General features: G+C 69.2%; 48 protein-coding genes (2 of these 48 running past the window's edge). 26 read left to right on the top strand and 22 right to left on the bottom strand.

Annotated elements, in window-relative coordinates; genetic code table 11:
• Both WME90_RS35315 and WME90_RS35310 read left to right on the top strand, forming a co-directional pair.
• Positions 1-77, top strand: partial view of a CHAT domain-containing protein gene (locus WME90_RS35315; RefSeq protein WP_437276458.1) — the 3' portion only. Its footprint begins 3,097 nt before the window's first position; 77 of the gene's 3,174 nt are visible here — the last part of the coding sequence; its start codon lies off the left edge, out of view; the stop codon is at positions 75-77.
• Positions 78-81: 4 nt separating this feature from the next.
• The gene (locus WME90_RS35310) at positions 82-453 is read left to right on the top strand and encodes a hypothetical protein (protein WP_437276457.1); all 372 of its coding nucleotides are present in this window, start codon (positions 82-84) and stop codon (positions 451-453) included.
• Between the two features lie 12 nt (positions 454-465).
• Here the strand turns inward: WME90_RS35310 and WME90_RS35305 are convergent, their stop codons facing one another.
• Together WME90_RS35305 and WME90_RS35300 are read right to left on the bottom strand one after the other, a co-directional pair.
• Positions 466-4,095, bottom strand: coding sequence for a protein kinase domain-containing protein (locus WME90_RS35305; RefSeq protein WP_437276456.1), 3,630 nt, complete (start codon positions 4,093-4,095; stop codon positions 466-468).
• 190 nt (positions 4,096-4,285) lie between these two features.
• Positions 4,286-5,545: a S1 family peptidase gene (locus WME90_RS35300; RefSeq protein ID WP_437276455.1), complete on the bottom strand. Its 1,260-nt coding sequence runs from the start codon at positions 5,543-5,545 to the stop codon at positions 4,286-4,288.
• A gap of 582 nt (positions 5,546-6,127) precedes the next feature.
• Between WME90_RS35300 and WME90_RS35295 the strand changes: the two genes are divergently transcribed.
• Positions 6,128-7,123, top strand: coding sequence for a hypothetical protein (locus tag WME90_RS35295; protein ID WP_437276454.1), 996 nt, complete (start codon positions 6,128-6,130; stop codon positions 7,121-7,123).
• A gap of 347 nt (positions 7,124-7,470) precedes the next feature.
• Positions 7,471-8,406: a hypothetical protein gene (locus WME90_RS35290; protein ID WP_437276453.1), complete on the top strand. Its 936-nt coding sequence runs from the start codon at positions 7,471-7,473 to the stop codon at positions 8,404-8,406.
• Between the two features lie 19 nt (positions 8,407-8,425).
• On the opposite strand, the gene WME90_RS35285 is transcribed toward WME90_RS35290, so the two are convergent.
• A complete protein-coding gene (locus tag WME90_RS35285) occupies positions 8,426-8,776 on the bottom strand; it encodes a 4Fe-4S binding protein (protein ID WP_437276452.1) in 351 nt (116 codons plus the stop codon).
• Positions 8,777-8,839: 63 nt separating this feature from the next.
• On the bottom strand, positions 8,840-8,989 hold the full coding sequence (locus WME90_RS35280) for a hypothetical protein (protein WP_437276451.1): 150 nt from the start codon (positions 8,987-8,989) through the stop codon (positions 8,840-8,842).
• Between the two features lie 114 nt (positions 8,990-9,103).
• On the opposite strand from WME90_RS35280, the gene WME90_RS35275 reads away from it, so the two are divergent.
• Together WME90_RS35275 and WME90_RS35270 are read left to right on the top strand one after the other, a co-directional pair.
• Complete coding sequence (locus WME90_RS35275) at positions 9,104-10,741, top strand: hypothetical protein (RefSeq protein WP_437276450.1); 1,638 nt, start codon at positions 9,104-9,106, stop codon at positions 10,739-10,741.
• A 50-nt stretch (positions 10,742-10,791) separates the two neighbouring features.
• Positions 10,792-11,580, top strand: coding sequence for a hypothetical protein (locus WME90_RS35270; RefSeq protein WP_437276449.1), 789 nt, complete (start codon positions 10,792-10,794; stop codon positions 11,578-11,580).
• 377 nt (positions 11,581-11,957) lie between these two features.
• Here the strand turns inward: WME90_RS35270 and WME90_RS35265 are convergent, their stop codons facing one another.
• The 3 genes from WME90_RS35265 to WME90_RS35255 form a co-directional block, all read right to left on the bottom strand.
• Positions 11,958-13,814 carry a glycoside hydrolase family 15 protein gene (locus WME90_RS35265; protein WP_437283702.1) on the bottom strand — a complete coding sequence of 619 codons (1,857 nt, stop codon included), beginning with the start codon at positions 13,812-13,814 and terminating at the stop codon, positions 11,958-11,960.
• Positions 13,815-14,204: 390 nt separating this feature from the next.
• Positions 14,205-14,723 carry a hypothetical protein gene (locus WME90_RS35260; protein WP_437276448.1) on the bottom strand — a complete coding sequence of 173 codons (519 nt, stop codon included), beginning with the start codon at positions 14,721-14,723 and terminating at the stop codon, positions 14,205-14,207.
• Between the two features lie 432 nt (positions 14,724-15,155).
• Complete coding sequence (locus WME90_RS35255; protein WP_437276447.1) at positions 15,156-15,800, bottom strand: Mut7-C RNAse domain-containing protein; 645 nt, start codon at positions 15,798-15,800, stop codon at positions 15,156-15,158.
• Between the two features lie 128 nt (positions 15,801-15,928).
• Here WME90_RS35255 and WME90_RS35250 point away from each other — a divergent pair, with 128 nt between their 5' ends.
• Together WME90_RS35250 and WME90_RS35245 are read left to right on the top strand one after the other, a co-directional pair.
• Positions 15,929-16,897 carry a matrixin family metalloprotease gene (locus tag WME90_RS35250; RefSeq protein WP_437276446.1) on the top strand — a complete coding sequence of 323 codons (969 nt, stop codon included), beginning with the start codon at positions 15,929-15,931 and terminating at the stop codon, positions 16,895-16,897.
• Between the two features lie 819 nt (positions 16,898-17,716).
• Positions 17,717-18,148, top strand: a complete 432-nt coding sequence (locus WME90_RS35245) for a hypothetical protein (RefSeq protein WP_437276445.1) — start codon at positions 17,717-17,719, stop codon at positions 18,146-18,148.
• Between the two features lie 237 nt (positions 18,149-18,385).
• Here WME90_RS35245 and WME90_RS35240 read toward each other — a convergent pair whose 3' ends face one another.
• Positions 18,386-19,117 carry a transposase gene (locus WME90_RS35240; protein WP_437283701.1) on the bottom strand — a complete coding sequence of 244 codons (732 nt, stop codon included), beginning with the start codon at positions 19,115-19,117 and terminating at the stop codon, positions 18,386-18,388.
• A gap of 585 nt (positions 19,118-19,702) precedes the next feature.
• Here WME90_RS35240 and WME90_RS35235 point away from each other — a divergent pair.
• A complete protein-coding gene (locus WME90_RS35235; protein WP_437276444.1) occupies positions 19,703-20,512 on the top strand; it encodes a hypothetical protein in 810 nt (269 codons plus the stop codon).
• 1,151 nt (positions 20,513-21,663) lie between these two features.
• Here WME90_RS35235 and WME90_RS35230 read toward each other — a convergent pair.
• From WME90_RS35230 to WME90_RS35220, 3 genes are all read right to left on the bottom strand, one after another.
• Entirely contained in the window at positions 21,664-22,962 is a 1,299-nt protein-coding gene (locus tag WME90_RS35230) for a cation:proton antiporter (RefSeq protein WP_437276443.1), read from the bottom strand.
• A gap of 857 nt (positions 22,963-23,819) precedes the next feature.
• The gene (locus WME90_RS35225) at positions 23,820-23,954 is read right to left on the bottom strand and encodes a hypothetical protein (RefSeq protein WP_437276442.1); all 135 of its coding nucleotides are present in this window, start codon (positions 23,952-23,954) and stop codon (positions 23,820-23,822) included.
• A 63-nt stretch (positions 23,955-24,017) separates the two neighbouring features.
• Positions 24,018-24,299, bottom strand: coding sequence for a cupin domain-containing protein (locus WME90_RS35220; RefSeq protein ID WP_437276441.1), 282 nt, complete (start codon positions 24,297-24,299; stop codon positions 24,018-24,020).
• Positions 24,300-24,679: 380 nt separating this feature from the next.
• Between WME90_RS35220 and WME90_RS35215 the strand changes: the two genes are divergently transcribed.
• From WME90_RS35215 to WME90_RS35195, 5 genes are all read left to right on the top strand, one after another.
• Positions 24,680-25,732: a LysR substrate-binding domain-containing protein gene (locus WME90_RS35215; RefSeq protein ID WP_437276440.1), complete on the top strand. Its 1,053-nt coding sequence runs from the start codon at positions 24,680-24,682 to the stop codon at positions 25,730-25,732.
• Positions 25,733-26,041: 309 nt separating this feature from the next.
• Complete coding sequence (locus WME90_RS35210; RefSeq protein WP_437276439.1) at positions 26,042-26,590, top strand: TetR/AcrR family transcriptional regulator; 549 nt, start codon at positions 26,042-26,044, stop codon at positions 26,588-26,590.
• Between the two features lie 84 nt (positions 26,591-26,674).
• Positions 26,675-27,694, top strand: coding sequence for an NAD-dependent epimerase/dehydratase family protein (locus tag WME90_RS35205; protein ID WP_437276438.1), 1,020 nt, complete (start codon positions 26,675-26,677; stop codon positions 27,692-27,694).
• A gap of 67 nt (positions 27,695-27,761) precedes the next feature.
• Positions 27,762-28,520 carry a hypothetical protein gene (locus tag WME90_RS35200; protein ID WP_437276437.1) on the top strand — a complete coding sequence of 253 codons (759 nt, stop codon included), beginning with the start codon at positions 27,762-27,764 and terminating at the stop codon, positions 28,518-28,520.
• Positions 28,521-28,554: 34 nt separating this feature from the next.
• Positions 28,555-29,466 carry an MBL fold metallo-hydrolase gene (locus tag WME90_RS35195; protein ID WP_437276436.1) on the top strand — a complete coding sequence of 304 codons (912 nt, stop codon included), beginning with the start codon at positions 28,555-28,557 and terminating at the stop codon, positions 29,464-29,466.
• A 26-nt stretch (positions 29,467-29,492) separates the two neighbouring features.
• On the opposite strand, the gene WME90_RS35190 is transcribed toward WME90_RS35195, so the two are convergent.
• Together WME90_RS35190 and WME90_RS35185 are read right to left on the bottom strand one after the other, a co-directional pair.
• Complete coding sequence (locus WME90_RS35190) at positions 29,493-29,741, bottom strand: hypothetical protein (protein WP_437276435.1); 249 nt, start codon at positions 29,739-29,741, stop codon at positions 29,493-29,495.
• Positions 29,742-29,936: 195 nt separating this feature from the next.
• A complete protein-coding gene (locus tag WME90_RS35185) occupies positions 29,937-30,356 on the bottom strand; it encodes an outer membrane protein assembly factor BamB family protein (protein ID WP_129574653.1) in 420 nt (139 codons plus the stop codon).
• 662 nt (positions 30,357-31,018) lie between these two features.
• On the opposite strand from WME90_RS35185, the gene WME90_RS35180 reads away from it, so the two are divergent.
• Positions 31,019-31,768 (top strand): SDR family NAD(P)-dependent oxidoreductase, encoded by a 750-nt coding sequence (locus tag WME90_RS35180; protein ID WP_437276434.1) that lies wholly within the window; start codon positions 31,019-31,021, stop codon positions 31,766-31,768.
• Positions 31,769-31,924: 156 nt separating this feature from the next.
• On the opposite strand, the gene WME90_RS35175 is transcribed toward WME90_RS35180, so the two are convergent.
• On the bottom strand, positions 31,925-33,508 hold the full coding sequence (locus WME90_RS35175) for a hypothetical protein (protein ID WP_437276433.1): 1,584 nt from the start codon (positions 33,506-33,508) through the stop codon (positions 31,925-31,927).
• A 1,388-nt stretch (positions 33,509-34,896) separates the two neighbouring features.
• Here WME90_RS35175 and WME90_RS35170 point away from each other — a divergent pair.
• A complete protein-coding gene (locus WME90_RS35170) occupies positions 34,897-37,839 on the top strand; it encodes an SBBP repeat-containing protein (protein WP_437276432.1) in 2,943 nt (980 codons plus the stop codon).
• Positions 37,840-38,023: 184 nt separating this feature from the next.
• Here WME90_RS35170 and WME90_RS35165 read toward each other — a convergent pair whose 3' ends face one another.
• Positions 38,024-38,524 (bottom strand): SgcJ/EcaC family oxidoreductase, encoded by a 501-nt coding sequence (locus WME90_RS35165; protein ID WP_437276431.1) that lies wholly within the window; start codon positions 38,522-38,524, stop codon positions 38,024-38,026.
• 99 nt (positions 38,525-38,623) lie between these two features.
• Here WME90_RS35165 and WME90_RS35160 point away from each other — a divergent pair, with 99 nt between their 5' ends.
• Entirely contained in the window at positions 38,624-39,205 is a 582-nt protein-coding gene (locus tag WME90_RS35160) for a MarR family winged helix-turn-helix transcriptional regulator (protein ID WP_437276430.1), read from the top strand.
• Positions 39,206-39,524: 319 nt separating this feature from the next.
• Here WME90_RS35160 and WME90_RS35155 read toward each other — a convergent pair whose 3' ends face one another.
• A complete protein-coding gene (locus tag WME90_RS35155; RefSeq protein ID WP_437276429.1) occupies positions 39,525-40,199 on the bottom strand; it encodes a hypothetical protein in 675 nt (224 codons plus the stop codon).
• On the opposite strand from WME90_RS35155, the gene WME90_RS35150 reads away from it, so the two are divergent.
• The 3 genes from WME90_RS35150 to WME90_RS35140 all read left to right on the top strand — a co-directional run bounded on the left by WME90_RS35150 (position 40,198) and on the right by WME90_RS35140 (position 42,279).
• Entirely contained in the window at positions 40,198-40,533 is a 336-nt protein-coding gene (locus WME90_RS35150) for a transcriptional regulator (protein ID WP_437276428.1), read from the top strand. The genes WME90_RS35155 and WME90_RS35150 overlap by 2 nt on opposite strands.
• Positions 40,530-41,090 carry an RNA polymerase sigma factor gene (locus tag WME90_RS35145; protein WP_437276427.1) on the top strand — a complete coding sequence of 187 codons (561 nt, stop codon included), beginning with the start codon at positions 40,530-40,532 and terminating at the stop codon, positions 41,088-41,090. The genes WME90_RS35150 and WME90_RS35145 overlap by 4 nt, the downstream gene beginning before the upstream one ends.
• Positions 41,091-41,472: 382 nt before the next feature.
• Entirely contained in the window at positions 41,473-42,279 is an 807-nt protein-coding gene (locus tag WME90_RS35140; protein ID WP_437276426.1) for a phage antirepressor N-terminal domain-containing protein, read from the top strand.
• A 69-nt stretch (positions 42,280-42,348) separates the two neighbouring features.
• Here the strand turns inward: WME90_RS35140 and WME90_RS35135 are convergent, their stop codons facing one another.
• From WME90_RS35135 to WME90_RS35125, 3 genes are all read right to left on the bottom strand, one after another.
• Positions 42,349-43,419 (bottom strand): IS1 family transposase, encoded by a 1,071-nt coding sequence (locus WME90_RS35135; protein WP_437283612.1) that lies wholly within the window; start codon positions 43,417-43,419, stop codon positions 42,349-42,351.
• Positions 43,420-43,829: 410 nt separating this feature from the next.
• A complete protein-coding gene (locus tag WME90_RS35130) occupies positions 43,830-44,267 on the bottom strand; it encodes a hypothetical protein (protein ID WP_437276425.1) in 438 nt (145 codons plus the stop codon).
• 238 nt (positions 44,268-44,505) lie between these two features.
• Positions 44,506-45,597, bottom strand: a complete 1,092-nt coding sequence (locus tag WME90_RS35125; RefSeq protein ID WP_437276424.1) for an alpha/beta hydrolase family esterase — start codon at positions 45,595-45,597, stop codon at positions 44,506-44,508.
• Between the two features lie 1,004 nt (positions 45,598-46,601).
• Between WME90_RS35125 and WME90_RS35120 the strand changes: the two genes are divergently transcribed.
• A complete protein-coding gene (locus tag WME90_RS35120) occupies positions 46,602-46,787 on the top strand; it encodes a hypothetical protein (protein WP_437276423.1) in 186 nt (61 codons plus the stop codon).
• 119 nt (positions 46,788-46,906) lie between these two features.
• Positions 46,907-49,285 carry a beta-L-arabinofuranosidase domain-containing protein gene (locus tag WME90_RS35115; protein WP_437276422.1) on the top strand — a complete coding sequence of 793 codons (2,379 nt, stop codon included), beginning with the start codon at positions 46,907-46,909 and terminating at the stop codon, positions 49,283-49,285.
• Between the two features lie 531 nt (positions 49,286-49,816).
• Here the strand turns inward: WME90_RS35115 and WME90_RS35110 are convergent.
• Positions 49,817-50,725, bottom strand: coding sequence for an NmrA family NAD(P)-binding protein (locus WME90_RS35110; protein WP_437276421.1), 909 nt, complete (start codon positions 50,723-50,725; stop codon positions 49,817-49,819).
• 131 nt (positions 50,726-50,856) lie between these two features.
• Between WME90_RS35110 and WME90_RS35105 the strand changes: the two genes are divergently transcribed.
• From WME90_RS35105 to WME90_RS35090, 4 genes are all read left to right on the top strand, one after another.
• Positions 50,857-51,828 carry a LysR family transcriptional regulator gene (locus tag WME90_RS35105; RefSeq protein WP_437276420.1) on the top strand — a complete coding sequence of 324 codons (972 nt, stop codon included), beginning with the start codon at positions 50,857-50,859 and terminating at the stop codon, positions 51,826-51,828.
• 450 nt (positions 51,829-52,278) lie between these two features.
• Positions 52,279-53,574: a trypsin-like serine protease gene (locus WME90_RS35100; protein ID WP_437276419.1), complete on the top strand. Its 1,296-nt coding sequence runs from the start codon at positions 52,279-52,281 to the stop codon at positions 53,572-53,574.
• A gap of 184 nt (positions 53,575-53,758) precedes the next feature.
• Positions 53,759-54,871 carry an ABC transporter substrate-binding protein gene (locus WME90_RS35095; protein WP_437276418.1) on the top strand — a complete coding sequence of 371 codons (1,113 nt, stop codon included), beginning with the start codon at positions 53,759-53,761 and terminating at the stop codon, positions 54,869-54,871.
• 299 nt (positions 54,872-55,170) lie between these two features.
• Complete coding sequence (locus tag WME90_RS35090) at positions 55,171-55,914, top strand: hypothetical protein (RefSeq protein WP_437276417.1); 744 nt, start codon at positions 55,171-55,173, stop codon at positions 55,912-55,914.
• Between the two features lie 88 nt (positions 55,915-56,002).
• On the opposite strand, the gene WME90_RS35085 is transcribed toward WME90_RS35090, so the two are convergent.
• Together WME90_RS35085 and WME90_RS35080 are read right to left on the bottom strand one after the other, a co-directional pair.
• The gene (locus WME90_RS35085; protein ID WP_437276416.1) at positions 56,003-57,082 is read right to left on the bottom strand and encodes a saccharopine dehydrogenase NADP-binding domain-containing protein; all 1,080 of its coding nucleotides are present in this window, start codon (positions 57,080-57,082) and stop codon (positions 56,003-56,005) included.
• Positions 57,079-57,671 carry the 3' portion of an SDR family oxidoreductase gene (locus tag WME90_RS35080; RefSeq protein ID WP_437276415.1) on the bottom strand. 316 nt of this gene lie beyond the right edge of the window, so 593 of the gene's 909 nt are visible here — the last part of the coding sequence; its start codon lies beyond the right edge, outside the window — the gene reads right to left on this strand; the stop codon is at positions 57,079-57,081. The genes WME90_RS35085 and WME90_RS35080 overlap by 4 nt, the downstream gene beginning before the upstream one ends.

Below are 57,671 nucleotides of genomic sequence, written 5' to 3'. Positions count from 1 at the left end.
CGGCCGCCCTCGCGCTCGCCACGCTCCTGCTCGGGTGCCTGCGCCGGCGCCGCCAGCGCGGGGACAGGCGTGCGTGAGCCCTTGCGCACGAAGAAAGAAAAGAAGGAAAACGGTGCGATGAAAAGCAACCTGAGACGCTCAGTTGTATTTTTGATCACTGTCGTTCTCGCCGCGTGCAGCTCCGCCCCGCCGCCCGATGCGCCGAAATCGCCCGACAGCGCCGTGGCGCCCGACGGCGCGGCTGCACCCGACGGCGCGGCTGCACCCGACGGCGCGGCTGCACCCGACGGCGCGGCCGCGCCCGCGGCGCGCGGCGTCGTCGACGAGTGCGCGTGGCCGGCCGGCACCCCCGCCGAACCGCCGCCGGCCTGCCCGACCGGGTGCTTCTGGAGCGAGAAGGACAAGGCGTGCAAGCCGGATCGCGGGGTGATCGTGCCCCAGCGCCCGCGCTGACCTGCCGCCGTCTCAGCCCGTGGCGGCCGGCTCCGGGCGCTGCCCGAGCCACGTCCGCGCCTCATCCATCAGCTTCTGCGTCAGCTCGCGCAGCGTCACATCCGCGGCCAGCGCCTCGGCGAGCGCCCGCGCCACCTCCTCGGGCGGCGCGGCGCCGCGCCGGGCCAGGTGCAGCGTCTCCCAGAGGTCGGCGCAGAGCACCCGATCGCGCTCTCGGTGCTGCTCGGCCACGCGGCGCGCCGCCCGCGCGTCCGCCAGGGCCTCGCTGCTCATCCCCATGCTGGCGAGCAGCTCGGCGCGCCGGAGCAGGGTCAGCGAGAGCATCGCGTCGCCGCGCCCCTCCTGCAGCTCGACCGCCTCGTTGGCGCAGCGCAGCGCCGCGCCGGCCTCACCGCAGCGCCGCAGCGCCTCCGCCCGAAGCGACAGCGCCACGCCGCGCAGCGCCGGATCGCCGGCCTCGGTCGACAGCGCCGCGGCGCGCTCCGCCACGTCCGCCGCCTCCGCCGCGCGGCCGGCGCGCAGCAGGAAGGCCGCGAGGTTCTGCAGGAGCAGCCGGCGCTGCGCCCGCATGCCGTAGCGCTCGGCCCGCGAGACGAGCCCGTAAAGCCGCTCGATGGCCGCCGCGAGCCGGCCGAGCTCGGCCTCGACCACCGCGAGATCGCCGTCGATCTCGATCTGCCGCCACACCGAGGCGCTGGCCGCCGAGAGCTCGAGCGCGCGCTTCAGATCGGCGTCGGCGAGCTCGAGGTCGCAGCGATCGGCCGCGTAATCGAGCTCGAACCGCAGCACGCGCGCCGAGAGCTCCAGGCCGGGGTCGCAGCGCGCCGAGAGCTCGACCGCCTCCCCGGCCAGCGCCATGGCGCGAGGCCCGCGCGCCACCCCGGCGAGGGCCATCCGCGCCTCGCAGCGCAGCCGCTCGTCGCCGAGCGCGTCGGCGTCGGCCAGCAGCGGCTCGTCGCCGGCGCTCGCCTCGTGCAGCCCACGGCTCACCTCCAGCCGGTAGATGCGCCGCCGCAGGCCCGCGGCGCTCGCCGGGGCGAGCGCGCTCGCCGCCGCGCCGGGCCGCTCCAGCCGCTGCCTCGCCTCCTCGAAGGCGCGCCCTCGCAGCAGCACGCGCACGACGTCGAGCTCGATCGCGGCGCGCTCGCAGGGATCGTCGGTCATCGCCGCCAGCCTATCGCCGAGCCCGGCTGCTTCCTCGAAGAGCCCGGCCGCGAAGGCCGCATCCATGGCCCGCCGCAGCCAGGCCCGCGCCGACGCGACGGCGCCGAGCTTCTCGTAGCCGGCGGCCAGGAACGCGGCGTCCGCGGCGGCGCCCGGGCCCTCGGCGATGGCGTCCAGGAGCGCCCGGTGCAGCCGCGGGAACCAGGGGCGCTTGCGCGCCACGCCGAGCACCGCCTGACGCACCATCTCCTGCCCGAAGCCGATCTCCGGCGGCTCCCCCGACACGGTGAGCATCCCGGCCTCGACCCAGGCGTGCACGGCGCTCTCGAGCAGATCGTCGCTGGCCACCACCCGGTACAGGACCTCGACGCCGAGGCCGCCGCCGTACAGCGCGATCGCGGCCAGGGCGCGCAGCCCCGCGCGCTCGGCGTCGCTGCCCGGCTCGAAGTAGCTCGCGAGGCGGTCCTCGACGAGCTCTGCGACGCCGGGCACCTGCTCGTCGAGCGCGCGCCCGCCCGCCGCGTGCAGCACGCCGTCCCGCCACGTGATGGCGCCCGTCTCGCGCCACGCCAAGAGCGCGTGCACCGCGAAGAAGGGCACCCCGCCGGAGCCCTGCGCCACCGCCCGCGCGAGCTCCGGCGAGAGCGGCGCGATCGCGTGCGCCAGCCGCTCGGAGTCGGGCTCGTCCAGCCGCTCGAGCGCGAGGTGCTTGATCCCGGGCCGGATCCTGGAGCGCACAGCCCCGAGCAAGGCGCGCAGCTTCGGCGATGGGCTCGGCTCGTTGCGGGCCGCGGCGAGCACGAGCAGCCGCGCCGGGTCGCCGCCCGCGGCCTGCTCGGCGAGCAGCGAGAGGAGGCGCAGCGTCGTCGGGTCGGCCCACTGGAGATCGTCGAGCGCGAGCAGCAGCGGCTCGGCGGCGGCGCGGAGCAGCGCCGCCTCGACCCCCTCGAGCGCGCTGTCCGCGTCGCCGGCGCTGGGCAGCGCGGCCGGCGCGAGTGCCCGATCCACGGCGTCGGAGAGCTGGGCGAGGGCCGCGCGGCCGCCGGGCGGCAGCGTGTCGAGGGCGCGGCGCAGCGGCCGCAGCGGGCTCCGCCGCTCGGGCGAGCAGCTGCCGCGCAGCACGCGCTCCGCCGGCAGACCGGCCGCGTCGATCCCGGCCTGCAGCACGCGGGTGCGGCCGAGCCCGAGCGGACCGGTGATCACCACGAAGCGCGCCCCGTCGGCGATCCGATCCGCGGCGTGCGCCAGCGCCGACAGCGCCGCCTGCCGAGCGATGAGCGGCGGGTGAACCTTGATCTCGGGGGCCTCGGCGCGGGAGATGGTGCGCGCCGGAGGGGCGTTTGCCCGGGAGACGGTGTGCGCTCCAAGGGCGCTGGACCGAGAGGCGGTGTGCGGCCCAGGGGCGTTTGCCCGGGCGACCGTGGGCGCCGCGCGGGCGGCAGCGCCGGAGGCCGTGGCGGGCGAGGGGCCGGCGGGCGGCGGCGCGGCCGGCGCGCTCGCCACCTCGGGAGGCGCCGCCGCACGCGCCCCCGACGGCGGATTGCGCAGCGCGGGCGTCGCCGCCGGCGCCGGGCCGCCGCCGGCTCGCAGCGTGCGCGCGACACGCTCGGCGGCCTGCCCCTCGTGCGGCGCGAACGGCGCCAGCGCGGCGGCGAGCGCGGCCACGTCGGGGGGGCGCTCCGATGGGTCCTCCCGCAGGCAGCGCAGCACGGCGGCCTCCAGCTCCGGCGGGGTGCCGGGGCGGGCCTCGGCCAGCGGCGCCGGGCCGCGCTGGATGGCCGCGCAGACGTCGAGCAGCGACTGCCCGGGGAAGGGGGGCGCCCCGCTGAGCAGCCGGTAGAGCACGGCGCCCAGCGCCCAGATGTCCGAGCGGGCGTCGGCGGCGCGCGCCGAGCGCATCTGCTCCGGGGCCATGTAGAGGGCGGTGCCCAGCACCGCGAACGTGCTCGTGAGCTGCTCGCCGGCGGCCGCGGTCGCGGCGGCGGGCGTGTGCTTCGCGATCCCGAAATCGATCACCTTCACGAGCTCGGAGCCGTCGGCCCGCCGCGCCAGGAACAGGTTCCCGGGCTTCACGTCGCGGTGCACGATGCCCTGTGCGTGCGCCTCGGCCAGGCCCTCGCACGCTTGCAGCACATACCCCACCGCGACCTCGATCGGCGGCGGCCCGTGCGCCCGCAGCAGCGCGCCGAGATCGCAGCCGTCGAGCAGCTCGAAGACCAGGAATGGATCCCCGGCGTCGAGGAAGCCGAGATCGTAGACGCGGGCCACGTGCTCGCCGCGCAGCGCCGCCGTCGCCCGCCCCTCGCGCAGGAAGCGCTCCCGCGCCGCCGCGTCGACCAGCGCGTCGCGGCGCAGCAGCTTGATCGCGACCTGATTCCCGAGGTGCAGGTGGCGCGCGGCCATCACCACGCCCATCCCGCCCTGGCCGAGCACGCGCTCGACGCGGTATCTGCCGGCGACGACGTCTCCGAGGCTCACCGGTGCGCTCATGGGCTTCGCGGCGCCCGAGTATAGCGCCGAGCGAGCGCGCCAGCTCGGCCTTGTGTTCAAGGCCGCTGTGCGGCCGCGGCCAGCGCGCGGAGCGCCGCTCGCCGGGCGCGGATTGGGCCGTGCTCGCGCGGTGATCCCCGCGCGAGACGGCGTTCACGCGGCGGCGGCTCGCTCGCTGCTACTTCGCGTGCAAGACATTGACGTTCAGCACCGACTCGGCGGCTCGGATGCCCTGGTAGAGGCTATCGCACTCGCTGTATCCGGCCACCTGGAGCCCGTAGGCGACGTGCGACGCGTACATCGGCGCGCCGCTGTCGCCGCCGGTCCCGCAGAACGACCCCCGGCCCAGGTGGTGCACGGTCACTCCACCGTACGTGGCGGTGACCCCGAGCTGGGTGACATACCCGCAGTCGCTGCGACCGTAGTAGGCGCCGGTCGTGCAGATTCGCATGCCCAGCACGCTCTTCTTGTCGGAGGTGATCTTGTACGTGGTGTTGGTCGTGGTGTCCGGCCCGCTCGTGACATAGACCCACGGCTCCGCGTCCCACCCCGCCGGGTTCTTGATGCGCAAGATCGACATGTCACCGCCGCCGTTCCACTCCCAGTGCCACACAGGGCCGACCACATGGCTGGAGCTGTCCGTGAAGCGGGTCGACCAGTCGTCGTAGTTCTCGTACGCGCAGTGCCCGGCGGTGAACTGATAGAGCACGTCGTCCACCTTGCTCTTGGCGATGAACGCCCCGGTGCAGCCCGTGCCGGAGTTGGTGATCTTGATGCCGCCGCGCAGCGGCGCATCGCAATAGGGATAGACGCAGGCGCGCGCCGTGGCGCGGCCGGCGTATCGGCCGACCACGACCATGTCGCCGAGCTGCTTCTGCGCGGCGGCGACCAGCTCGCGCTGGGCGTCGGTCAGCGGGCCGTCGGCTGGTACCTGCAGCTCGACCGCGCCGAGATCCGTGCGCAGGCCGGCGGTCAGGGTCGCGGCCGCGCCGTCGTTGACCTTCTCGATCTGGGCGCCGAGCCAGTCGTTGGCGCGGTCGAGCTCCGCCATGGAGCGGCGCACCTGGAGGATGTCGTACCCCTCCGTCAGACCGATCTTCCGGGCCACCTCCTGCACTGCAGCGACCGTGTCGGTGCCGAGCTTGCCAGCCACGCCGACCATGATCCGGTCGCGGCGCGCCGCGTCGATCCAGACGCCGCCGAACTGGTCACCCAGAGCGGCGCCGACCTGCTCGTCGAGGTCCCCCGCGAGCGCCTGCCAGCCGAGCCGCTGCTGCGCTTCGGCGTACGAGATGCCACGCTCGCGGGCGAACGCCGCCGCTTCCCCGTCCACCTCGACCAGGATGGCGGAGGGCGGAGAGGATAGTCCGCTGGGAGCGAGGTGGTCTTCCAAGACAGCGTCGTCCTGTGAAGGCTCCGTGTCAGGATCAAACGTCATGCATCCTGCGAACAGCGCCATCATGACGGGCATGGCGAGCCAATGGAGGGACAGCGTGGTCTTTCTATCGCGGTCGTACATGGTCATCTCCGTTCTCGAACACGGACTCGGGCGGCGAGGCGCGACGTGGCTCCGCCGGTGAGGCCGTCCAGGGGTTCCGGTGGAAGCTCGCTGCGCGACACGCGCGTTCGCCGCGGATCGACCGCCGGCTGCCACCGGCGATCCTGCGGCGCCCGTCCGAGGTGCGCAGCGCGACCCGCTGAATTGCAACGGGTGTGCCGCTGAATAACAGCCGGTGCGCCGCGATCTTGCTGCGGGCAACCCCCGGCCGCTGGAGGGGTGAGCCGCCATGCCTGGAGGCTATGGCCTCCAGGCCACGGCCTTCATCCCGTGACATCACTCCACCGGCGCCCTCCCGGGCGTGAGCTCGACGACGACGGAGCCCGACGGATCTCCTTGTCGCCCCGCCGGAGCCCGCGGGGCGGCCCGACGCCCCCCGACGCCGAGGCCCGACGCTGCAGCACGAGACCGCCTCCGGGATCTGTTGCGATCCCCTGGCCGCCGTCTAGAATCAACGCTGCAATGAACAAATTCTTTTACAAATCAAATATCATCGTCGCTGGTCTCTCCCTCGCGCTCGGCGTGGTCGCCTGCGGAGAAGACGACAGCTCGGCAAACGAGACCGGGTCGGGCGGCGGGGCGACCACCGGGTCGGGCGGCGGGGCGACCACCGGCGCCGGCGGCGGGGCGACTTCCGGATCGACCTCGGCGTCGGGCGGCGGGGTGACCACGGCGTCGGGCGGCGATCCCAATCCGGATCCCGCGAACGCGCGGACCTTCGACCACCGGCACGCGAGCCTCGACGGTATCCCGGCGAGCTGCGTCGACGCGCTCAAGTCGGGGGACTTCGTCTTCCATTATGCCCATCGCTCGCACGGCTTCCAGCTCATCGTCGGCGCCGAGAGCATCGAGGCGAAGACGCCTGCCTACGGCTTCGCGAAGGAGTATTGCGACGTTCCGCAGCAGACGGACGTCTTCCTGATGTGGGACGGGATGATCGACACCGACCTCGTCCCGGGCGAGGAGTACTGGGCGACCGAGGCCGGGATCAACGACGTGCGCACCATCCTGGGCGAGCACCCGGAGATCCGGTACTCGATGTGGGCGTGGTCCACGGAGATCTCCGAGCAGACCGAGGAGAGCGTGCAGCTGTACCTCGACGTGCTCGACGCGCTCGGGCAGGAGTTCCCGGACGTGACCTTCATCTACATGACGGGGCCCGGTGACGAGGAGTACAACGGCGTGAACCGCGCGGAGCGCAACCAGCAGATCCGCGATTTCTGCCGGGATCATGGGAAGATCCTTTATGACTTCGAGGACCTCGATGTCCACGCGGAGGGCGAGCGCCACACCACGACCGTAGACGGCGTCGAGATCCCGATGCAGCACCCGCGTTACGATGTGGACACGTCCGGCAACACGGAATACGAGCACACCCACACGACCCAGGGCAGCTGCGAGATCAAGGCCATGGCCTTCTGGCGCATGATGGCCGAGCTCGAGGGGTGCGCGCAGTAGCCGCCGAGGCCGCCGGGCATGGCCGCGCCCCGCTGGGTCGGGCGCGGCGCGCCCTGCTGTCGTGAGCTGCTCGCGCTCGGCCAGCCCGCCGATTTTTTCTTCGCGCCCACGCCCGCGCGCCGCGGCCGAGCGCCGCGCGGGCTGGCGCTCGGCCGCGGCGACGTCCCCGGGAGCCGCTGTCTTTCCTGTCGGTTTAGTCCCGGTTTCCGGCGGAGGACTCCGCCGGATCGCATCGCTCACGCCTTGCAGGCCGCCTTGCGTCCATGCTACTCGCCTGTCGCACAGGCATGCTCCCCCGCGCGCGCCCCGCGCAGGGGCGCCGCCTGGCAGCCGATCGGAGGCGGGCCATGGAAAGCGCGATACCGCTCGGGAAGAAGCAGATCATCGACGGCCAGCTGCGGGTCTACTACTACGGTTACTGGATCAAGGCCTACGAGGCGCCGGCCGACACCCTGCTCGCGAAGAAGCGCCTCATCGAGGCGCTGACGCGGCGCCTGTTCAACCACGTCGAGCACGGCATCAACGTCCCGGGAAGACGGCTGGACGAGGCGCGGCTCGCCTTCGAGTCGGAGACCGATCCGCAGCGGAAGCGCGTCAAAGGCGCCATGCTCGCCGGTGCGATCTTCAATCGAGCGACGGACATCTTCACCAAGCTCGTCGAGATCCAGGAGCTCGGCGTCACCATCGAGCCCGACAACGCCCTGATGCGCGAGTGCGGAGAGCACCTCCTCGAGGCGCTGACGCTCGGGAAGATGGTGCTCCACCGCAGCGGGGAGGAGGGGCTCGACGAGCTCTGGGGCGAGCCCTTCAAGGCGTTCTCGTTCCCGATCGAGGCGTTCTACAACAGCCGATATGTCAAGATCGCCCAGAGCATGAGGGCGATCGACGGCATTCGCGACGCGATGATCGACACCTTCGCCGGCTCGCCGATGTTCTCGGGGCTGGACCGCCTGGCCCGCGAGTTCGCGCACGCGGCCAAGGTCAAGTGTGAGACGCTGCGCACCGACGACGATATCTTCGAGGTCTGGACGTCGTTCGTCGTATCGGCGGAGAAAGTCGCCGCCTTCCAGCCGCTGCTCGGCGCGGACGCCTCACCCCATGAGCGGGAGCAGGCGGCCCGGGGGGTCGAGCTGATCGTCCGCGGCAAGAACGTGATCTCGTACATCACGCGCGCGCGCGTGCCGATGCCCAAGACCACGGGCGAGCTCCTCGAGCGGTACGAGCGTTACCGCGCCACGTACGGCGCCGCGCCCGCGTCCGGGTCCGCGCGCAGCGTCGCCTGAGCGCGCGGGCCGGCGGCGCTCACCCCGCGCCCTGCGCCGCCACGAGCCGGATGGCCTTCTCGGGACAGGCGACGACGCAGAGGCCGCACGCCTGGCACTGCGCCGCGTTCGGCGTGAGCGCGGTCTTCCGGCCGTGGACGAGCGACTTGAGCTTTCCGAGCGGCGAGAGGGCGTCGAAATCAGCGCTCGATATGCGGGCGATCTCGAAGACCTGATAAGGGCACACCTCGACGCAATCGCCCTTCGCCTCGCACCGGCTCCGGTTCACCACGGGCCGGAAGGCGCCGGGCTCGGCCCGGCACTGCTCGCCCGGCTGGTCCGGGTGCGACGCGGCGCGACGCGCCTTCTCCTTGTTCAACGATCCTGTCATGTGCGTGCCTCGCGGTGCCGCGCGCGGCGCTCAGCGCAGGCGCGCCGCCTTTGGAAGGGGCTATCAGCTCCCCCCGCGCCGGTCAACGAGGCGCGGCCGGCGGATCGCCGTCGCCGGCGAGCTCGTCGGCACGTCGGCGCCGCGGCCGCCCGAGAACAGATGGCCGTTCGACTCGGGGCGGGTCGCGGCCGCCGCGAGCGCAGAGGCTCTCACGCTCATGAGCCTCGGCGGAGCGGTGTTGTGGGCAGGCGTCCGACATCTCGCCTGTCTGTTGTGGTGGAACGTTTCCGTTGACGCTGGGGCGCGCGTCTCTGGTAAGACGAGTCGATGAAGTATGCTTTGGTGCTTTCGGGGGCTCTCTCCATCGGTCTCTCCTCGCTTCACGCGAGCGCGCTGGTCACGCAGCCGAACGGCAGCGTCATGCCGCGGGACTCGATGAACAACGAGGTCCAGCTCTATACCCTGTTTACCAACCGGGGAGAGGCGCTGGACTACCGGGCCGACGGGAGCACCACGCCGTCCACGTTCTCGCCGCTCTGCGGCTTCACGGCGGAGCTGGTGCTCCGCCAGACCGGGTCTCGCCTCGGGGTCGGCTGGTACAACGTCGACCCCGCGGCCACGGCGCCGCCGGCGCTCGGTGACATCCACGAGATCGTCCCCGCCGGCTCCGGCGTCGGCACCATCATCACCGCCGCGGACATCCGGAACGATCCCGCCTATGCGAACGGGCAGATCGGCTTCGCGCTCATCGGCGCGCAGCTCCACTACTCCGAGCAGCGGTGGAATCAGGTGTGCACGGGGTGCGACACGCCCGGGCCCTGGGTCACCGCGGTCATCTACGCCTCGACGGTGACGCCGAACGCCTTTTACGTCGCCTTCGAGGACGGCAGCGTCGGCCCGGATCCCGGCGACTTCAACAACGATGGCGACTACAACGATTACGTCTACTTCTTCAGCGGCCTCACGTGCACCGGCGGCGGCGAGCCGTGCGACACCAAGCTGCCCGGCGTGTGCGCGCCAGGGGTGACCCAGTGCGCGGCGGACGGGCTCACCTGCCAGGGGCTCGTGCCGTCCTCGCAGGAGAGCTGCGACGGGCTCGACAACGACTGCAACGGCGTCACCGACGAAGGCGAGCTCTGCCCGCCGGAGCACGTCTGCGACCGGGGCGTGTGCGTGCAGGCGTGCGGCCGGGGCGAGTTCGCGTGCCCCTCGGAGAAGGCGTGCAACGCCGCGGGGTTCTGTGTCGAGCCAGCGTGCGCCGAGGTCGTCTGTGACGCGGGGGAGGTGTGCGTCGGCGGGCGGTGCCGCGCGCCGTGTGATGGAGTGGAGTGCCCCTCCCCGACGGTGTGCCGTGTCGGGGTCTGCGTCGACCCGTGCAGCAACGTGACGTGCGAGGAGGGCACGGTCTGCGACGGCGGCGTGTGCAAGCCGGAGTGCCCGTGTACGCCGTGCCCGAGCGGCCGCGCGTGCGAGGAGGAGAGCGGGCTTTGCCGGGAGTCGGCCTGCGTCGGCGTCGCGTGCCCGCCTGGCCAGCGCTGCGACGCTGGCGCGTGCGTGGACTCGTGCGCTGGCGCGGTGTGCCCGAGCGGGCAGACCTGCGCCGCGGGCGCCTGCGTGGAGGACACGAGCACGACAGCGGCCAGCGCGGCCGCAGGCTCGACGGGCGCTGGCCTGGACTCCGGCGCAGGCAGCGGCCTCCCGGAGCCGGTCAGCAGCGGCGCCACGGGCGGCAGCGGCGGTGCCGGCGGTGGTTCCGGCGGGGCGGCTTCGGGCGGCTCCGGCGGGGCGGCCGCGGGCGGCTCGGGCGCGGACGGCGGCTGCGGCTGCATCGTGGCTGGCGCGCGCGGCTCGGTCGGAGCGCCGCTCGCGGCGATCGCGCTGGCGCTGGCCGGCGCGATCCGCCGGCGGCAGCGCGGCGGCGCTTCCGCGAAGGGCGCGGCGCCTCAGGGATCGGCGGGGACATGACACGGCCGTGGCCGCTCCTCGCCGGCGAGCGGTCATGGCATAGTCCGTTCATGAGATATGAGCTCCTTGGCTCGGTGCTGTGCGGACTCCTCCTCGCCGCCTGCAGCGATGACGACAACGTGTCGCCGGTCGGAGCCGGCGGCGCGGGCGGCGCGGGCGGCAGCGCGAGCAGCAGCGCTGGCGGCGCGACCGGCGACGGCGGAGGAGGAAGCGGAGGCGCGGCGCCGGTCGCCTGCGGAGGGAGCGCGGGAGCGACCTGCGGCGAGGCGGAGTACTGCGCGACGCCCGACACGACGTGCGCCGAAGACGCGCAGGGCGAATGCATGGTGAGGCCGAGGGTCGGGGAATGTCCGGACGACTGCCCGGGGGTCTGCGGGTGCGATCATCGTACCTATTGCAACGAGTGCATGGCGCACGCGGCCGGGGTGAGCGCGTCGACGGACGCGTCCTGCGCCAGCGCGGATTACGTGATCGGCGATCGCGACCGTGTCTACGTGCACCACGCCGACCTGCAGAACCATCGGTGTCTGACGATCTGGATCGCCGCGTTCGCCGACAGCGATCCGCTCTATGCCGGGATCGAGCTGAAGCAGTTCTGGGGCGTGCTGGACGTGGCGCTCACCGATCAGATGAGCGATTGCACAGAGCCGGGCATGCCGCCCCTCGACGAGCGCGCGTATGCCGTGACCGGGGCCACCGGGACGATGACGTGGGAGCCTGAGCCGGTCACCGACATCCCGTGCATCATCGACATGGATATCACCGTCACGCTCGACGGGGAGCCCGGGACCGTGCGCTTCCAGGAGACCGGCGTGGTCGTCGACAACACGTGCCTCTAGCGCACCAAGCGTATCCAACGCTAGAGCGACGAACAGGATGAAAATTTTATAAATTCAATTGGTTGCGAAGCCCGGCGATCCGCCGGGGAGAGCTCCAAGGGCAAGGGAACGCGGGGAAGATAAAACCGCAAGGACGCAAGGGGCGCAACAGATGAGGGATGAGATATTTTCCTGTCTTCCCCTTGCGCCCCTCGCGCCCTTGCGGTTCTTCTTCTCTTCTGTTGATTTTCCAGAGACTCTAATGTGATCGGTGTTCTGGCTCCGTGCGTCGGTCTTCTGCGGAGCCATCGATCGGTCGACGAGCGACTTCCTGAACTGCGCGTGTCGGGTGCGGGTGAGCCCTGCGAGCGGCCCCACGGGACGCCGTCTCCCGGCACCTACGCCGCGGATGGCAAGGACACTTCCTTCCCGGCTCTCCTTGCCTCGATGATGTGCGCGGTGTTGACGAGCCCGATGTGAGAGAACGCCTGTGGAAAATTGCCGAGCTGGCGGCGCAGCTCGGGGCTGTACTCCTCGGCGAGCAGGCCGACATCATTGCCGAGGGAGACCAAGCGATCGAGGAGCGCCTCCGCCTCGTCGAGGCGACCGACCATCGCGTAGTTGTCGGCGAGCCAGAAGCTGCAGATAAGGAAGGTCCCTTCGTGCCCCTGCAGACCGTCCACCCCCGTTTCGGTCGCGTAGCGCAGGACGAGGCCATCCCGGGTGAGGCCCTTCTCGATCGCCGCGACGGTGGACAGCATGCGGGGATCATCGGCGGGTAGGAAGCCCATGTGCGGGATCAGGAGCACGCTGGCGTCGAGGGCTTCCGAGCCGTACGATTGAGTGAAGGCGCCGACGCCCGTGTTGAATCCGCGCTCGAGCAGGTCGAGGCGGATCTCCTCGCGCAACGCGCGCCAGCGCTGGATCCGCTTCTCCAGTCGATGCTGTCCGCCTACACCGAACTCCTCGATCATGCGTACGGCGCGATCCACTGCCACCCAGGCCATCAGCTTCGAGTGCGTGAAGTGCAGCTGCTTCGCCGAGCGTACCTCCCAGATGCCTTCGTCCGGCCGCTGCCAGGATTTCTCGACGAAGTCCACGATCTCCACGATGGGGTCCCACGTGTGCGGCAGATCCGGCAGGCCGTGCGCGTGGGCGTCGTAGAGCGTGTTGAGCACCTCGCCGTAGACGTCGAGTTGAAATTGATCGTAGGCGCCGTTGCCGATCCGCACCGGCCTCGACTCCTCGTATCCCGGGAGCCACGGCAGCTCGATCTCGGTGAGCCGAGGCTCCCCGGCCACGCCGTACATGATCTGCAGCTGCGCGGGAGCCCCGGCGACAGCGCGCATGAGCCAGTCGCGCCAAGCCTGAGCTTCCTCGAGGTACCCGCCGCGCATCAGGGCGTCGAGCGTGAGCGTGGAGTCGCGCAACCAGCAGTAGCGATAGTCCCAGTTGCGAACGCCGCCGAGGTCCTCCGGCAAGGACGTGGTCGGCGCCGCCACGATGCCGCCCGTAGGCGCATAGGTGAGCGCCTTCAGCGTAAGGAGCGACCGCACGACGGCGTCACGCCAGCGGCCTTGGTAGCGACAGCGGCCCGCCCACTCTCGCCAGTGACGCTCGGTTCGCGTGAGCTCCTGCTCCGCGTCGACGGGGTGGGCCGGCGCGTCTTCATGCGACGGGTAGAACGTGAGGGTGAACGGCAGGCGCTGGCCCGCGCGGACGACGAAGTTCGTCTCCAATCGGGCGGCGTTCCAGTCGGGGTCGAGCGACGCTGGGCTGCTGAACGCGAGCGCGGCGGGCCCAGACGTGAGCGTCGCTCGGCCTCCGTCACACCGGATCCACGGGATCACGCGGCCGTAGCCGAACCGCGCCCTCAGATCGGAGTGCATCGCGACTTCGCCCTCGATTCCTTCGACGATCCGGATGACGTCGTGGGCCCCGTCGACGAGCCGGGTGGCGTCGTGCGCGCCGACGCCTGGGGGCATGAAGTCGATCAGGCGCGCGCGGCCGCTCGCACAGACGAACTCGGTCTCGAGGACCAGCGTGTCCCGCCGATAGCGCCGCTCCAGGCTTCGTATCGTCGTGGCTGGCCGGATCGTCCAGTAGCCGTGGTCGTCGCGTCCGAGCAGCTTCGCGAAACACGCGTCAGAGTCGATGCGTGGCAGGCAGAGCCAGTCGAGCGAGCCGTAACGCGAGACCAGACCGACCGTGGTCGTGTCACCGATGAGACCGTAGTGTTCGAGCGGAGCTGACATGATCACAATATGCATGTTCATGCCTGGACCGCAATCCTGGAGCCGAGCGTTCGCTGCCCAGATTGCCTGATTCGAACTGCGTCCATAGCGCAATGTCAGAGCGCGTTTGCTCGCTCATGATCCAAATGGGCGATCCGGCAGTTCCTGTCGAGCTCGGGGAGATTCGATTTCTCGAAATCCCTGGGCGCTGGGGCAGGAGCGTCGCCTTCGGTCGAGCGCGTCCGGAGGCGAGGTCGAGAGCGGCGCGAGGGGTCCGGGGGCCGAGGGAGCTCGGAGCAGCTCGAGCCCACGTGACGGCGACTCGCTCTGCCCGCAGGAAGTCCGGACAGAGAGGGTCGGACTCCTGCGCCGCTCCGCGAGAGCGCCCCTGCGGGTATACGAGGCGCGGAGCTACAGGGGGAGCCTGACATCGTGCGTGGCCGAGAGGAGAGCCGACACCACGGAGAGCTCGTAGAGCAGCATGGAAACGACCATCGTGGCCGTGCCGACGCGATATGCGTGCGTCTTGCGATCGCGATAGATGAGATTGCTGAGGAGCCACGCCGGCACGTCGTCTCCTCGCTGATCCGTGATCCAACGAATATGGAGCACGCCCACCACGATGATGGTGGCCGCAAGGAGCGCCATGCCGCCACCGAGGAGCAGCGCCGCCTGTTCGAGGCGCGCGGGCCGGGGAATCATGAACAGCTGGAGGATGCTCGTCGTCGTGATGAGGACCCCGCAGATCCCGAGCAGCACCGAGGCGCGCGCGTGCATCATCTGGAACTGCCGGTCCAGCATGGTGCTGAGCTGCTCGTAGTTATCGCCGTAGATTCGCAGGATTCGCTCGCACTCGTCGCGCCGGCGCTCCTCGCCGGGCCGGCGCCGAGCACCACCGTCCGGCGCTCGCTTCGCACACGGTTCGCTCATGAGACTTCCCGCGCTGGTAGGGGGCAGGCTGCGACGATCCGGGGTACCGTCGCCGTGCGAACCGTCCATGCGACGTGCCTGGGTATGTGGCAAGCCCACAGGGAAAAGATCGACTCGACGGTCGGGCGAGCGACCTAGGCGTCGGGCCCGTCTGAAGTCTCGCCAGGGATGGCCCACCATGGCACCGGGCGGGAGGTCGGGCCGAACAGCTCGGTGAGGGATTTCGCACCGGGATGGGCGGAGAGAGGTCCATGAAGATCACAGCCGCTGCATGGAGCGTGCTGCTGTCCTCTCCGGCCTGGGGTGTGGAGAGGAGCCGTTCGCCCCACCGTGCGCGGAGGTGGCACCTGCGATCCAGCCCTCGGCCGCGCCGCCGGCGGTCGGGGCGGGCGCCTCAGCGAGGCCGGGTCGGAAGGCGTGCTCGGAGGCGCGTCACGGCGGAGGCTTTCGGCTGCCCGGCGGTGGAGCCGGGGCCTCGGTCGTCGTGTCGGTCGCGGCGGCGGCACCGGCCGCGGCGGCCACGCCGGCGACGATGCCAACCCAGTGGCCGCCCTTCCACAGGACCTTGCCGCAGCGGTCGCACCGCCAGAACTCGTGGTGGCGATCCGCCACCACGGCCGGCACCGCGTCCCTGACTGTCTCCTTCGGGGCCGCCGTGAGCGCTCCGCCGCACGCCATGCAGCGCGGGTCCCGCACGGGTAGCCCGAGCTCCCGCAGCACGAAGCCCGCTTGCTCTGTCGGCCGCAGCCCGCGCGGCACGTAGAGCCCGCGCACGGCCGCGGTGCGAAGGGAGCGCCGCTCGAACACGCCGGCGTCGGAGCTCAGCAGCACACGGCCGGTCTGCTGCGCGAGGCGCACGAGGTCGCCGTCGTCGATGCCGTGCTCGAACATGGCGTCGTAGCCTGCGCCGCGCAGCCAGCGCGACAGGCCGCCCAGCATCGCGTCGCACAGGAAGCTCGGCGTCGCCGTGCCGCCCTGCGCCGGAGCCGCGCCGCCCTGGGCCGCCGCGCCGCCCTGCGCCGGAGCCGCGCCGCCCTGCGCCGGATCGGCTCTGCCGCCCGCCTCACCCACGAGCACGCCCCATCGCGCTCAGGATGGCGGAAGGCCGGCGGGCCGCAAGGGCGCCGCCGGCGAAATCCCCACGCGCCCGCCGCGCGCTGCTACCGTCGGCGTACGGTCCACCGATCGTGGAGGAGTCGATGTCGATGAAGCGTGCAAGGTGCTCCTGTGTAGCGGCCGCGCTCGCCGTGCTCGCGAGCGCGCAGCAGGCGTCGGCCTACTGCCGCTCGAACTCCTGCAAGAGGTCGGAGCTCTGCCTCCAGGACGACCAGCCGGTCGGCGATTGCAAGCCGCTCCGCTGGGCGGGCGATTGCATCGGCTTCAGCATCCAGGAGGACGCGTCGAGCGAGATCTCCTACCAGGAGATCTCCGACGTGCTCGACGCCGCGTTCGACACGTGGATGCAGGCGCCCTGCGAAGGGGGAACGCCGGGGCTCCGCGTCCAGAACCTCGGGCCCGTCGCCTGTGGAGCGGTGGAGCTCAACGCGAGGGACGGCAAGACCAGGATCGTCGACGGCCTCGTGCCCGGCAACGCCAACGTGGTTGTCTTTCGCGATCTGGAGTGGCTCGCGGCCGCGGGACACAACACCGAGATGCTCGCGCTCACGACGGTGCAGTTCGACAGGAAGACAGGTGAGCTCTGGGGGGCCGACATGGAGATCAACTCCGATCTCTACGATTTCACCGTCGGGGACGACTCCGCCGCGCCGAGGGAAGATCTCCTCGCCATCGTCACGCACGAGGCCGGGCATTTCCTTGGCCTCGACCACTCCTTGGCGGGCCCCGAGGCGACCATGCACTCCAGGTACGACAGGTCGGATCCGATGAACTTCCGGACGCTGCACGACGATGACATCGCGGGCATCTGCCAGATCTACCCTCCTCGCGATCTCTCCACGTCGACCTGCAACCCCATCCCTCCGCACGGGTTCTCGCCCGAGTGCGCCGACGACCAGCGGGTCCGCTGCAGCGTGGCGCCCCCCGCCGCCGGCGGCCCGGGCTGGCGCGCCCCGCTCGTCGCCATGGCGATCGGCGCAGCCGCCTGGCTCCGCGCCGTCGGGCGCCCCCGCGCCGGCGAGCGCGGCCGGCGTGAGGCCCGCCGTGGCCGACGTTAGGCGCCCCGCGGCCGGCGAGCGCGGCCGGCGTGAGGCCCGCCGTGGCCGACGTTAGGCGCCCCGCGGCCGGCGTGAGGGGCCCCGCGCTGGCTCCGTGTGTCAGAAATCCCGCCAGGATTTCTGGGACGGTGAGGCGGAGGCGGAAGAAATATCAATAATTTCAATCTGTTCTGTCTGATTCGCGGCCGGGTTGCTCGCCGGCGTGGCTCAACGCGGGCCCAACAGGGCGTTACCACCACCAAGCAGCCGAAGGGGCTAGCGGAGTGCCGTAGAGTGCCCTCGGACGGACGCGCCACAGCAGGAAACCCCGCGGAAACACGCGCCACGCGCTGTGTTTAGGGTTCCCCGCCCCCTTTTCAGGGGGCAGGCGAGGGAGAGGGGACACTGACGAGTAGAGAGGGCGGAGCAGGGGACTCTCCCGATAGAGGCGCTAGGTTCGTCCGCCATGGCCTTCTGCTGCAGGTCCTCGGACGTGACGATCCTCTGCGGCTCGCTGCTGTGCGCGTCGTCGTACAAGACCTACCTGCCGCCCAGCCGGGCAGGCCCCTTCGAGCCACGTCTCGAAGCCCATTGGCGTGCTCGCGCTCGACGTCGCATCGTCGCTCGCTGGCTGGGCAGCACAGGCGCCCAGCGCGACGGCAAGCATCGGCCCAACCGTTTCGGGACATCGGGGGCGATCGCTCCACGGCTGTCCTCGTCGCAACCTTCGCCGAGCCCGGAAAAGCCTTGCTGGTGAGATTTTCCATCCTAATCTCGTGCTCCGCGGACCGGGGAAACGGTCGATGATAGTCCTGGAGCCGCCATCGAGAGGGGAATGTCATGAACAAATTCGCGCGCCTCACTGCCGTCTCGCTCGCCCTCGCCGCGACCGTGGTGCCGTGGTCGGACCTCCGGGCCCAGACCTCCGGTGTCACCATCGCTCCGGTCGCACAGTTCCTCAACGCCACCCAGATTCTGATCCAGGGGACAGTCCCCTGTAGCCAGATCGGCGCCTCCGTCAATTTGATGATGAGCGTCGCCCAGAACATCAACGGTCCGAACGGCGTCACTGGCACCGGCTTCCCGGGCATCACGTGCACCGTCATCGGCCCGCAACCGTTCAGCGCCGTCGTGTCGACGCCATTCTTCGATGGCACTACATTCCACACCGGCAAGGCGTACGTGGTCGCCGAGGGGTTCGAGACCTTCTGTAACCCCGGCTGCAACAGCTTCGCGCTGTTTGGCTCCGCGGACGTGCAGGTCAAGAAATAGTCTCGCGCCGAGCGCGACTGGCGTGATGGGCGCGAGGCCATGATCCTCGAGCCGGGCCTGAAGTCGCCGGAGCGATGGCGCTCGAAGATCCCGAGCCGCTTCATCTCGGCCGCCGATGATCTCTCGATTCCGCTGGCTGGATGAGCGTCGTGGATCGGACCGACGCCGCCGACTCCGCTCCCGTAGCGGGGACCGGAGCGGCGCCTTCACTCTACGTTCTCGCGTGCGCCCGATCGCTCACTTTGGCCACCCTCCCGGGACTCTTGCGACCACCGCCCCCGGAGCCCCCGCGGCGTTTACCACGATCCTGCGCCGCCCGCGTCGGCCGCCTCCACGTCGGCGCAGCAGCGGAACCCGAGGTGGTAGTTCTCGTGGCTCTCTGCCGTCGCGAGATGCTGGTGGCGTTCGCCTGTGTGGGAGGTCACCGAAGGCGCCCGAATAGGCAGACCTGGTCGATCCGCTTCGGTTGACCTGTCGACTCGTTGTTGGGCTGGCAGGCTGTAACTTCACGAGACGCTCGAGCGCATGCGTGTGTTTCATTATCCGCCCGACGTGCTCGAGCAACTGCGCACGGCTTGGGACACGCCCGCCTGGCACGAACCGGAGCCAGCGTGGTGTAGACAATATTACACAGTCGGCGCGTCGCCACACGTAGCCGTCGAGGTAATCGCGGGTGTTGCTCAGCAGGGCCTTCATGGTTCGGCAGCGGTGGTTGCAGGTGACGTTGGCGTGTAGGTCTTGCCATAGTCGCTCGATCCGATTGGCGTCAGGGCAGTAGGGTGGCAGGAAGTGCAAGAGGTTGCGGCCGCCCAGCTCGTCGAGGACGCGGCGGGTGGCGCGCGCCGAGTGAATCCCGTAGTTGTCGACGACGAGGTGGGTACGCGTTGCGTCGGCGTAGCGCTCCGCCAAGAGGCGAAGGAGCTCGCAGAACAGCTCGGCGCTTTTGCGTGCGAGGCCCGTCGTGTGCAGCGTTCTGGCCGAACGCCACGTGCTGGTCGATCTTCGGCGACGCGGCGCGCTCGCCCGACGCCAACATGATCCCCTTCAATCCGGCCGTCGATGTGATCCGCAACCAGCTCAAGGAGAGACGGTGTCGGCTCCGCGACCCCCCACGTAGAGGCCAAGGCGCCGCAGCAGCCGGGTGCTCGGCGGGCGTCGACCATGAAGACGTCGAGCCGTTACCGGTCACGCGTCCACCTGCGTCATCGCCGTTTTGATGGCCATGGTCCCTGAAAACTGGCACCACGGGCCCGGCGCGGGCGAGCGCGCGCGTCCCGCGTCTCCGGCCAAGCTCGCGGCGCGGGTCGCGCGCGACGATGGGGCGCGTCCAGCGCGAACGGCGCCGCCGGCACGACGTTCCGCGCACGCTCCGGGGAGGCCGCGCCGGCGCCGGAAACGGGTTGCGCGGCGTCGCTCGCCCTGCAACGTTTGCCGCGCCTTCGTCGGCGGGTCAGACCGCTGCGAGGCGCTCCCTGCGGGGCTCGTGACGAGCCGCGCGCGCGTCGCCGCCTTCACGGTCCCGCACGACCGGGGTCATCGACACGAGGTGACGACATGAACGGATCCCTCTCGAAGATCGCGACAGCGCTCGCCGCGAGCGTATCCATCACACTGTATCTCGCGCGAGACGCGCGGGCGGAGCCACCGAACGACAACATCGCCGACGCCATCACGATCCCGGCGCTGCCTTTCTCGTATGAGCAGGACACGACAGGCGCCGCAGAGGGCACGGCCCCTTGCACCTTCGGTCCGACGGTGTGGTTCCAGTTCACCTCGCCGACGGACACGTACGTCTCCGTCGACGTGGGCGCTGCCGGCGAGTACTTCGTGAGCGTGTTCCAGACCTCGGACGTCGAGGACATCAACAATAACATCGTGTGCCTGAACGCCTTCGATGGGTTCTGGTTCGCCCAGGCGAACGTGCCCTACTTCATCTCGGCGAGCTCGGTGTTCGGCAACGATCTCGTGCTCTCGGCGACCGCGTACGGCATCAGCATCGACCCGGCGGGCACGTTCGACCCGCACACCGGCAACGCGACGAGCAAGACGACGATGACCTGCGGGGAGACGTCGACCTTCTTCATCGCCGGTCCCGGGGGCACCCTCCCCCCGTCCGGCACCACGGTGACGCAGAAAGTGGGACGCCTCGTCATCGAGGGTACCTCGAACAACGGGGCCCCGGCCTTCGGCACCTGCGGTCCAGGGCAACCGTTCTCGTTCAGCACGATCGTCGGTCCCCCGGACTCCAACGGCGTCTATCGCGGCGGGAACGCCGAGGTCTCGGTCACGGCCAACTTCCAGATCGGCGTCTCCCCCTTCGGGACGATGTCCACGAGCGCCACGGTGAAGCTCAAGCCTCACTGAAGCGCCTTCCGCGAGGCCGGCACCTCGTCCGCGCTCCCCAGGCGCTGAGCACCGGGAGACGCTCACCATCTGACGTCAGGGATCGACGACGGCAACCGGTACCGGGCTATTCGTCGTGGCGTCGTTCCCCAGATTGCCCTTGCCGTCGTCGCCCCGGCACTTAATGGATTTGCGCGGGCTATCCTCTCATCGTCTGGCTCGCTTTCGGCCTGCTAGCGCTGGTTCTCGCCTGCTCCGGTCCTGTGCCACCTCGGCTGCCATCTCCGACAGTGCCGGCCAAGGTCAAGACGGTTCGGTCTCCGCGGATCTCCGCACCTGTCCTATCCGGGCGCCTCGTGAACGCGGGTTGCTACCGTCGGCGCGACCTTTCTCTCCCCTCCGGTGCTGGCACCAGGCCGAGCAGCCGACCGATCGCCTCGTGAACGATCCGCGCCGCCTCCTCATCCCCAAGGGCGACGGCGCGGTTCAGGGTGCCGGCGAGCGACGCAACCACGTCGGCTCGATGCGACGGATCGACCATCGCGAACTCCCCGGGCCCGAGGTCCGGCGGTCGGGCCCGGGTTGGGCCCACGCCTCCCGAGGGGGTGCGATCCGCCGTCACACTCTCCCCAAATCCCGGAGGATCCAACGGATCGCGACGGTTCGCCCCCGCGGAACAGTCCCGCCAGAAAAGCCGGTCGATGACGAGCGGTCGCTGGAAACAGCAGCGATTTTTGTAGCTTCCGCCTGCTTCGCCGTCGAGGGCGGCTCCGGTGTGGCCCAACGCGGCGCCCTCTTCCGCCGCGGCACGCTGGCACGCTGGGACATTGGCACGCTGGCACGGGGAGGACGCCGCGCCCCCCGGTGAGCTTCGTTGTGTTCGTCGTTCAGCGAGGCGGGAGCGCGACGCAGCTCCGGCGCCCGCCGCGATCGCCGGCGGAGCGCGAGGCCGGCATGGATCCCGTCACGGGACGTCCATCGGCGACAGGTTGACCGCGTCAGCTGTCCACGCCGATGATCCCGATCACCGAGGAGGTGATGGTCATGCCTCTCATTGGGACCATGGATGAGCAGCGTGCCAGGCACGTGATTGAATCTGCGCTCTCTGGCGCCGAGGCGCATGGTGCGCGTGCCGCCTCCGTGCGCTGGCGAGCGGCGCTTCTCCAGGTCGTTCAGGCGGCTTCCACGGGGAGCTGCTCCTCCTGCTCGGCGGCGGCGGCGGCGAGCGTCCGGCGCAGCAATGGGCCGATGGTCAGGCCCTGCACCACGATGGAGACGACCACCACGACATAGGTGATGGTCAGCACCATCTCGCGCTCCGGAACGAGCGTGCCGTCCGCGAGCTTTCCAGGGATGGAGAGCGCGAGGGCCACCGAGACGCCGCCGCGCAGGCCGCCCCACGTGAGGATGCGGATCGCCCCCGGGGTGAAGACCCTGCGCCTCTTCATGAGGCTCACCGGCAGCGCGACCGCGATGAACCGCGCGAGCAGCACGACCGGAAACGCGAGGAGCCCTGCGAACAGCGACTGGGTGTCGAAGGCGACGATCAAGAGCTCGAGGCCGATCAAGACGAACAGCACCGCGTTCAGGATCTCGTCCATCAGCTCCCAGAAGTCGTCCAGGTGCTCGCGGGTCTTCTCGCTCATGGCGCCGGCGCGCGCCTCGTTCCCGATGAAGAGCCCGGCCACCACCATGGCGATGGGGCCGGAGACATGGATCGCGTACGCCAGGGCATAGCCGCCCGCCGCGGTTGCCAGCGAGAGCAGGACCTCGACCTTGTAGTCGTCGACCTGCCGGAGCATGGCGAGCGTCACGAAGCCGAGCGCGAGGCCGTACAGCACGCCGCCGATCGCCTCCTGGACGAACAGCAGCGAGAGCCGCTGCAGATCGAGGCCCGACGTCCCCGACGCGATCTCCAGGAGCCCGATGAACGCCACCACCGCCACGCCGTCGTTGAAGAGCGACTCTCCGGCTATCTTCATCTCGAGCTCCTTCGGCGCCCCCACGTGCTTGAGGACCCCGAGCACCGCGATGGGATCGGTGGGGGAGATGAGCGCGCCGAAGAGCAAGCAGTAGACCGGCCGGATGTGCACGCCCATCAGCGTCATCAGGGCGTAGGTCATGCCGCCCACCAGCACGGTGGACATGAGCACACCCCCGGTGGCCAGGACGCCGATGACGACCCGCTGCTTCTTCAGATCCGCCAGGTTGACGTGCAGCGCGGCGGCAAACAGGAGAAAACCGAGCATCCCCTGCATCAACGTCTTGTTGAAGTCGATGCCATGGAGGTGCTCCTTCGCCTTGGCCTCCACCTCCGGAAACAGCTCTCCGACGCCCACCATGACGAGGGACGCCGTCATCGCGATCAGCATCAACCCGATCGTGGTGGGCAGCTTGAGGAGCCGATGGTTGAAGAAGCTGAAGATCGCAGCGAGCGAGAGCAGCGCTGCCGATATTTGGAATAGATCCATGCTCCCAGGCTTACAGGCGGGCGCGCGCCGGCTCGAGCGAGACGCGGCGACGTCCGGATGAAAAATTGCACGTCAAAGTTTCCCCAAGGGAGAAAGAAATCCAAGCCGACTCGAGATGTCAAGCCTCGACCGCGGGACTTGCGCCGGGCTGCCCGAAGGCCGGGGGCGCGACAGCGAGCCCCGCCCTGTCGAGGCGGCACGAACGACGCTGCTCCTTCCGCTGCAGCCGGCTCGGCAGCCGGCCCGAGCGACCTTCACGGCGGCGTGCGCCTGTCGCCGCGCGCCTGAGCGCGCCGCGTCCCTTCAAGCCGCGGGGCGATGGCGGCCCCTTCGCCATTGCCGGTATCCTGCTGTGCAATGCCTCGTTTCTTGTAAAGGCATCATCTGAACCCGAAGAATCACGGTGTGTATCTCGCGAGCCGTGCGACGCTGGCTCACGACGCCCCCGTGGGGAGGAGAGCATGAGCGAATCAGCAAACGTCGATGACCTGGGCGCTGCCCCGCACACAGGGGAGATCTCGCGCCGCTTCTTCTTGCGGGCGTTCGCCGGGGGGGGCGGCCCTGTCGGGCGCATGCGATGGGATGACGCCCTTCGAGCCGCCCACGGCGGAGGCGCGGTCGGAGCTCACACGGGCGACCGGGGGGCAGCTGGCGGATCTCATCCGCCGGAAGCGGGTGTCGTCGCTCGAGGTCGTGGAGGCGTACCTGGCGCGCATCGCGAAGATCAATCCGCGGCTGAACGCCGTGGTGAAGCTCCGCGCGGACGAGGCGAGAGCCGAGGCGCGGGCGGCGGATCAGGCCCTGGCTTGCTCACCCCTCCCAGGCCATGGCGGTTGGTGGGCGGTTACGGCTGAACGTCACGACGTGACGTCCAGCAGGACCTTGCCGACCGCGCCGCTCTCCACCGCCCGGTCCGCGTCGGCGGTGCGATCGGGCGGAAAGCGGACCAGCGGCAGGCCGTGCTCCTCGACCCTCGCGACCATGCTGCGCACGGACGCTGCAAGGACCGAAGCCGCAAGGACGCAAGGGGTTCGAGCGAGAGAGCGCACGCGCGTCTACTGGAGCCTGTGGAGCAACTCCGTGTCCTGGTCGCCCAGCAGGTAGGTGGCGATGAAGGTCGCGGGGGCCGAGCTGGAAGCGTTGTCGAAGCGCTCGATGGGCGCGGTCGCGGGCTCGAAGATCGTTTGCCCTGCCGTGTAGTACCTGACCGGTTGGCCTTTTACCTGGAGTAGAATACGCCCTTCGGTCACATAGCAGACGACCGGACCGGGGTGCGTGTGCGGCCCTGCCTTGAACCCAGGGGGCAACGTCAGCCGCTGCACCTCGACGCGAGTCACGGCCTTTCCGCCCGCGACCGCGTGAGTTCCAAGCGAGGCTCGCTCCAGGACCGAGTCCCGCGTGCATCCCGCGCCGGCACAGAGCAAGGCTGTCGCCATCGCGAGCGCAGCCCGGGAGAGGCGGCGCCCGCTCCCGGGGAGCGCGCTCCCCGGACGCCGCGTGCGACGAGGGCTGTCGGCGAGATCGCGAGGGAGGTCCCCTTCGCGCAGCGGCGGCTCGCCGTTCCGCCGTGAGACGTGAGCAAAACGCATGGAGTGTGGGTCCTTGTGCTCTGTCAGGCGGCTCCGGCTCGCCTTGACGCCACCAGCATGACGGAGCACCATCATGCTGAAAATCAGGAAGTTTGGTACGGAGAGTTCAGCAAAACGGGACGGTTGGCATGCAACGCGTCACCTTCGATCTCGACGTGCTGCGCAGCTTCGTCACGGGGATGGAGCTGGGCAGCTTCGCCAAGGCGGCGAACCGGGTGGGCCGGTCGACCTCGGCGGTGAGCGCTCAGCTCAAGAAGCTGGAGGAGCAGGCGGGCACGCCGCTCTTTCGCAAGGCCGGGCGCGGTCTCGCGCTGACGGAGGCGGGCGAGACGATGCTGGCGTACGCCCGCCGCCTGCTCGATCTGAACGACGAGGCGGCGGCCGCGGTCCGCGGCGTCGATCTCGAGGGCTGGGTCCGGCTCGGCTTGCAACAGGACTTCGGTGACGTGCTGCTCTCCGAGGTGCTCGGGCGGTTTTCGCGCGCCCACCCGAGGGTGCGGATCGAGGTGCGGGTCGCGCGCAATGCGGAGCTGCTCGAGCGGGTCACGTCGGGCCGGCTCGATCTCGCGCTCGCGTGGGGCGACGGTATGGGCGCGCCGCACGGCGAGCGTCTGGCCGAGCTGCCGATGCGCTGGATCGGGTCGGCCGCGGGGTGCTCTGCGTGGACCGGGGCGGAGGGCGAGCCGCTGCCGCTCCTGGCCATCGAGGCGCCGTGCCGGTTCCGGGATGCCGCCGCGGCGGCGCTCGATCGCGCTGGCATCCCGTGGCGGCTCGCGTTCACCAGCCCGGACCTGGGCGGGCTCTGGGCCGCGGCGGCGGCAGGGCTCGGGTTCACCGTGCGCACGCCGATCGGCCTGCCCGCCGGCGTGCGGGCGCTCGGCTCCGGGGAGGCCGGGCTGCCGGCGCTGCCCGCGCTCCCCCTGGCCCTGCACAAGGCAGAGGCGGAACCGGGGCTCCCGACCGCCCGCCTCGCGGCCCTCGTGGTGCAGGCGCTGCAACGTCCCGTCGAAATCGCTCGTGGAGTCCAGCGCGAAGCCCTCGTGGAGGGACGCGAACGCATCGCTCCCCTCGAGCACGTTGGCCGCCTGGTCCGGAAACCGGAGGCGCAGGTCAGAGGCCACAGGCACCTCGACCTCCTCGGCGCAGCCGGGCCCCGCGGCGGACGCGGTGCCGAAGAATGATGTCATGAGGTTCTGTATCAGAAGCTGAAGCGATGCTTTGTACCGAGTCATGGGATCCTGCATCACAACGAGCCGGTGCCCGCTTCAGTGCTCGCCGGTCTTGCCGAGCTCGGAGGCCAGGCGCGCCGTGCCGTCGCTTCGCATCGCGCGTGTCCGCGCGGTTGACTCGAACGGTTCCGGCACGACGCCGACGCAGCCGTGCGGCTCGTCGCCGAGACGCGCATAGGCCTCTCAGCGACTCCTGACGCCGTCGGGCTGCCTCCGGGTCGCGAGGAGCTGCCAGAGGCTAGCTGTGTTAGCCTGACGGCGATGGCCGACGTCAAGGACAAGTTGCTCGCCGTAGCGTACCGGGTGCTCGAGAGCGAAGGCCCAGCGGCGCTCACGACGCGGCGGGTGTGCGAGGAGGCCGGCGTGACGATGCCGACCCTCTATCACCACTTCGGCAACCGGGACGGGCTCGTGGCTGCGGTCCACGCCGTCGCGCTCGAGAAGTTCATGGCGAAGAAACGGGCGCTCACGCCGACAGACGACCCCCTCGCGGATCTCCGCAAGGGCTGCGAGCACGTGCTCGAATTCGTGCAGGCCCACCCCTCCGTCACGGCCGCGTTGATGGCGCGCGGCATCGAGCAGCCGTCGATATTCGAGCCGAGCTACGCCCTGATGCGGCACCGCCTCGAGCGTTGCGCCAGGGCGGGCGCCCTGCGCGTGCCGATCGAGCGCGCTGCCGAGCACGTCTGGGCCGTCGTCCAGGGCCTCGCGCTCAGCATCGTCGCGAGCCCTTCCGGCGCACCACCGAGCCGCGCCACCTCGGCGGGGGCGCTCGACGCGGTGTTCCAAGCGATCGCGGATCAATTGTAGCGCCGCTATAGACAAGTCGTATAGCGATGCTATAGATGATCCTGGAGGGCGCGCTGGAGCTGGCCCGAACAGGAGAGATTCGTCATGGCAGAGACCGTGTTCGTCACCGGAGGCAGCGGCTTCGTGGGCCGCGCCATCGTCCGTGCGCTCATCGCGCGTGAGTACCGCGTCCGTGCCCTCGCGCGAAGCGCCGCCAGCGCAGCCAAGCTCGCCGCCCTCGGCGCCGAGCCCGTCCGCGGCGACCTCCACGACGCCGCCGCGCTCACCGAGGGCTGCACGGGCGCCGCGGTCGTGGTGCACGCGGCCGCGTCCCTCACCTCGGCCCTGCGCTGGGGCGAGCACGCCCGCACCAACGTCGAGGGCACCGGCGGTTTGCTCGCAGCGGCGCGCGCGGCCGGCGTCCGCCGCTTCATCTACCTCGGGGCTGCGTCGGTTGTCATCGAGGGCTCTCGGCCGAGCGAAGGGGACGAGGACGCTCTGCCGCCCAGGGTCGATCGCTCCTTGCCGTACAGCGCGACGAAAGCTCTCGCCGAGGCGATGGTGCTCGAGGCAGACAGCCCCGCGATGCGCACCGTGAGCCTCCGCCCACCGATGATCTGGGGCCCGGACGCGCAGACCCTCGACATCATCGCGGAGGCCTTCCGCGCCGGGCGCTTCGCCTACGTCGGCGGGGGCAAACACCTCTACAGCGTCGCCCACGTCGACAATGTCGCCGAAGCGGTGAGCTGCGCAGTGCGCAGTGACGTCGGCGGGCGCGCGTATTTCGTGACCGACGACGAGGTCACGCCGATGCGCACCTTCTTGACGGAGCTCATGGCGACGCGCGGCGTAAACGCGAAGGCCTGGTCCGTACCCCTCCCCCTGGCGGTGCTGTTCGGGTGGCTCCTCACCAACCTCTTCGGGTGGTTCGCGCCGCGACGGCGCCCACCGCTCACCCTCGAGGACGTGCGGCTCCTCGGGCAAACGCTTCACCTCTCGTCTGCTCGGGCGAAGAAGGAGATTGGCTACCGCGCCGTGCGGAGCCGCGCGGAAGGCCTCGCCGCGCTCCGGGCCCATGGCAGCGCCGTTCGGCGGAGCGGCGAGAGCCCCGCGCTCGCGCATTGAGGCGCGGTCGATGGCTGTACTGGTTCTCCGTGAGGGTGACAGCGGCTGGCAGAGAACAAGAGAGAAGATGGAGAAGGCAACAGGGCGCACGGTGGCGAGAGCGAGCTGCCATCGCCCCGAGGAGAATGCCACCGCGCTCGCTTCGGGCAACGTCGCGCCCTCGCCATCCTCGCGGTGCTCGGCAAGCGCCTGCGCGCGGCTGCGGGCGGCTGCGGGCGCTCGGTTGCCCTGCATTGCGCGCGGCGGCCCCGCGACAGCGCTCCGGCGCTCGCTCGCCGGCGCCGCGCTGGCAGGCGCGCTCGCCTGGGGCTCTCCCGCCCGCGCCGCGGAGACGCAGAGCCTCGCCGAGGCGGGGATAAGCCCCGACCTCGCCTGGGCCGCGTCGCAGCTCATTCCGAGCCCCACCTGGCACCTCTACGCCGACGACACGCGCTTCGGCCTGCGCTGGCAGCTCACCCCCGTGCTCTACTCCTTCGGCAGAAATCGGAGGCTGTCCCCCTGGCGCAGCCTCCTTGCCGAGCCGCTCGCGCGGCATGCCGGAGCGCTCGAGATCCATGTCACGCCCGAATACCTCTTCTCCGGCGCCGGCATCGAAGATCACGTGCAGCTGACTGGCGGTGTGCGCGCCTACTTCCCCCTGCTCCACCGCGGAGAGTACCTCTCCTGCTCGCTCGGCGGCTCCGCCTTCACGCTCGGCGGCGAGGTCGCGGCGGCGTACGAGGCCGGCCTCTACACCCTCTTCGGTGTCATCGGCGTGCAGGTCGCCTACTCTCCGACGCGCGCGCTGCGCGGGACCACGTTGACGCTCAACCTCAGGTACTTCTGACCCCATGCTCCGCGCGGCAAGCTCCACCGCTCTCATGGCGCTCCTCGCCGCCTCGGCGCTGTCCTGCAACAGCATGCCGGGGCGCGTCCTGTCAGGCAACGCGGGCGCGCTGTTCGGCGGCCCGGCGCCCGTCGCTAACAAGGTGCGAGAGCCCTACCGCAAAGACGCGCGCCTGGCCGTCCTCTGGGTCGGCCACGCGACGGCGCTCGTCCAGATCGACGACAAGCAGATCCTCACGGATCCGGTCTTCACCTCGACCGTGGGCCTCCTCTCCGCGCGGCTCGTCGAGCCGGGCCTGGACCCGGAGCACGTGCCGCCCCTCTCGGCGGTGCTGGTCTCGCACACGCACTTCGATCACCTGTCGCTCGGCTCGCTCGAGATGATCGAGGAGAAGACACCGGTGCTCTTTGTCCCCCGCGGCGCGCTCCCCTACGTGCCCGATTTCGCGTTCGACACGATCGAGCTCTCCACGTGGCAGCGCTGGGAGCACGACGGGCTGCGGATCACCGCCGTCCCGGTGAAGCACGGGGGAGGCCGCTACGGAATCGACATCGCCCTCGGATGGGGGGGATTCACGGGGTACGTCGTGGAATATCATGGGATCACCGTCTACTTCGGCGGGGACACCGCTTACGATCGCAAGGTGTTCACGGAGACGCGGGCGCGGTTCCCCGCGATCGATCTCGCGCTGATGCCGATCGCGCCGATCGGGCCGCGCGATTTCATGCACTCGCGCCACGTGGACCCGGCAGAGGCGCTAGAGGCCTGCGAAGATATGGGCGCGAAATGGATGGTGCCGATCCATTTCGACACGTTCATCAACTCCTCGGACGAGCCCGGCCAGGCGGTCTCCGAGCTCAAGCGCGTGATGGCGGCCCGGCGGATCGCGCCTGGGAAGGTCCACATCCTCGCGCCGGGAGAGCAACGGATCCTGCTCGGCCGCTAGGATCGAGCGCCGGAGGGAGGTCGCTCCTACGCGCTCGCGAACGGGCGGCGCCGCGCGCGCTGCGGGGCGCACCGGCGTGCCGTGTTGAGCCGCATGTCGCCGGACGTGCGTTGCACGACGGTCACCGCGCCGCTCTCGACCGCGCCGCACGCGCCTCGGCGCGCGGCGCGCGTTTCGTAGAACCGCTCCACGCTCTCGACGAAGATGCGGGTCAGCACGCCGAACGACGCCCCGTCCTGGGCGAGCCTGCGCCGCCACGAAAACGGAAACGTCAACACCCACTGTCAGAACGCCACCTCGTGCAGGACGTCCTCGATCAGGTTCGCCGCCGTGGCACACATGCGTCGGCCCAGACACGACGGGCAGAAACCGCCGCTGCCGCTGTTCCTGCGGCTCGGCGCGGCGGTGCAGGCGCGCGTGCACGCGTACCGGATCGACTGGGAGGCGCGGGCGGCGTAGCGCAGGGGGCGTCAGTCCTTGTCGTCCGGCTGCGCCACATTGTCCGGCACGCCCAGGGCGACCGGGCCCATCCCCTTGCTCTTGAACTGGTTGTGCCAGAGGCTCTTGCCGGTGAGCGAGAAACACTCCACCTCGCCCTGCTTGGCGACGAAGAGCCGGTCTCCCTCCAGGAGGAGCGTGGCGCGGCCCTGCGTGGCGGCCTTCACCTCCCAGAGCAGCTCGCCCGTAGGGTAATGCAGACAGGCGACGCGGCTGAAGCTCGCCGCGTAGATCGCCGCAGGCGTGATCAGGAGCGCTGTGGAAGAGAAACCGCCCCCGGCCTGCTTGTACTCCCAGAGCACGCGCCCGGTGCCCGGATCGACGCCGAAGATCTGATCCCGGAACGCCGCCACCAGCACCGGCGCCGCCGCGATTGTTCGGTATTCGCTCATACGTCCCCTCGCTTCCTGATTGCGTCCAGCGAGCTATCAGCGGGGGGGCGGCGCGGCAAGCTGCGAGCACGTGCGGGGTCGCGAGCCGCGCGCACGGCGAAGGTGCGAGCTCGCATGGGCTCCTGGCGGAAAGGTGATGCGGGGAGCGAGCTCATCTCAAGCGGCTCCTCGCTGCGCTCCTCCGGCGCAATGGTAGTCTATGAAGGCTCGCGAGCGCTTCCGGCGGAAACATCGCCCTCACGAGGTTGCTCCCCGCGCTCTTGCCGTTCCCGCCCTCGCCAAATAGAATCGAGCAGCGCTGAACTCTGACGGCGTCGCCAGCGTAATGTAGAAGATATTACATATCCGAGTTAACTCGTTGGATCTGTTGGTATTTATACGCGGATCAGTGGATCGTATTTCTTGTACGTTATGCCAACTGCCGGTCGTTGACGGAAAAATCTTGACAGGCCGGAATGGCTTCGCGCGGGCTATCCTCGGTGGCACGCCAGCGCGAACGCTTGAACGGCCTCGGCCTCGTCAAGGCGAGCCCGCGGCGCCGCGAACGTCGCGACGAGCACCGGCGGTCCCTCGGGCCGCTCCTCTTCGCCGTCGTCCCGTCAGCTGGAGACAGCCAGTCCTTCGATCCATTCCAATACTTATTACACGGAGTTGATATTACCATGCTCAGCAATAAAGTCGTTTTGATCACCGGGGCCACATCGGGAATCGGGGCCGCGACAGCGATCGCGGCGGCGCGGGCCGGCGCCAAGGTGGTGCTGGCCGCGCGACGCCAGGAGATGGGCGACGCGCTCGTGGCCCGCATCAAGGTGGAGGGTGGAAACGCGCTGTTCGTCCGCACCGACGTCACCGTCGAGGCGGACATCCAGGCTCTGATCGAGCGCACCGTGGAGGCCCATGGGCGGCTGGACAGCGTCTTCAACAACGCCGGTATCGCCACCGCGCTCGGGCCGCTCGCGGACGTGCCGGTCGCCGATTATCTCGCTCTCATGCAGGTCAACCTGCACAGCATCTATCTGTGCATGAGGTATCAAGTGCCCGTCATGAAGAAAAGCGGCGGCGGCTCGATCGTCAACTGCGGCTCGATCGCCTCCACGGTCTCTGCGCCCGGGTTCGGCGTCTATGCCGCGACCAAGCACGCGATCCTCGGCCTCACCAAGTCTGCGGCCATCGACTACGCGGCGGACAAGATTCGCGTCAACGCCATCCTGCCCGGCCCGGTGGAGACCGAGATCTGGGATCATATGCAAAGCGGCGAGCAGGTGCTCGACGCCTTCGGCGCGGCCACGCTGATGAAGCGGTACGCGCACGCAGACGAGATCGCTCGACCGGCGGTCTTCCTGCTGTCCGACTGGTCGTCGTACATGACCGGCACGCAGCTGACCGTGGACGGCGGCTACACCGCAGTGTGACCCGGGGCAGCGCGCCTCGGAAGATCCAGGCGCGCTGCCGGCACCTCGCCGCGACGTCGTTCCCGAGGAGCGCATGCTCGCGCAGATCGTGAGCTGGCCCCCTGAGACGGTTCGGCCTAGACCCCCGCTTGCGCGCTCCGAGGATGACGCGCAGGATCAGCGGCCGCCCTGCCCGAGCACCACGATGGTGTTGTCGCTTCCGTTGTCGACGACGTCGGAGGCGTTGAAGACTTTCGCCGTGCAGGACTGCGAGCCAGGGCCCAGCAAGATGGGCTGCCCGCTGAAGTTGGCGAAGTCGTTCAGCGTCAGCAGGTCGTCCGTGCAGGGCAGCGGCGTGCCCAAGAGGATGTTCGGCGCGCCCACGCTGATGCCCAGCGGAGCGCTGCCCGACAGCACGTTGTGGTCGGCCACCAGGCCTTTGCCCGCCAGGTGCTCGATGAGGCTGCTGTCAAAGCCCGGCGCCGCATCGATATGGTTGCAGCTCACCGAAGGCTGGAGGTACGGAGGCGCCCCTTCGAGCTCGCTGAGGTCCGCGATGAACAGGGACGACGCGTTGAAGGCGCCTGTCGCCACCGCCTGGATCTCGTTGTGGGCGAAGCTCACCGTCGAGGGCTCCTTGGGCCAGCGGCCCGTCTGGGTGAGGCTCTGGCCCGCGATCACGCCCACGGCGTGCGCGTTCGAGTTGAGGAAGCGGTTGTGCTCCACCGTCAGCGGCGCGTTCGACGGGCTCAGCAGCAGCGTCCCGAAGGCAATCAGAAAGGGATCCTTCGCCACGCCGCGCCCCGAATCGTCGAAGACGTTGTCCTCGATATCGGCGAACGCCTGCGGGTAGACGTCCTGGTGCGGGGACGGGAAGCGGAAGGCGCTTTGGGCCTCGAAAGCCGCCAGGGAGGCGGGCGGCGACAGGAGCGTCTCCACGGCCACCGAGTGCAGCTGGGTATGCTCAAAGTCACAGTTATTCACCGTCACGAGCCCGTTCACCGGGATGTGGTCGAACTCATTCCAGCCACCGACGGCGGTGCCGGGCGTGACCGGCAGCCACTGTTCGCCGCCGATGAACACCAGGCCCGCCATCAGATTGCTGCCCAGCGTCGGGCTCAGGATCTGGCCGTACACGCCCACGTTGTTGAACGACACCTCGTAATGCTCCACCTCGAAGTCCTTCTTCGGGTTGTAGTTGCCCTTGGATCCGGTCACCAGCACGGCCGCCCACACCGGCCTGACCTCGGTGCCGTAATAAGTCAACGCGGGCCCCTCGCCCTCGACGGTGAACGACAGATCGCGCATCGTGAGGTTCGTGCTGGTCAGCTGCCAGGGCGTCTTGCACGAAGGTGGCTTGTTGAAGACCGCCAGGATCGGCGGAAAGCCCGGTGGGAACAGCCGTTTACGATACGCTTTGTTCAGCAGGGGGAACACGTACGTGCCGTTCGCGGCGCGGCCGCGCGCCACCAGCACGGTATCGTTCATGCCGGCGCCACTCACCTCCGCGTCCAGGCCCTCGGCCGCCAGCGTCTCGCTCACGTGAAACGTGCCGGCGTCCAGCGCGATGCGGCCGCCGCGCGCCACGTTATTCAGCGCCCATTGCAGGTTCCTCGTGTCGGTCGCCATGCGCCGGAAATGGTCTTGCAGCCCCACCGGCGTCACCCGGATGATCCTGCCGTTCCCCACCACCCGCACGTGGTCGGGATCGGGAGGCACGAGGTGCGCCATGCCATGCGTCGTGGCAGCGGTGAGCAGCACGAAGAGCGTTGCGCCGACGGCCTTGGGGGTACATTCGTTGACTCTCGACATCCTTCTTCCCCGCGGTGCTTTGCCGGATTTCCCCTGGCTGCAGACGGGCCAGACGATGCCACTCGGCGGCGCCTGCGCCACGCCACCTTCGCCGTACTTGCGGGTCGTTCGCCTCCTGCTCCGGGTACATTCGGAGCCTGACGGACGTCGGGAACGCCAATTTAACGCGACATGGCTCCGTGGCACGAAAGCTCCATGTGCTCGGTCACCTTGACAACGGCGGCCGATCGCGCGCCGCGACATCGACCCGTCGGGCACCTTCGCCAACGCCCCTCGGTGGGCACTCCTCTCGGGGGCCTAAACTCTATTTGCGCGCTATCGCAGCCAACGGCTTGCCGACCGCTGCGTGTGCGTCGCGCGCAGCCTCGAGCGAGGGATTTCCAACGGGCATCCCAAGCCGGATCGCAGCGCGAGGAAGTGTAGCGCGGCAGAGCGAAAGGGTAGGACCGCGAGCGTCGTGATGGCTCGGTCCTCGGTCGAAAGAGCGTGGTCCGGGCGGCACCGCGCGCGCTAAGGGCGCATCGGCGTGCCGTGGGCACACATGTCCGTCCGGGCGTTGGTCTGGCCGTCCGGGCGTTGGTCTGGCCCGGGAGGCGCGTCGCGAGACGCTATCCGGCGTCACCGAGCGCCTTGCGGCGCACTCGTCCCGAGACGGCGGAGGCACAGAGCGCTGCGCCATTCGCACGGAGCGTGACGCGGCCCGACATCGATATCGGCTGCACACGTCGTCGATGCGAGGCGATCTGGAGATGGAGGGGACATGGTTTCATATCGCCGTCGAGCGCCCGCCAAGGTGCTTTTCGCGGGGGCGTGCTCGGTCTTGCTGTGGTGCGCGGCCAGCGCCGCGGTGCTGGCCCTGGCTGGCTGCGCGTGGGAGGCCGAGGAGAACGAGGGAGGCACAGAGCGCGAGGGCCGCGCGTCCCTGGATGAAGCGCTGCGTCCCTGGGTGACGAGCACGCTGCCGCATGTGCCCCCTGCACGGAGGCGGAACGATCCCGTCCCTGGAGCGGCGCTCACCTGCGCGCGGTACGGGCTCAGCCGAGGAGCTAGCCTGCGGCTAGGTGGCGCAGATCTGAAGCTTGAAAGGTCAGGCACGCTCGTTGCTCATGGCGCCGGCGACCCCCGCGAGGATCGGAGCGCGACGAGGGGCTATCCGGAAGCTCTGGGCTTTCGGCGGCGAGGAACGCGCGCTCGTCGAGGGCAGGCGGCGTCAAGGCCGGACTCGCGGCCTCACACAGGTTGGATAGTGCGGGACAACCAACAAATAGAATGAAACATCGGTTTTTCCCAGCCTCAGGGCCATGTCGAGTCGACATCATTTACTGCGAGGTTCAAGCATGAAACGACTTCATCGTGAGACGCTCTCCGTGTGCATCCTGGCCGCAGGCGTCGCCGCTTGCAGCGGCTCGACCGGCGATCCTCTGCCGGTGGGCTCGACGAGAGGCGCCCAGCCCGACCAGGCTGCGCCGATCTCCTCCGGGGACGACGGCCCTGGAGCGGAGGGGGATGAGCTCGCGCCCGCCGGAGAGCTGAACGAAGATACCAGCGCGACCGAGGAGGAGCTGAGGCCCAAGGAGGACGACTCCCCCCTGTCCACGCTCCCGTTCCACCCCACGGGGGGGGATCGCCCGAAGGGCCTCCCGCTCCCCTTGCAGAACGTGACCTGCCCCAGCTTCGAGGGATTCACGTGGCATGACGAGACTCCCACGACCGGCGCGGACCTCGGGAATGCGGTCGCCGCGTCCTGCGACGCCGTCTACCAGGTCGGGTCCACCACCGGGGCCATCTTGGGCGAGGTGAACAGCGGCGCGAGTGACGCCTTCATCCGCAAGGTCGGGCATGACGGGAACCTAGTGTGGGGCGCGCAGATCGGCACGTCGGCGATCGACCAGGCGACGAGCGTCGCCGTCTCCTCGGCCCAGTGCCCCACGAGCGGCAACGAGTCGCTCTACGTGGTCGGCCACACGAGCGGCGCGATCGTAGCCGGCCAGAACAAGGGATCTTCGGACGCCTTCCTCGTCAAGCTGAACGCAAACGGGACCGAGGCGTGGCGGCGCCAGTTCGGTACGGCTGGGGTGGATCAAGCGTGGTCTGTGGCCCACGCACCTGACGGCAGCGTCTACGTGGTGGGCTCCACGGCCGGGAATCTCGCCGGGGTGAACCCGCCGCCGACGAACGGCACCACGTCGCTGTTCGTGGCGAAGTATTCGGCGAGCGGCGATCCTGTCTGGACCAGGCAGCTCGGGGTGAACAACAAGACGACCATCGCGCGCGGCGTGTCCGTCGGAGCCGATGGGCAGGTCTACGTCGCAGGTTACACCACCAGCGCGCTGGCAGGCCAACCGTACGCGGGCGGCAGCGCTGATGCCTTTGTCGCCCGCTACAGCGACAGCGGTGCTCTGGGCGGGGTGGCTCTCCTCGGCACGAACCTCCAGGACCAGGCGTTCAGCCTGACCACTGCGGTCGAGTCGGGTCAGACCGTCGTCTACGTCTCCGGCACGACGAACGGGAACTTCCCCTCTTATGCCTCTTCGACGAAGTATGACGCCTTCCTCGCCAAGCTGGACGCGAGCCTCACCACGCAGTGGATCCGGCAGACAGCGGCGAGCGAGAACGTCTCCGCTACGTCGGTGGCCGTCGTCGGTGGATCTGTCGTGTTGACCGGCCAGACCTCCCGCGACCTCGACTCCGACGCGCCCCTCGGGAGCGAGGACATGTACCTGCGCGAGTACAGCACGGCGGGGGCACACCTGCGCACCGAGTACATCGGCACGAACGCGACGGAGGCGGGACAAGGGCTCGCCGTCGATCCGAGGGGCAACGTCTTCCTGACGGGCAGGACGGACGCGCCGTTCTGCGGTCACTCCTTCGGCGGCGGTGGTAGCGACGCCCTCCTCGTCAAGGTCATGAAGGGGTGCCGCGTGGACACCCAGGATCAGTCCTGCAAGCCCGCCGTGTGCTGGGGAGACCCCCATTACGTCAGCTTCGATAATGTCGCCTTCGACTTCCAGGGGGAGGGCGACTTCGTGATGGCGACCAGCGCTGCCACTCCCGATCTGGAGATCCAGATCCGCCAGTGCCCCGTGTCGCCGGGCGTCTCGACCGGCCGGGCCGTGGGCGCGCGCATCGCGGGTGATCTCGTGGAGTTCCACGTGAACGGCGCGCTTTACTTGAACGGGCAACAGACGACGGTGCCGTCGAGCGGCGCGCTCGCGCTCGCCGGCGGCGGGAGCGTCTACCAGTCCGCGAGCGGCAGGACCGTGCTGGCCTGGCCGACGGGAGAGCGGCTGGCGGTGCGTCCAAGGAGCTATGTCCTCGGCCTGTACCTGGACATGCTCTTCCTCGTCCCGCCGGCCAGCGTGGGCAAGATGGTCGGCCTCTTCGGGAACGCCGATAACGACCCCACCAACGAGTTCATGATGGCCCGGGACGGCAGCGCGCTGAGCAGCGCGCTGACGTTCTCCGAGATGTACCAGGACACGAACAGCTACGCGGACGTCTGGCGGGTGGGCGCCGCCCCGGGCGACGTCGCGCTCATCCAGCAGGGCACGCCGTGCGGCGGTCCGGCCGGTCCCGAGCAGCCGGCGTGGCTCAACAACCTGACCCCCGCGCAGAGGGCCGCGGGCGAGCTGGCCTGCGCCGGCATTACCGACGAGGCCGTCAAGCAGACGTGCATCCTCGACGTGGGCCTCACCGGCGACCCGAGCTTCGCGGACTCGGCCCAGGACGCCGCCACGGATCTCGCGAGCCACGGGCAGGGCGGGCCGGTCATCAACAGCCCCCGCAGCGTCTACTTCAACAGCTTCACCGGATCCATCGGCCCGGAGTGGGAGTCCATCGTCACCAGCGTCACCCCGCTCGGAGACCGCACCTTCCTGGGGCAGTTCGGCAACGAGACGGTGAACCTGACGCTCAACGATCTCGCCCCCCACACCGAGCTGACCGTCAGCTTCGACCTCTACCTCGTCAACGCTTGGGATGGCGACGGCCCCCTTGGCCCCAGCGTCTGGACCGCCTCCGCGGACGGCGTCGAGCTGCTCAGCGGGACCTTCTCCAACACCCTGAGCTCCCAGAGCTATCCGCTGGGCGGGAGCCTGGCCGGGTCGGGAGCGCGCGAGGCGAACACCCTCGCCTATCCGTACGGCGACTCCGTGTACCGCATCAAGCTGGTCTTCCCGCACTCCGCGTCCGACCTCGCGCTCGACCTGTCCGCGGCTGGGCTGACCGGCCTCTTCGATGAGGGCTGGGGCGTGGCCAACTTCGAGGTCCAGGGGCGCTGACGCTCCCTGAAATAGCCGCGAAATAACCTCGACGGGCGGGCCTCTCGATTCTGTCCCCTGCCGCGCCGCTCGCAAGGAAGAGCCGCCATGCTCCCCGTCGAGGTGCACAACATGGGCTTCCCCTGTCCCAGATGAGCTTGGCATCGGGGTCTCGACAAATGAGCGCCGCGGTGAGAGCGGGCGCTCAGGCCGCGAGGGCCGCGGGGTGGCGGCGTCGCCAGAAGGCGAGGCGAACGCGCAGCACGGCCGCGAAGAGGCGCATGGACAGGCTGTCGGACGGGGGCAGGGGCCGCACCCGCGTGTTCTGAAACGCCGCCACCCGCCAGCGCCCGTCGTCGCCCCGCACCACCACCGTCATCTGCCGCGACCGCCGGCTTGCGGGCGTCGTTTTCTGCCAGGGCCACAGCACCGCGCCGGTGCTGACGACCACGGCCGCGTCGGGACCGAGGAAGCGCACGCTCTCAATCTCGCAGACCAGGCGGGTGCCGGCGAGCACGCCGGCGAAGAGCTCCTCATGCACCCGGCGGTTCGCCTCGCGGCCCCGCAGCCACGAGCCGTCGAACGTCACGTAGTCGGAGTCGGGCGTGTAAAACGCGTCGACGGCGCTCGCGCCCTCGCGCGCCCACGCCTCGCCCAGAGCCTCGAGCATGCGCCGGATGGCCGCCTCGTCGGTCGAACGATCCATGAAAGCTCTCCTTGTTTGTAACTTTGTTAGTAAGTAAGATAATTAGGAAGGCTTGTCAAGCCGGCGCGGTCTCGGGTAGAGTGCGGGCGGGTCGAGGCGATGGCCGCGAAACGGACGAGCGTGAAGGAGGTGAGCGAGCTGGTCGACAGCCTGGGCGACCGGCTGGGCCGCGAGCTGAGCACGCAGTCGGTGCTCCTTCACCAGGCGATCGCCGAGCGGCTGGGGCTGAAGGGCACCGACCACAAGTACCTCGACGTCATCCAGCGGGCGGCGGAGGTGGGCCCGGTCACGCCGGGTGACCTGGTGCAGCTCACGGGGCTGACCTCGGGAGGGGTGACGGGGGTGCTCGACCGGCTCGAGGCGGCGGGGTTCGTTCGCCGCGTGAAGCACCCGAGCGACCGGCGGCAGCTGGTGATCGAGCCGGTGGCCGAGCGCTACGCCGAGATCGGCGTGCTCTTCGCACGGTTCCGCGAGCGCTGGACGGCGCTCTGCTCGCGCTACTCGCTCGCCGAGCTGCGGCTCATCTGCGACTTCTTCGAGCAGGCGATCGCGCTGATGGCCGAGGAGATCGCCCGGATGCAGCGCCCGGGCGGGCCCGAAGCCGCCCCGGCGAGCGCCGCGCCTGCCGTCGATGCACCGACCGCCAAGGGCACCAAGGCGCGCCCGCGCCGCACCTCCTGAAGAGCGTCCGCGGGGGCAGGCTCGCGCCCATCGGCGAGGCGGGGAACGCGCCTCGTCAGCAGCGATATCGGGATCGAGGTCGGCAGCGAGCTCCGGGGCCGGACCCCGCGGGACAGTCCCGCCAGAGAAACCGGTCGATGGCGAGCGGTCGCCGGAACCTAACCTGCGACCAGAGCGCCATCCGGAGCGTGCGCCCTGACCTGCTTCGAGCAGCGGCAGCGCGCCGCGGCATCGAACAGCAGCGCTGTCCCGAAGCGCCGCTCGAAGACTGCGCCGAACTGACGACAGCACGAAAGCCCGGGGCAGTGTCCCGCCCGTATCAGGGCGTGGGCGCCGCGGTGAAGACGTAGCGCTCGCCCTCCGGCATTGTCGCGGTAACCTCGTGAAGCACGGTGTCGCGGAAGCGGAGCTCGAGCGCCACGGGCAGCTCGGGATGAGTCGCCGGTACAGGGCCGATCGTGAGGGTGGGCTCACGCCATGCCATCTCGCTCGCCCAAAAGGCGCCCAGATCGCCAAAGATGAGCGGCGAAGCGTTGACGCCCAGACTCAGCGCGTAGGAGCGATCGGTCGAGAACGCGTCGCCCGGTGCGCTGCTCGGATCCAGGGTCAAATCGTAGCTGCCTTGGTGTTCGCGCAACGCGGTTCCGAGGCGCTTGTCGTGCGCGAGCCACCGTTGCGAAGGATCGATCCGCAGCCACGCCGTCGGCCCGTACCACGATGAAACGCCGTGAAAGCGGCCCGCCATGCGATCGCCGGATTTTGCGACAAAAGTGTCCGCGGCATAGCGGTATTCGAGGGCCATGAACGCGAACTCGGCGCGCCCGTTCACGATGCGCCCGGTGAGCGGGGTAGTGGTCGCGTTTGACCCCTCCGCCTGATTGAGGTGGTCGCAGTTGGATTCAGGACCGTAGGCTCCGGCCGAAGTAGTGCAGCCCGCGGGTGTCTCACCACCCCGGGCTGCGTGGCCGAACCCCGATTCCGCGAGGTCCGACATGCTGACCGTAGTCCGTTCGCCTTCGGGCGAGCAAGGCGGAGGTGCGCCCGCGCGCCGCCGCCGAACCGCCTCCTGTCTCTCCCTCACCCCCACGCAGCGCAAGCGCCTCCGGGCGGCGCTGAAGAACCTGCGCGTCGCGTACGGGTCGTGGTCCTGCCTCGCCGAGGTCATGGGCGTCTCCGTCGCATGCCTTGAAGGCATCGCCCGCGGGCGTGACCACGGCTCGCCCGGGACCGCGCAGCGCGCCGCGAAGGCGGCAGGCATCACCGTGGAGCAGCTCCTCGGCGGGCTCGCTGCGGCCGACCGCTGCCCGACGTGCGGGAGGAGCGGGTGAAGCGCCCGCGGAAGGTGGCGAAGAGCCAGCCTGCCGCACGACACCCCAGGAAGAAGCCGACGATGGAGGCGATCCTCGCGGAGCGCGGCATCGTCCTGGCGACGCTCGCCGGCATCCCGCGACGCGACCGTCGCGACGTGGAGGCCGAGGTGTTGCTCAACGCCTGGAACGCCGTCCGCCGGGGGATGTACCGGCCCGACCCGCGGGACAAGCCGCGCGACGCGCTCCGCAAGTGGCTCCACGGCATCGCGTGGCGCCTCGCCTCGCACTACGTCCACAGCGCGTGGGCGCGCCGCGCCGTGCTCCATCCGTCGCCGCTCGGGTTGCTGCGCGAGCCCGTCGGCATCGACATGCACGCGCAGATGGAGGCGCGTGAGGTGCTCGACGCGATGGCCGAGCTCCCGGACTGGCAGCGGGACGCGCTCCTCTCCGTGGACGATCCCGAGAGCCTTGCCGCCTACGCCCGACGGCGCCGCATGAACCCGCACACAGCGGCGAGCCGGCTCCGCATCGCCCGCGAGGCGCTCGCCCTCAAGCTCCGCAGGTGGCGACGCTGAGCAGGCCCGAGAAGCGGCATGCGCCTCGCGCCCAAGCTTCCCGGATCGACCAGAAGCGAATGTTGCCAAGCATGACATCTACGTCATGCCTGGCGAAAAAATTTGCGCACCGGGCAAATGTATAGGATGACCTCGTCCGAGCCGGTTCTTCCGAACCGCGTCTCGCTGTGGTGCGCGATGGGCCCTCATGCCGATTCACGACATGGGTGTACAAAAGGAAAAACCCCAGGGCTGGCACCCCCAGGGTCTCCCCCGCCGCGTTACCGCAGCTCGACGGCACACCGCGCCGTCTACACAGGGCACGCCCTATCACAGGGCATTGCCTCGCGCAAGTGGTGTGCCGTCAGTTCACCGTCTCCATGTGGGACAAGGGAACCTGACGATGAGTCGACGAGGATCGAGTAGAGGCCGGAAAGGCGCTGAGAAGCGTCCGGCCGAGCTGATCAAGTTCAACTTCTACGGGGACGAGCTCGACGTATTCCAGGCTGGAACGTCGACGCTCGTGTCTATCCGGCGCATATGTGAAGCCATCGGGCTCGGATACTCGAGCCAGCTCCAGAAGCTGCGGGCTGACGAGTCGGTCTGCGTGACGATGATCGTCACGCAGATGCCGGGGGACGATCAGGCCCGCGAAATCGCATGCGTCGACGTGCGCTCCCTCCCGCTCTGGCTGGCTACCATCCACCCGAGCAAGGTCAGCCATCACATCAAGGACAAGCTCATAGCCTACAAGCGCGAGTGCGCCGAGGTGCTCGCCGACCACTTCCTTGGTCCACGCGGACCGAGGATCGATGAGCGCCTCAAGCGAGCCGAGGCTGAGTGTGAGACCCTCCGGGCTCGGCTCGATCTTTTCGAGTCGCATGGCTCTGGACTGATTGGCAAAGAACGCGCGAATCATCTAATCCTTGCGAACCTCCGCGCGGCGTCGCGGCGTGCCTGCATCACGACGGGCGATACATCTCAGACTACGTTCCAGCGCGAGTTCAAGAAGCGCGAAGATGAGCTCCGGAACCATGTAGGATTCCCGAGGGAGCTCGCGCACTCGTGGGGCAATTTGCCGATCACCAAATGCGGGGATGCCGCGCTCAAGGTGCTCGAAATATTGGAAGCTGATCGCCGCAGAGCAACGCCGGAGATCGATACGCAACTTGACCTCTTTGGGCCATCATATGATGCGCTGCGCGCATAATAGACAGTTGATGCACCGCCATAGAGACGCCTCACATGGTGCTGTGCTGTTCCTGCGCTCGGATCTACGCTAATCGAACAGGCTCAACTGGACCATCCTGCGCGGCCCTGGCGCGGGCGGGGGCTCTGACGGGGGCGGGGGATCAGGCTCCACCGCTGGCTTCGCGACTGGCAGCGGCGTGGCGGGCGGCGGCTCTGGTGCAGCAGGCGCCGCCGCCCCCGGCCCGCCCTTGACCAGCCGGAGCCACCCGGCTCCCGTCTTGACCTGCCGGACCGGCCCGGTCTGCGCGGGTAGGGTGAGCGCCTGCGGGACGGGCGGCGCGGCGGCAGGCTCCGCCAGCGCGGCCCGGATCAGATCCTCGACCGACCAGAGCTCCTCGACGAGCCCAGCAGCCATCCCCGGCGACACGCGCAGCGACGCGTGGATCCTCGTCAGGTTGTAGGCGCAGACCGAGAGCGCCACGGCGGCGCGGTGGCTCCGCTGCGTCTTGCTGAACGACAACGCAAGCCGGCGCTTGCGCCCGTTGATGTGCCGCGCCGTGAGGTGGTACCGCTCCACGCCGGAGGTGCTCATCCGTTTCGGATCGGGCGCGCCGAAGACAGCCGTCTTCCGGATGAAGTGCGCGTCGCGCGCCGGCTCGTACTTGTGGTCCGGGCTCTTGCTGTAACCGTACTGCTTGATGACCTGCGCGTAGTCGGCGCAGCCGCGGAACGACGCGTCCACGGCTGGGATGTACACGGAGAGGCCATCGCTCGTGAGCTGCGGGACGACGAGCACGCGGGCCCGCAGGTCGGCCAGGAACGCGTCGGTCGTCGCCTGGTCGCGCTTCCCCACGGCGAAGGAGATCACGAGCTTCGACCGCCTCGCGAACGCGGTGAAGGTGAAGACGTCGCCGTACTCCGCCGGGTCCTCGGCCGTCACGCGCTTGTCCTTCTTCGCGATGAAGGACCACTGCTCATCGAGCTCGATGTCGGGCTCGCACAGGCCCTGCACGAGGCGGTTGTGCAGGCGCGCGCAGCCCTCGCCGAGTTCCACGGCGAAGCGCAGGATGGTGCTCTTCGCGACGCCGGTCTGGCGTTCGACAGCACGCACGCTCGTCCCCTCGACCAACGCGGACGCGATGCGCACGCGGGTCTCCATCGGAAGCACGTTCGGCACGGCCCCTTGCCTCTCTCCGAACGGGGGCGCATGCTGCACATGCGACGTGCGCAGGGCGGCCCTACCGCTCGGCGTTCCGCAGCCTCCTTCCGGGGTCCAGCCGGAGGGAGGCGCCTTGCTCAGGACCTAAAATAGCATTGCAAGCCTATGTTTCCCGGCTTTTCTGCGAAGCTAGGACACGCGTTGTCATAGCCGCAGTGCTGGATCCATCGGCAAACGTAGGGCTTTCGCGTCGGTCAAGTGGAGCGAGCATTCAGCGTGACGCGGCTCGTCCTCGGGGCGGTCGGGAGCCATGGCGGGCGCCTGGGGATGGCGTGGCGGAGGGGTGCGATGCAGGGGGAGGCGAGGCGCTTACGGCGAAGTGGTCGCAGTTGGCGCGGGGTGGTCGCGTTTCAGGCAAACGCGACCACTACCGTGAGCGGCGTGCACGGCCCCAAGGGATGGGGCACCCCGTCGACCTCCAGCCCCGAGAAGCAACCCTTCCCGGACAACACGCTGTCGCGCTGCTCGATGTCCACGGCGACCGGGTCTTCAAACCCGAACATGGCCCACGTACCGCTGATGTCCAGCTCTGGTGTTGCGCCAGGGCCGGAGCCGCTGGAGCCGGACGCGCTGGAGCCGCCGGAGCCGGACGCGCCGGAACCAGAATGCCCAAAGCCGCTCTGGCTGGAGGCGCCCGCGCCCGAACCCGCGCTGCCGGCGTTATCGATCGCGCCGGCAGCGCCGTCGATGGGCGAGAGCTCAGTCACGCCGCAGCCGGCGAGCACCATCGCGCTCAGGGCCGTTGCCCACCGCGCACGAGAACCGCTCGATACAGCCGTCGAACGCATCACTCGAATCTATGCGTGATCCGTGCTCACGTCAAGGTGACCCGGTTCAGCGTTCCTCGCGACGCAATAACGGCCAGACATGACGAGCGGCATCGCTCAGTCGCGCCCGGAACCGGCCGCTGACGAGAACCGTTCTGCCAAAACGCGGTATCCCGATGTAGTAAAACCGTCCGACTGGATGTGGTGCGGTACCCTGTGAGCCTGCGGGGGCTATCACGACGCAGTCCTCGACTCGAAATCAGAATTGCGTGATGAATTTCCACGCCTCGGGGGCGTTCCAGCTCGTCGATTGCCCGGGGTCCTTCGGCTCCCAGCCGTGCGGGCCGTCGAACACGCAGTACTTGGTGGGGTGACCTGCGGAGCAGCCCTTGTACTCGGTACACGTGTGGGGCTGGCCAGCTGCCGGGAAGGTGGTCGCCGACGGCTCCTCCATGCAGCCGTTGACCTTCGCGAATTCGGCTTGTTTGACGCGACCGCTGGTCGGCTGGGGGGGGCCGCTGCTGTCACCGCTGGCTTGCGACGCGTAGTAGGCGATCGGCTTGGTCAACGTCGCCGTGCAGGAGCCCGTGAGATCTGCCCCCGAAAAGAAGGCGACGCCTCGGAACACGTCCGCGCGGGTGCAGGCGAGAGCCAACGACATCGCTCCCCCGAAGCTGAAGCCGGTGGCGAAGATCCGAGTTTTGTCGATGCAGAGATCTCCCTCGAGCTCCTCCAGGATCGCGTCCGTCAGCTCCACGTCCGACTTGCTCCAGGAACCGGCGCCGTTCGCGGCGTCCGGCGCGACGAAGATGGTGGTAGCTCCAGTGTCGAGCGTCGCCATCGTGAAGTAGTTCCGGTTCGCCACCGACATGGCGGAGGAGCCGGACTCCGCGAAGGCGAACACGAGCCGATACGGCTTGTCCTTGTCGTAATCGCTCGGCACGCGAAGGATGTACTTGCGAGAGGCGCCGCCGAACGAGATGTCGATCGTGCCGTTTTGCAGAGTCTTCGCTTTGCCGCAGCCAGCGCTCTTGACCGCGTCCGTCCCGGTCGCGCCGCCTGCGCTGCCGTCGCTGCCGCCCGCGCCGCCGCTGGCACCGCCGGAATCGGAGCCACCCGACGCGTCGCCGGCGCCGCCTGCGGCCGCTCCGCCCGCACCCGCGGAGCCGGGCTGGCCACCGCCCGGGGTGCTGCCCGTGCTCGCGGCGTTACCACCGGCGCCCGCCTGCGCTTGGCCGCCCGCGCCTGCGACCCCCGGTTCTTCCGACGGAGGGGTGCTGTTCGACGAACAAGCAACACCCGAGAGTGAGAACAGGGCGAGGACCAGGGAGAAGCAACGGGCGCTTGTCATCGGTAACTCCGCGCGCGCGAAGGGCGCGACTGGGACTCGAACCTAGCTGACGGCCTCCCGACCAGCAATGGATTGAGGCGCAGGTTCAGTTGTGAAGCAACAGCTCAAAATTGGCGCGTCACCATACCGGTCGCGACCGTATCGTTCGGCGCGTAGGTAAAAGAAGCCGGGCGCGTAGGTAAAAGAAGTCGGAGCGCGTGGGCAAATCAAGCCGGATCGCAGCGTGAGGAAGCATAGCGCAGCAAACCGAAAGGGTGGGATCGCGAGCGTCGTGATGGCTCGGCCGGGCCTCCGCCGCTGCTCCTGCCTCAGCATGACGACCTGTTCCTGGACAGCGCCGAAGCAGCGCCTCGGAGACAAATGTGAACGTTCACAAATCGATTGTCAATTCGAAACGACCGCCGGCGACCGCCCTCGCGCTCCGAGGGCAGACAGGTCTCCTCCCGGAGCGCCGCGTCGAGACGGACGGGCATCGGGCCGCGGTCACGCAGGCGCTGCAGCGCCGCCACACCGGTGCGCGGCGGCGCGACCTCGAGCTGGCGATGCGGTCGCCGCGCGCCGCGCCGCGCGCCAGCCGCCGATGCGCCGATCGGCTTCGAGCTCGTCGATGGGGCCGGCGATGATTGCGGTAGGGCGCCCGCCAGCCTCCTGATCCCTCGGGATCGAGGCACTTACAGACCCGTCGTTTGGCGTTGACGGTAGCCATGTGATCGTTCACATTCCCGCCGAAGCGTATCCCTGTTGCTGCGACTTGCTCGGGTCGCCATGCGTACCGAGGCATTCGTCGTCTGATCGATTTTTTGCACCAGCTCTGTTCGCTCGGTCGTCGCGGAAGCGATCGCTGAACGATGGGGATTGGCATCGGGCCGAGGGGGCTCCACCAGAGAACACGGCATACCGCGCTTGTTCGGCGGCTGTCGTGACATCTCGAGTGCTGTTCACCGGAGATGATTCTTCAAAGATCCGGCTGTGCTGGCGACGTGGCCGGATCACGACGCCTCGCGGTGTCTGTCTCGTTCTGCGCGATGACGGGGCACCTGACCCATCGGTTTTCTCTGCCCCCGTTCCTGGTGACGCTCGCGGGCACGTTCTTCGCCCGCGGCGCGGCGTTCTTCGTCAGCACGCAGCCCATCGGCATCGATCACATGGTTGATTCACCAACCCCTAAGAGCGGTCTGAGCAGCGCTTGAACTCGATGGTGCGACGGCTGCTGAGTGCACAAAGAGGAGACCTCGTCGCTGTGTGGCGCGGCGTAGTCTCGTTTTGAGCTCCCTGGGTACAACGCATCCGAGATCTGAAAGGAGCTATCATGAGCAAGAGAATCCTGCAGTGCCGGCGCTCGCTCTCGGGCGCCACCGCGTTGACTGTTTCGCTCCTGTTTGGAGCCCTCGCTCCAGGGGTGGCGTCCGCCGCGGACCCCGTCGAGAAGCTGCAGGAGTTCGAGCTGGACGAGGTGAGCGTGACCGACGCGTACTACCAGAACATCTCTTCGAAAGAGATCGCGTACATCATGAGCCTCGACCCCAACCGACTTCTGGCGGGCTTCAAGGCGGTGTCGCAGGGAAAGGATCCTGGGAATTCGCCCGGCCTCACTCTCTACGGCGGGTGGGAGGGTGGCTGGAGCCTTCTGCGCGGGCACACGATAGGCCACTACATGTCCGCCATGGCGCAAGCGTACAAACAGCTCAACGGCTCCGACGCGGAGCAAAGCGCCGCCATCGCGCAGAAGATCGACTACACGATCAGCCAATTGAAATCATTTCAAGGCGCGAGTCCCAAAGGATACCTGTTCGCGTCGCCGGAGACGCACTTCGACGTCGTCGAGGGGAAGGCCAGCGGCTCCAGCTGGGCGCCATGGTACACGATGCACAAGATCATCGCGGGCCTCATCGACGTCTACAAGTTCGAAGGAAATGCGACAGCCCTCGAAATCGCGAGCAAGCTGGGGGACTGGACGTACAATCGCAGCTCAACGTGGAACGCGGACCTTCGAAGGAAGGTTCTGGGCGTCGAGTACGGCGGCATGAACGACTGCCTGTACGATCTGTACAGGCTGACGAACAACGCCAATCACCTGGCGGCAGCCCACATCTTCGACGAGGACTCGCTCTTCACTCCGATTTCTCAGGGCAACAACATCCTTCCAGGCAAGCACGCCAATACGCAGATCCCCAAGTTCATCGGCGCCCTGAACCGGTATCGGACGCTGGGCGAAGCGGAGAACTTCTACTACTCCGCGGCAGAGAAGTTCTGGACCATCGTGCTGAGGGATCACACCTATGTCACCGGTGGGAATAGCCAGCTTGAGCACTTTCACGAGCCCGGGAAGCTGGACGCGCAACGGGACAATGTGAACAACGAGACGTGCAACGCGTACAACATGCTGAAGCTCTCGAGAGGGCTCTTCAAAGCCACGGGGGACGTCAAGTACGCCGACTACTACGAGCAGACCCATCTCAACGAAATCATGTCTGCCGTCAATCCGACGAACGGAATGACGACCTACTTCAAGCCGATGGGAACAGGGTACTTCAAGGTGTTCGGCAAACCGGAGGACACTTTCTGGTGCTGCAACGGAACCGGCATGGAGAACTACACCAAGCTCAATGACAGCTTGTACTTCCATGACGACACGGATCTGTACGTCAACATGTTCCTCAGCTCGACGTTGACCTGGTCCGCGCGGGGCCTGTCGTTGAAACAGACCTCGAATTTCCCGCTCTCCGACAAGGCGGTTTTCGAGATTACCGCTGCCCCGGCCGATGCGGTCACGATCAACTTCAGAAAGCCCTCCTGGGTTGCTCGGTGCCAGCCCGTGACGATCACGGTCAACGGTCAGGCATGCGACGCGACGGAGGCGAACGGCTACCTCACGGTAGGTCGCACCTGGAAGCCCGGAGACAAGGTGGAGCTCACGCTGCCAATGGAGGTGAAGGTGTCGAGGCTCCCCGACAACCCCAACGCGGTGGCGTTCGTCTACGGACCGGTCGTCTTGAGCGCCGGCCTCGGGACGGAGAGGATGCTGTCGGAGCCCCAGTGGGCATCCGAGAAGGCTACCATTCCCGCTGGTGTCACCATCAAAGACACCATCGGTATCAACAACGGCATCACGATCAACGAGTGGATCGCCGACATCGAGAACAACTTGGTTCAAACCCCGGGCAAGGCGGAATTCACGCTGCGGAACACAGATTCCAATAGCACGTTGACGTTCACTCCGCACTATCAGCGGTACGCAGACAGGTACGGCATCTACTTCCGTCTCACGGGGACGGCGGGCGAAAACATCCCGGACGCCGGCGAATGCTCGCCCCCTCCTGGAGCTGGCACGCTGTGCGATAGCGTCTCGTCTTCGGATAGCGTCGGATCGGCTGGCAGCGGTTCGACCGCCAGCAGCTCGACCGCCAGCAGCTCGACCGGCAGCGGCTCGACCGGCAGCGGCTCGATCGGCAGCGGCTCGGCCGGCAGCGGTGCGGCTGGCGGCGCGTCCGAGGGCAGCTCCGGTGGATCGGGGGGCGCGGATGGTGGCACCACGGACCAGGGCAGTTCGGGTTGTTCCTGCAGTGTCGGTCGTGATTCGTCGGAACGCTGGCACTTCGCCGCGCTGCTCGGCCTTGGCCTGGTCGCGTGGCGCCGGGGGAGACGTCGTGAGGCGCCGCAGGGGTCGCGGAGCTTTGGTGCGCGATAAACCTCCACATCTGGCTGCGCCGCGGCGAGAGCCGCATGTGGGGCCTCGGGCGCCTGAGGGGCAGTCAGCTTGGTCTCGCCTTGTTCACCGGGACGGTGGCTGTCGAATAGATCATGAGGGCGCGTAGGTAAAAGAAGCCGGATCGCAGCGCGAAGAAGTGTAGCGCAGCAATCCGAAAGGGTGGGGCCGCGAGCGTCGTGATGGCTCGGTCCCGGGTCGAAAGAGCGTGGTCCGGGCGGCGCCGCGCGCGCTACGGGGCACATCGGCGTGCCGTGGGTACACGTGTCCGTCCGGACGTTGGTCTCGCCCGGGAGGCGCGTCGCGAGACGCTATGCGGCGTCACCGGGCGCCTTGCGGCGCAGAACGTTCTTGTCCGTATGCAGGCCGAGCACCCAGTCCAGTCAGGCGTTGACGTCGGATTTCCAGCTGCCGTCGGCGTTCTTGCAGCTTTGCCACTCCGCGCTCGGGTACGGTGTGGTGGACTCCCGGTCTGGGGATTGTGATTCTCAGGCAGCCGACCTGATGGACGTGTCAGGGCATCATGTGCACGCGCGCCCAGTCGGCGAACGTCGTGAAGCCGCCGGGCACGAGCGCGTTCGCGGCAGCGATGTGCGCCTCGTGCTGCGGGCCGAAGTAGGTGTGCTCCGCGAAGTACTCGAACATCTCGCGCATCTCGCGCGCGCCGGGATAGAAGCCGTCGTAGACCTCCGCCGGCACCTGCGCCGCCTCCACGCGGTGCCCGCGCGCATTGAGGGTGCTGGCGAAATCGTCCCACGAATAGGCGCCGCCAGTCACGGCGAGCACGCTCCCATCCGGCGACCTGTCCCCCGCGCCGAACGCGGCGGCGACGGCCCGCCCCACGTCGGCGGGATCGCCGGCATGGATGACGCGCAACGCGGGATTCATCGGCACCGCCCAGCCGCGCCGGCCGCTCGGGAGCGGCTGCGGCGCCATTGCCGAGAGGAAGTTCTGGAAATAGAAGGGCGCCTGTACGAACGTGTGGCGCGCGAAGCCGGCGCTCCGGACCACGTCGTCGACCCGGGCCTTGCCCGTGAAATGCGCCACGTTGTAGCGCCCGCCGCTCACCCTGGCGACGTCCGGCAACGTGGACCAGACGAGGTGCTCGACCCCGGCCGCCCGCGCCGCCCTCACGGCTGCGGCGCCGATCTCGGTCTCGCGCGCCCCCTGGCTCGGGTCCCAGAAGTTGGTGACGACGAAGGCGCCGTGCGCGCCCTCGAGCGCAGGGACGAGGCTCTCGGGATCGAGCAAGTCCGCCTTGACGAGCTCGACGCCGCGCGCGGCGAGCGCTCGCGCCGCGTCGCTCGCGGGGTTGCGGCTCGCCACCCGCACCGTGAAATCGCCCCGGGCGAGCAGCGCGTTCACAACGCCGCCGCCCTGAGCGCCCGTGCCACCGATCACGCCGATCAACTTCCTTGCCATGGTCGTCTCCTCGAGAGGCATCACGTCAGCTCGCGCTCTCCGCGAGCAACGAGCGCCGCTCTCATGGGAAGACCGTACGGCGCCGCAGACCTTCGTGGAAGTTGATGCTCGACAGGTCTATGCTTCACGGCGTGAATGTCTCCGCGTTCGATCTCAACCACGCGCGCGCCCTCCATTTTCTGCTCGAGGAGGCCCACGTCGCTCGCGCCGCGCGGAAGCTGGGGATCACGCCGGCAGCGGCGAGCAACGCGTTACGTCGGCTTCGCGACGACTTCGACGATCCCCTGCTGGTTCGGGCGGGACGAGCGCTCGTGAGGACGCCGCGGGCCGAGGCATTGAGGGGCCCGGCGCGCGAGGTCCTGGCCGCGGCGGAGCGCCTCTTCGACGCGGGCGCTTCGTTTGATCCTGGCACGTACGACGGAGAGCTCACCGTCACCACATCGGACAGGGTGGCCGAGGTCCTCCTGCCGACGCTCGACCGGCTCCTCGCCGAGCGCGCGCCCAGAGCGAGCCTGTCCGTGCGGACGGTCACGGTCGAGGTCGAGGCGTTCTTGCGAGATCACGGCGGGATTGCCGTCATCCCGGGCATGTCGCGCGCGCGGGGCCTGTGCGCCGAGGAGCTCTTCGCCGACGACTTCGTCTGTGTGCTCCGGAAGGGGCACCCGCTCGCGAAGGGCCCCTGGACGGCGCGTCGCTTCGCGGGGGCCGAGCACGTCATGGTCGCGCCGCTCGCCGCCTCCCGCCGGGGCGTGGTGGACGATCGGCTCGCCGAGCAGGGCCTCACCCGGCGCGTGACCCGCGTCGTGACCACGTTTGCGCTCGCGGTCCCGCTCCTCGTCGCGTCCGACCGGATCGCGATCCTCCCCCGGAGCTTCGCGCTCGCGCGCGCCAAGGAGCTCGGGCTCGTCGTGCGCGCGGCGCCGCTCGAGCTGCCAGCCATCGATATGCAGATGGTCTGGTACCCCGGACACGAGCGAGATCCGGGGCACGTCTGGTTTCGACGGCTCCTGAGGGACGCGGCGCGCGCATCCGGCCTCCGGCCGCTGCAGATCCGGGCGAGAGCAGCCGGCGAGAGCGGCTTGAGGCGAGAGGCGCCGAGATGAGCGAGAGGGCTCGTCAGCGACGCCGGAATCGCCCAACTCCAGTAGATGCCGATGGCCAGGCCGTGGACGGCGCTGACCGAGTCGGCGGGCCCATCATAAAAATACAATTCAATGCGAACAGCGGGATGCCGCCTCGTTCCACGCCTCGAACGCGGCCGTTCCAGATCGCCGCCTGGCGCCGCTCCGGGTAGCGCAGCATACTCTGGACGTGATTCTTGAGCGTCGCGGGCGGATTTTGTACGCCCGCCTCCGGGCCTGCCGCTCCGGCTGTCCCTTCACCGGTCTCGGCCCGGTGCCCCCATGGGCCTGCTCGTAGACGCCGTCGCCGAGCCTGGCACGCCGCAATCACAGGCCCCGTCACTTTGATTGCTGACGAACGCTGGCTCCTGGCAGAGGCGGACTCCGTCGGCGCGGGCGATCGTCTGAACAGAATCATGATGTGGAGGCAGAATGAAGAAGAGAGAACTTGGTTATCAGCTTGGCCTCGCGGTGTGCGCGGGCGCCGCGCTCGGCCTCTCCGCGGGCTGCTCGATTGAAGGCGCGTCGGACGAGCCGCTCGAGGCGCTCGAGTCGCACTCGTCCGCGATCGTCGGCGGCGAGCTCGCCGAGGCGAGCCCCTGGGCCGTCCAGGTCTTCGACGTGCGCGGGAGCACCGGCGACTTCTTCCAGTGCACCGGCACCCTCGTCGCGGCGCGCTGGGTGCTCACCGCGCAGCACTGCATCGCGGACGAGGGCGAGACGTCGGCCGTGCGCGTCGGCAGCAACACGTACCGCGAGGGCCGGCGCATCGCGGTCGACGCCGTCGAGGTGCCCTCGGCCGTCGCCGACATCGCGCTGCTCCACCTGACCGAGGCCGCTGATGGACCGTTCGTCCAGCTGGCCCAGGCGACGTCGGTCGCGATCGGCAGGGACGCGACGGCCTACGGCTGGGGGAGCGAGGGCACGCCGCTGGTGATGGCGCCGTCGCTCAAGAAGGCGATCGTCCACATCGACAGCTGGTACTCCGACGAGGAGCTCCTGGCGACGGGCGTGACGGGCTCGGGCTGGAGCGGCGACTCCGGCGGCCCGTGGTTCGTCGACGGGCGTCAAGTCGCCGTGTTCTCGGCCTCGAACGGGCAGGACGGCACGAACCTGCACGCGAGGCAGCTCGGCGTCGACGTCGCGCGCCACCGCGCTTGGATCGACGCAACGATCGCCGGCGGCCCCACCGTCCACCCCAGCGGCCAGGTGGTGCTCCACGATCTCTCGAACTTCTCCGGCATCTCGCAGGGCTTCGGGATCGGCCGTTACGACCTCCCGAACACGACGATCATGGGAGACAACCGCGCGAGCGCCATCCGGGTCCCCGCGGGGCTCCGGGTCACGGCCTTCATGCACAACAACTTCGGGGGCGAGGCGCGCGTCTTCACCTCGGACACGGATCTCGTGGCCGCGGGCTTCAGCGACACGATCTCGAGCATCATCGTCTCGCACGCCTCGGACCCGCAGCTGGACGTGGTCACCTTCTACGAGCACGCCAACTTCTCGGGCGCTTCGGTCGTGTACGGCCTCGGCTCCTCCCACTTTTTAAGCACCCCATGGGACCAGAGGGCCAGCTCCGTCCGCGTCCCCGCCGGCTTCAAGCTGACGCTCTACAACGGGCTCTGGCGATACTCGGCCGAGTCGCGTGTCCTCACGACAGACGCGAACCTCGCCCCCCAGAACTTCGACGACAAGACCCGCAGCTTCCTCATCGAGCGCTTGTAGGAGCGAGCGCGCGGGGCGGCCAGCGCTCCGGGTCACCGCTGGAGATGGCGGGTGGGCGCGACGTCCGGCATGGCCACCCAGGTGCGCCCGCCTCGGCGAAATGGGATGGACGTGTACTATCGGGCCTTGCTACTCTGCGTTCCGAGCACAGTGTAACGAGTCGTTACATGGGTGACGCCAGCGCATGAATACGCCACTTTCGCCACCTGGAGCGGAGCGGACTGACGGATCACCCGTCCAGATCGGCGCGCTCGTTCCGCTGACTCGGCCCGGCTGGGTCGAGGCAGGCCGGCACTTGCTCGCTGGACTCGAGCTGGCCGTTCGCGAGGTCAATGACGCCGGCGGGATCGCCGGAAGACCACTCGAGCTGGTGGTCCGAGACACCGCGGCGGATCCACAGCGGGCCGCGGCGGCCGTCGATGAGCTGGCTCGCCTGGGCGTGGCTGCCTTGGCGGGGGAGTATCACAGCGTCGTCGCTCGCGCCGCTGCCGGCAGGGCCGACGCCCTCGGACTGCCGTTCCTCTGCTCGTCAGCGGTCCTCGACGCGCTCACCGAGCAGCCAGCGGAATGGGTCGCGCGCCTCGCCCCGGCGCAGTCCCACGGCTGGCGGATCTACGCGAGCTTCCTCCTCAGCGCGGGCCACAGGCGCATCGCCGTGGCAGCCGACTCGAGCGTCTACTGGGCGTCTGGGGCCCGCATTCTGCGGGACTACCTCGCTCCACGCGGCGGCACACTCATCGAGCTCGACATGCGCGCGCTCGCCCCCGAGGCCGTGTGCGACGAGCTCGTCGAAAGTCGCGCGACAGCCCTCCTTCTCCTGGTCGGCTACCCGGAGCCGGCGGTGTCGATCGTCAAGTCTGTCCGCCGCGACCCGCGCCTCGCCGAGATCATGATTGGTGCTCCGGCCGGGCAACCGGAGTTCGCCGAATGGGCGACGTTGCTGGGCGGCGACAGCGCCGCCATCCCGTTCTTGCGCTACCTGCCCGAGCGCCTCAGCCCACTCGGTGCCCGAGTCGAGGCGGCACTGCGCGAGCGGCTGGCCGAAGCGCCCTCCTTCGTCGCCTTCGAGGGCTACGACACGGTCGCCGTCCTCGCCGAAGTGCTGCGTTCTCACGGCGCGGACCGGGCGCGCACTGCAGAATCCTGGGCGCGCGTCGCAGTCGAAGGCACCCGCGGGCAGATCCGGTTCTCCCGCACGCCAGGCATCAGCGTCTGGCAGTGGGCTTGGCCGCCAGTCCAAGTCGTTGAACGAGATCCGGCGGAACCCGATCGCTTTCGGATCCTTCACGCCGGCTGAGAGAGCACGTAGGTCGGTGAAGCTCGCCTGTCGGCGCTGCAGGCAGGCTCACCGGCAGGTAGAGCGGCCTCGCCGGCCCAGAGCGGTCGCCGCTCGCCGCTCGCCGCCCGCGCGCGAGGAGCGGCAATACGAGCTCGTGATCCAGCAGGGGTTCCCGTTCGGCGCCACGCTCTTCGAGCATCACCAAAGCAGGGCGTTCAGGGTGCTGATCTCGGTTGAGCACGCCCCAGCGGTGCGGCGCCTTCTGCCCCGGGCGTACGGATCCGTTCTTGCAGCTCATGACCGTCGGGGGATGGAACATGAAGGTTCTTCTCATGATGCTCGTCACGCTGGGCTCGATGCTGCTCAGCTCGCTTGCCTCGGCAGAATCGCTGGATCAGGATTTCTACTGCGCCGATCGGGCACCGGGGCATCGCAAAGGGTATATCCTCCACTTCTCTCCCGATGGCGCGTTCGACATCCGGGTCGAGGGCCGGGCGGCCCTGCGGCGCGGGAAGTATTCATTCACGGGTGATCGCCTGAGCCTGTCGCTCCCCTCGTCGACTCCATCGATGGCCCCCTGGGCAGAGAGCTCGGAGGCGGTGGAGGTGCGCTGGGGGAACCCGATCACCTTCCGGACCCCACGGTTATCGTGCCACACGGTCGGGCACCGCTCCGGCCCGGAGATCACCGGCCTCGTCATCCAATGTCCGACCGTGGGTGGGTCCACTCCTGGTGTCTGGGTGCCGGGCGGCACCATGTACTCAGGCCTAATCGAAGACAACACCTTCAGGTTCTACGAAAATCACCACGTCCGGCGCTTCCGCACGTCGTACGGATCGGTCTCGGCGCCGGGTTCCAGCTATTCTAACGAGCAGTCCGAGACGACGACGGGGATCTACTTCATCCAGGGGGACAAGATTTACATGGCCTTTGGAAGGCAGGAGGAAAAGGGCGAGCGCTTCCTGGCCGGCACGATCAACGCCGACAAGAGCATCACCTTCGGCGTGCTCGGGCGCAGGTGGGACGAGCACAGCGCGCTCGAGCGCGCGACCTGCAAGTGATCCTCCCCGCGGAACAGTCCCGCCAGAGACAGGTGAGGGGCCTCCGCATTCACGGCGCGAAGGGCTGAAGGGGACCCCGCGAGCGCTCTCAGGTCGCTGCTCGGTCGAGCACAAACTGTCCACCTGCCGCCTCGGCGAGCTCCGGTCCGAAGAGCGCACCGGGCGTGTAAGCGCCCGGTCGACTCCCGCCGCTGGCAAGACGGGCAGCGACCTCGGACGCCACCTTGACCGTGAACACCATGCCGTCGCTCGTCCGCAGCCACCCCTCCCGGATGTCGCCGTCGGGCCACTGCACCCGCGCACGCGCCCAGGAAAACTCACTCTTCTTCGCGGGCGGATCGAGGCGAAGACGGGCGAGCCGATCTTGCAAAACGTCGCGCAGCACCCTCCACGTCACGAGCTTGGCGAGCGCCGACACCACGACGCGAGCCATCGGCCTTGTCGGTGCCTCGCTCGAAGCGGCGACCACGAAGGGCGCTCCGCTGGCGCGCTGGGCGGCCTCCAGTTCGCCGGACGGGGCGGCGCCGGTCACGGCCGTCGAGCCATCGGGCATCGTGAGGTGTTCAGCGTCGCCACCAATGCTCGCGCGCACCAGCTGGCCATCCTCGTAGCGGCGTCCACCCGTGGCGAAACCCTCCACAACGGTCGCGGCCACGGTGGGGCCGATGATGTCGGAGCCGTCGATCCGCGGCACGGTGTCGACTCTCACCCGCGCCGCCGGAGGCTTTCCCTCGCACACCTTCATCACGACGCTCTCGGCCGCGAGCAGGCCAAAGCCTGCGCCGGTCACCAGGCACTGACCGGTAGCGACCGCCTTGTCGTGCAGCCCGAGCAGCGCCGTGATGGCGAAGAGCTCGTTCGCGATGTCGACGTAATGCGTGCCTTGCGGGCACGCGCGCACGATCGGCAGCGCCGTCTCCAGGAACGGGCCGATCGCGTTGAGCACGACGGCGGGACGGCTCTGCGCGATCTCGGCGGCGATGGCCTCGACCGATCCGGCGACCACGATCCGCGGCTCGCCGCCGATGGTCCCGGCAAGCTCGAGCAGGCGCGCGCGGTCACGCCCCAAAAGGACGAGCTTGAACCCTCTGGCCGAAAGGTCGACGGCGACCCCGCGGCCGATTCGGCCCGCGGCCCCCAGGATCCAGATCTCCTTCGTCGCGCTCACGCCCCCTCCGATCGCGTGACCTTCGCGAAGTAATGCTCGCTGTCGATGTCGGCGAGGAGCCCAGGCCCGACGGGACTCCAGCCGAGCTGATCGCGCGTGAGCGCGCTCGACGAGGGCGCGTCGAGGGCGATGAGCCTCGCCATGAACCCGAAGTGGTCGCCCGCCTCGCCCGGCGACTTCGCGACGACCGGCACGCCCAGCCGACGACCGATGACGCTCGCGATGTCGCGTGTCGGCACGCCCTCGTCCGCGACGGCGTGGAGCCTCGTGCCCGCCGGCGCGCGCTCGAGCGCGCGCCGAAAGAGCTGGGCCGCATCGAGCCGATGCACGGCGGGCCAGCGGTTCGCGCCATCTCCGATGTACGCGGCGACGCCCTTCTCGCGCGCGATGGCGATGAGATGCGGCACGAAGCCGTGATCGCCCTTGCCGTGGACCGACGGCGGGAGCCGCACGATCGACGTGCGGACGCCGCGCGCGGCCAGCGCGAGCATGACCTCCTCCGAGCGGCCGCGCGGCCAGCCGGCGGGCGCCGCGTCGGTCTCGAGGACGGGGCGGCCCGGCGCGAGGCCCAGCAGGCCCGAGGCGATGA

The organism is Sorangium sp. So ce375, from assembly GCF_051473855.1.
Taxonomy (GTDB): domain Bacteria; phylum Myxococcota_A; class Polyangia; order Polyangiales; family Polyangiaceae; genus Sorangium.
This window is presented reverse-complemented; position numbering and strand designations above follow the sequence as displayed.

Coding starts and splice junctions, on each gene's coding strand:
- WME90_RS35160 (WP_437276430.1), top strand. CDS start 38,624: ATGGCCGCGAAACGGACGAGCGTGAAGGAGGTGAGCGAGCTGGTCGAC.
- WME90_RS35290 (WP_437276453.1), top strand. CDS start 7,471: ATGGAAAGCGCGATACCGCTCGGGAAGAAGCAGATCATCGACGGCCAG.
- WME90_RS35265 (WP_437283702.1), bottom strand. CDS start 13,814: ATGTCAGCTCCGCTCGAACACTACGGTCTCATCGGTGACACGACCACG.
- WME90_RS35195 (WP_437276436.1), top strand. CDS start 28,555: ATGGCGCTCCTCGCCGCCTCGGCGCTGTCCTGCAACAGCATGCCGGGG.
- WME90_RS35150 (WP_437276428.1), top strand. CDS start 40,198: ATGCTGACCGTAGTCCGTTCGCCTTCGGGCGAGCAAGGCGGAGGTGCG.
- WME90_RS35090 (WP_437276417.1), top strand. CDS start 55,171: ATGAAGGTTCTTCTCATGATGCTCGTCACGCTGGGCTCGATGCTGCTC.
- WME90_RS35200 (WP_437276437.1), top strand. CDS start 27,762: ATGGAGAAGGCAACAGGGCGCACGGTGGCGAGAGCGAGCTGCCATCGC.
- WME90_RS35110 (WP_437276421.1), bottom strand. CDS start 50,725: ATGGCAAGGAAGTTGATCGGCGTGATCGGTGGCACGGGCGCTCAGGGC.
- WME90_RS35245 (WP_437276445.1), top strand. CDS start 17,717: ATGAACAAATTCGCGCGCCTCACTGCCGTCTCGCTCGCCCTCGCCGCG.
- WME90_RS35260 (WP_437276448.1), bottom strand. CDS start 14,723: ATGAGCGAACCGTGTGCGAAGCGAGCGCCGGACGGTGGTGCTCGGCGC.
- WME90_RS35125 (WP_437276424.1), bottom strand. CDS start 45,597: ATGACAAGCGCCCGTTGCTTCTCCCTGGTCCTCGCCCTGTTCTCACTC.
- WME90_RS35115 (WP_437276422.1), top strand. CDS start 46,907: ATGAGCAAGAGAATCCTGCAGTGCCGGCGCTCGCTCTCGGGCGCCACC.
- WME90_RS35210 (WP_437276439.1), top strand. CDS start 26,042: ATGGCCGACGTCAAGGACAAGTTGCTCGCCGTAGCGTACCGGGTGCTC.
- WME90_RS35180 (WP_437276434.1), top strand. CDS start 31,019: ATGCTCAGCAATAAAGTCGTTTTGATCACCGGGGCCACATCGGGAATC.
- WME90_RS35135 (WP_437283612.1), bottom strand. CDS start 43,419: ATGGAGACCCGCGTGCGCATCGCGTCCGCGTTGGTCGAGGGGACGAGC.
- WME90_RS35295 (WP_437276454.1), top strand. CDS start 6,128: ATGAACAAATTCTTTTACAAATCAAATATCATCGTCGCTGGTCTCTCC.
- WME90_RS35275 (WP_437276450.1), top strand. CDS start 9,104: ATGAAGTATGCTTTGGTGCTTTCGGGGGCTCTCTCCATCGGTCTCTCC.
- WME90_RS35165 (WP_437276431.1), bottom strand. CDS start 38,524: ATGGATCGTTCGACCGACGAGGCGGCCATCCGGCGCATGCTCGAGGCT.
- WME90_RS35230 (WP_437276443.1), bottom strand. CDS start 22,962: ATGGATCTATTCCAAATATCGGCAGCGCTGCTCTCGCTCGCTGCGATC.
- WME90_RS35270 (WP_437276449.1), top strand. CDS start 10,792: ATGAGATATGAGCTCCTTGGCTCGGTGCTGTGCGGACTCCTCCTCGCC.
- WME90_RS35215 (WP_437276440.1), top strand. CDS start 24,680: ATGCAACGCGTCACCTTCGATCTCGACGTGCTGCGCAGCTTCGTCACG.
- WME90_RS35140 (WP_437276426.1), top strand. CDS start 41,473: ATGAGTCGACGAGGATCGAGTAGAGGCCGGAAAGGCGCTGAGAAGCGT.
- WME90_RS35155 (WP_437276429.1), bottom strand. CDS start 40,199: ATGTCGGACCTCGCGGAATCGGGGTTCGGCCACGCAGCCCGGGGTGGT.
- WME90_RS35235 (WP_437276444.1), top strand. CDS start 19,703: ATGAACGGATCCCTCTCGAAGATCGCGACAGCGCTCGCCGCGAGCGTA.
- WME90_RS35130 (WP_437276425.1), bottom strand. CDS start 44,267: ATGCGTTCGACGGCTGTATCGAGCGGTTCTCGTGCGCGGTGGGCAACG.
- WME90_RS35300 (WP_437276455.1), bottom strand. CDS start 5,545: ATGACGTTTGATCCTGACACGGAGCCTTCACAGGACGACGCTGTCTTG.
- WME90_RS35185 (WP_129574653.1), bottom strand. CDS start 30,356: ATGAGCGAATACCGAACAATCGCGGCGGCGCCGGTGCTGGTGGCGGCG.
- WME90_RS35095 (WP_437276418.1), top strand. CDS start 53,759: ATGAATACGCCACTTTCGCCACCTGGAGCGGAGCGGACTGACGGATCA.
- WME90_RS35250 (WP_437276446.1), top strand. CDS start 15,929: ATGAAGCGTGCAAGGTGCTCCTGTGTAGCGGCCGCGCTCGCCGTGCTC.
- WME90_RS35285 (WP_437276452.1), bottom strand. CDS start 8,776: ATGACAGGATCGTTGAACAAGGAGAAGGCGCGTCGCGCCGCGTCGCAC.
- WME90_RS35205 (WP_437276438.1), top strand. CDS start 26,675: ATGGCAGAGACCGTGTTCGTCACCGGAGGCAGCGGCTTCGTGGGCCGC.
- WME90_RS35100 (WP_437276419.1), top strand. CDS start 52,279: ATGAAGAAGAGAGAACTTGGTTATCAGCTTGGCCTCGCGGTGTGCGCG.
- WME90_RS35170 (WP_437276432.1), top strand. CDS start 34,897: ATGAAACGACTTCATCGTGAGACGCTCTCCGTGTGCATCCTGGCCGCA.